Origin of the sequence: Escherichia sp. MOD1-EC5189, from assembly GCF_002966045.1 — a bacterium.
Lineage (GTDB): Bacteria > Pseudomonadota > Gammaproteobacteria > Enterobacterales > Enterobacteriaceae > Escherichia > Escherichia coli_F.
The window spans coordinates 1-56,855 of the sequence record NZ_PTRX01000020.1 but is presented as its reverse complement, the minus strand read 5'-3'; the positions used below and the strand labels follow the sequence as shown (position 1 = coordinate 56,855).

Genomic DNA, 56,855 nt, shown 5'->3' with positions numbered 1-56,855 from the left:
GGCGGATGGTTCTGACCGTCACCGATGATGATCTGGTGCGCGTCAATATGGGCGAGCCCAACTTCGAACCTTCTGCCGTGCCATTTCGCGCTAACAAAGCGGAAAAGACCTATATTATGCGCGCCGCCGAGCAGACAATCTTATGCGGCGTGGTGTCGATGGGAAATCCGCACTGCGTGATTCAGGTTGATGATGTTGATACTGCGGCGGTAGAAACGCTTGGTCCTGTTCTGGAAAGCCACGAACGTTTTCCGGAGCGCGCCAATATCGGTTTTATGCAAGTGGTTAAACGCGAACATATTCGTTTACGCGTTTATGAGCGTGGGGCAGGAGAAACCCAGGCCTGCGGCAGCGGCGCGTGTGCGGCGGTGGCGGTAGGGATTCAGCAAGGTTTGCTGGCCGAAGAAGTACGCGTGGAACTCCCCGGCGGTCGTCTTGATATCGCCTGGAAAGGTCCGGGTCACCCGTTATATATGACGGGGCCGGCGGTACATGTCTACGACGGATTTATTCATCTATGAAGCAACCAGGGGAAGAACTACAGGAAACACTCACGGAGCTAGATGACCGGGCGGTTGTCGATTATCTGATTAAAAATCCTGAGTTTTTTATCCGCAATGCGCGCGCAGTAGAAGCGATACGTGTGCCGCATCCGGTACGCGGCACCGTTTCGTTGGTCGAGTGGCACATGGCCCGCGCACGTCATCATATTCATGTTCTGGAAGAGAACATGGCGCTGTTGATGGAACAGGCTATCGCCAACGAAGGCTTGTTCTATCGCTTACTTTACCTGCAGCGTAGTCTCACCGCCGCCAGCAGTCTCGACGATATGCTGATGCGTTTTCACCGCTGGGCGCGCGATCTCGGCCTGGCAGGTGCGAGTCTGCGCCTGTTTCCGGATCGCTGGCGCTTAGGTGCGCCGTCGAACCACACTCATCTCGCATTAAGCCGTCAGTCTTTCGAACCGCTGCGTATTCAGCGTCTGGGGCAGGAACAGCACTATCTTGGGCCGCTTAACGGACCGGAGCTGCTGGTGGTGCTACCGGAAGCGAAAGCGGTGGGATCGGTGGCGATGTCGATGCTGGGAAGCGATGCTGATTTGGGTGTCGTGCTGTTCACCAGCCGCGATGCCAGTCACTATCAACAAGGGCAGGGAACGCAGTTACTTCATGAAATTGCGCTGATGTTGCCGGAGCTTCTGGAGCGTTGGATTGAACGCGTATGACCGATTTACACACCGATGTAGAACGCTACCTACGTTATCTGAGCGTGGAGCGTCAGCTTAGCCCGATAACCCTGCTTAACTACCAGCGCCAACTTGAGGCGATCATCAATTTTGCCAGCGAAAACGGCCTGCAAAGCTGGCAGCAATGTGATGCGGCGATGGTGCGCAATTTCGCTGTACGCAGTCGCCGTAAAGGGCTGGGTGCGGCAAGCCTCGCATTACGCCTCTCTGCGCTACGTAGCTTTTTTGACTGGTTGGTCAGCCAGAACGAACTTAAAGCCAACCCGGCGAAAGGTGTTTCGGCACCGAAAGCGCCGCGTCATCTGCCGAAAAATATCGACGTCGATGATATAAATCGGCTGCTGGATATTGATATCAACGATCCCCTCGCCGTGCGCGATCGGGCAATGCTGGAAGTGATGTACGGCGCGGGTCTGCGTCTTTCCGAGCTGGTGGGGCTCGATATCAAACACCTCGACCTGGAGTCCGGTGAAGTGTGGGTGATGGGGAAAGGCAGCAAAGAGCGCCGCCTGCCGATTGGTCGCAACGCTGTGGCGTGGATTGAGCACTGGCTTGATTTGCGCGACCTGTTTGGTAGCGAAGACGACGCGCTTTTTCTGTCGAAACTGGGCAAGCGTATCTCTGCGCGTAATGTGCAGAAACGCTTTGCCGAATGGGGCATAAAACAAGGGCTGAATAATCACGTTCACCCGCATAAATTACGTCACTCGTTCGCTACGCATATGCTGGAGTCGAGCGGTGATCTTCGTGGTGTGCAGGAGCTGCTGGGTCATGCCAATCTCTCTACCACGCAAATCTATACTCATCTTGATTTTCAACACCTTGCCTCGGTGTACGATGCGGCGCATCCACGCGCCAAACGGGGGAAATAATGCGTTTTTACCGGCCTTTGGGGCGCATCTCGGCGCTCACCTTTGACCTGGATGATACCCTTTACGATAACCGTCCGGTGATTTTGCGCACTGAGCAGGAGGCGCTTACCTTTGTGCAAAATTACCATCCGGCGCTGCGCAGCTTCCAGAATGAAGATCTGCAACGTCTGCGTCAGGCGGTACGGGAAGCGGAACCCGAGATTTATCATGATGTGACGCGCTGGCGTTTTCGCTCAATAGAACAAGCGATGCTCGACGCCGGGCTGAGCGCAGAAGAAGCCAGTGCAGGCGCACACGCGGCAATGATCAACTTTGCCAAATGGCGTAGCCGGATCGACGTTCCGCAGCAAACGCACGACACCTTAAAACAGCTGGCGAAGAAATGGCCGCTGGTGGCGATCACCAACGGTAACGCCCAGCCGGAGCTGTTTGGTTTGGGGCATTATTTTGAGTTTGTGCTGCGCGCTGGTCCGCACGGGCGCTCGAAACCGTTCAGCGATATGTACTTCCTGGCGGCGGAAAAACTCAACGTGCCGATCGGTGAAATCTTACATGTCGGGGACGATCTCACCACTGACGTGGGTGGGGCAATTCGCAGCGGAATGCAGGCCTGTTGGATCAGACCGGAAAATGGCGATCTGATGCAAACCTGGGACAGCCGTTTACTCCCGCATCTGGAAATTTCCCGGTTGGCATCTCTGACCTCGCTGATATAATCAGCAAATCTGTATATATACCCAGCTTTTTGGCGGAGGGCGTTGCGCTTCTCCGCCCAACCTATTTTTACGCGGCGGTGCCAATGGACGTTTCTTACCTGCTCGACAGCCTTAATGACAAACAGCGCGAAGCGGTGGCCGCGCCACGCAGCAACCTTCTGGTGCTGGCGGGCGCGGGCAGTGGTAAGACGCGCGTACTGGTGCATCGTATCGCCTGGCTGATGAGCGTGGAAAACTGCTCGCCGTACTCGATTATGGCGGTGACATTTACCAACAAAGCGGCGGCGGAAATGCGCCATCGTATCGGGCAACTGATGGGCACCAGCCAGGGCGGTATGTGGGTCGGCACTTTCCACGGGCTGGCACACCGTCTGCTGCGTGCGCACCATATGGACGCCAACCTGCCGCAGGATTTCCAGATCCTCGACAGCGAAGACCAGCTGCGCCTGCTTAAGCGTCTGATCAAAGCCATGAACCTCGACGAGAAGCAGTGGCCGCCGCGCCAGGCAATGTGGTACATCAACAGCCAGAAAGATGAAGGCCTTCGTCCGCATCATATTCAAAGCTACGGTAATCCGGTGGAGCAGACCTGGCAGAAGGTGTACCAGGCGTATCAGGAAGCGTGCGACCGCGCGGGCCTGGTAGACTTCGCTGAACTACTGCTACGCGCCCACGAACTGTGGCTTAACAAGCCGCATATCCTGCAACACTACCGCGAACGTTTTACCAATATCCTGGTAGACGAATTCCAGGATACCAACAACATTCAGTATGCGTGGATCCGCCTGCTGGCGGGCGATACTGGCAAAGTGATGATCGTTGGCGATGACGACCAGTCAATCTACGGCTGGCGCGGGGCGCAGGTGGAGAATATTCAGCGTTTCCTCAATGATTTCCCCGGTGCCGAAACTATCCGTCTGGAGCAAAACTACCGCTCTACCAGCAATATCCTGAGCGCGGCGAACGCCCTGATTGAAAACAACAACGGGCGTTTGGGTAAAAAGTTGTGGACCGATGGCGCGGACGGTGAGCCGATTTCCCTCTATTGCGCTTTTAACGAACTCGACGAAGCGCGTTTTGTTGTTAACCGCATCAAGACCTGGCAGGACAACGGCGGGGCGCTCGCCGAGTGCGCCATTCTCTACCGCAGCAACGCCCAGTCGCGCGTGCTGGAAGAAGCACTGTTGCAGGCGAGTATGCCGTACCGTATTTACGGCGGGATGCGCTTCTTCGAACGCCAGGAAATCAAAGATGCGCTCTCGTATTTACGCCTGATTGCCAACCGTAACGACGACGCGGCCTTTGAGCGTGTGGTCAATACGCCAACGCGGGGTATTGGTGACCGGACGCTGGACGTGGTACGTCAGACATCGCGCGATCGCCAGTTAACACTGTGGCAGGCGTGCCGTGAGCTGTTGCAGGAAAAAGCGCTCGCCGGGCGTGCTGCCAGCGCCTTGCAGCGGTTTATGGAACTGATCGACGCCTTAGCGCAAGAAACTGCCGATATGCCGCTACATGTACAGACTGACCGGGTCATTAAAGACTCCGGCCTGCGCACCATGTACGAGCAGGAGAAGGGCGAAAAAGGTCAGACGCGTATTGAAAACTTAGAGGAACTGGTGACGGCAACGCGCCAGTTCAGCTACAACGAAGAAGACGAAGATTTAATGCCGCTGCAGGCATTCCTCTCCCATGCGGCACTGGAAGCAGGTGAAGGGCAGGCGGATACCTGGCAGGATGCGGTACAGCTGATGACGCTACACTCGGCGAAAGGTCTGGAATTCCCGCAGGTGTTTATTGTCGGTATGGAAGAGGGGATGTTCCCAAGCCAGATGTCGCTGGATGAAGGCGGGCGTCTGGAAGAAGAACGCCGTCTGGCCTACGTTGGCGTAACCCGCGCGATGCAGAAACTGACGCTGACCTACGCGGAAACCCGGCGTCTGTATGGCAAAGAGGTTTACCATCGCCCGTCGCGTTTTATTGGCGAGTTGCCGGAAGAGTGTGTGGAAGAGGTGCGTTTACGCGCTACGGTAAGCCGCCCGGTCAGCCATCAGCGTATGGGTACGCCGATGGTTGAGAACGACAGCGGTTACAAACTCGGCCAGCGCGTACGACACGCCAAGTTTGGTGAAGGGACTATCGTCAATATGGAAGGCAGCGGCGAACATAGTCGTTTGCAGGTGGCATTTCAGGGCCAGGGTATTAAATGGCTGGTGGCGGCTTACGCCCGGCTGGAGACGGTATAACGTTGCCGGATGCGGTGCTGCGCACCTTATCCGGCCTACAAAATCATGTAGATTCAATAAATTGCAATGTCATGTAGGCCGGGTAAGGCGTTTACGCCGCATCCGGCATCTGCACCATATTCAGTGACACAAAACGGTTGTTTTAACTTTTCTGCTCGACGGAAATCATGGTAACAAAAGGATAGCGTTGCCACGGGATTGCCCCGCCTTTCACATACATATGTGAAATCGTGCCATCAAGATAAAGCAGTTGCTCAACGTTCAGTTTCGTTTTGGCATAACAGGCAAAATCATAAAAATTTGTCACCTGCTGGCTCAACAAAAACACGGCGTTCCCTTGTTTATTAATCCCAACACCGTTACGAATTTTGCGTGAGGCGACGTTGGGATGAATACGCGGATTAATGACGCCGTTTTCCATCAACATTGGCCCTGACTGCACCGCGAACTGAATCTCTTTACTGGTTTTAAAGGCATCCAGACGAACGATGCCGACTTTATCTCCCGCGACATAAAACACACCGCCAGGACGGATAAAGAAATTCCCTTCACCTGAAGCGAGATTTAACGCCACCTTCTGCTGACCGTTTTCGATGTACAAACCGAGCGGCGCATAGCTTTCATCATATATGCTGCCGTTCATCGCCATTTGCACCTGACCCTGACTATTAATATCCGTCAGCAGCGCATGTAACGTTTCCCACGCTTCGCCATTGGCTTTTTGCCAGTACATTTTCACCTGCTCTGTTTGAGGATTAACGGTATACGCCTGTATGGTCAGTGTCGGATCTGATAGTGCGCAATCATCAGCGGCAACAGCAAACAAGGGAAGTAAGGTGAGGGCGAGAAAAATCCGTTTGAGATTCAAGGTGATCATTCCTTTACCAATGAGTAGCCGATGCGCCATTATAGGTCCTGGATGTGGGATTTTTTTATCCTGTTAGCGACCTTGACGAGTACCAAAAAGCGCGAAGTTCAACTATTGTTCTGTGGTGTTCTGTTGCGTGTTGACGGCAAAATTTTGCTGGCGTAACATGCGCGCACGATCACTCTAAGAGGACATTCGCCTTGGACACACCCAGTAGATACTGGCTCATTATCCTGTCATCCAGGATCAACTCCTAAGGCTATCCCTTTTTGCTGATAGCCTTAGCGGTTGTCAGCGACCTCAATTTTTCCCGTCGCGCTGAGTCAGGCTGTTTAATGGTCTGAAACCCAATTTGTTTCTGTGTGCCCACCGAACTGTCCGATATTTTAAGCATTGGGAGTCCCGGTCATGCTGAGCGCATTTCAACTGGAAAATAACCGACTGACCCGGCTGGAAGTCGAAGAGTCACAACCCCTTGTAAATGCAGTATGGATTGATCTTGTCGAACCGGACGACGACGAGCGACTGCGCGTACAATCTGAACTTGGCCAGAGCCTGGCAACCCGCCCGGAACTGGAAGACATCGAAGCATCGGCACGTTTCTTTGAAGACGATGACGGCCTGCATATTCACTCCTTCTTCTTCTTTGAAGATGCGGAAGATCACGCCGGTAACTCCACTGTGGCATTTACCATCCGTGATGGTCGTCTGTTTACTCTGCGTGAGCGTGAACTGCCCGCTTTTCGTCTGTATCGTATGCGTGCCCGTAGCCAGTCAATGGTGGACGGTAACGCCTACGAGCTGCTGCTGGATCTGTTCGAAACCAAAATCGAACAGTTGGCAGATGAAATTGAAAATATCTACAGCGACCTGGAGCAGTTGAGCCGGGTAATTATGGAAGGGCATCAGGGCGATGAGTACGACGAGGCGCTCTCCACGCTGGCGGAACTGGAAGATATCGGCTGGAAAGTTCGCCTGTGTCTGATGGATACCCAGCGCGCGCTCAACTTCCTGGTACGTAAAGCACGCTTACCGGGTGGGCAACTGGAGCAGGCGCGTGAAATCCTGCGAGATATCGAATCCCTGCTGCCGCATAACGAATCCCTGTTCCAGAAGGTGAACTTCCTGATGCAGGCGGCGATGGGCTTTATCAATATCGAGCAGAACCGCATCATCAAAATCTTCTCGGTGGTATCCGTGGTGTTCCTGCCACCGACGCTGGTCGCTTCCAGCTACGGGATGAACTTTGAGTTTATGCCGGAACTGAAGTGGAGCTTCGGCTACCCAGGCGCGATTATCTTTATGATCCTCGCGGGCCTGGCACCGTATTTGTACTTTAAGCGGAAGAACTGGTTGTAAAAAACGAGAGCGGTGGCTTAGCCTGGCTAAGCCACCTGTTATTCAAAGGCTCCAGGTATTTAACCCTTTTACCTCTTTCTCATAAAACCATTTGTTCGTGTTAACAGCAACATAGGCTGCTACGGCAATTCCCAGAATGTTAACGCCAATTAGTGCACCAACAAATAGAGATAGAATGCCAAGTAATAGAACTATAATTGCTTTTTTCCATAATCCCAGAACAAATAAATAGATCTAGGAACAGAAGAAAGCAATGAAATTCATTTGAATAGTTAATCGTTGTCTTACTTTTAATGTTTTAAATGCTGCTTTATATTCTGGTGTTGCCCCCCAGAATCCAGGAAAGCCATGTTGATCATAAAAGTTAAATCGGTATTTCCATTTTTCACTTAATGAACCATCGTTCATATATTCCTTACTCATAAATACTCCATAACTATTGTTTTGATGAATCAGTAGGTGCAAGCATTAGCATACTGAAAGTGGAAAAATAACAAATCAAAAAAATCATCGAACCATTGCCTGAACAATCAAAATGTTCGGCTATCATTGTGATGATAGAGATGATATATACTGCTAATGTACCAAAAACATAAGTTTTTATATATATGAAACCACTATCACGGAGTCGTTGGCAATTCATGTTGATGACGAGATAATGGAGTGCGATGGTAGAGACAATAACAAGAAAACCTGCGTCCCCATCGTTAAAAAAGATAATAAGAAAGGCAAAAATGAAATTTATTAAAATAAATGAAAATATATAACGACGTCTGGAAATCTTACCGTTAGATGTTGGGATAAATATACGCAACATAAATTTTACATCCTTGTGTGAGTCTCCTGTCAGCATGGCAATATGCCCACTCTCATGCAAGAGTCGGCATATTTTTTCAGAATATATTTATTTTTTATTTGGACGTTCTACGCTGCGTATAAATCGCATCCATCACAAAAATTGCCAGCGCCACCCAAATAAAGGCGAAGGTCACCATCTTATCGGCACCCGGTTTTTCACCATAAAACGTCACAGCCAGCAGGAACATCAGCGTCGGGCCAATGTACTGAAAAAAGCCTAACGTTGAGAGACGCAGGCGTGTCGCAGCCGCAGTAAAACACAACAGTGGAACGGTGGTGACAATACCGGCGGCGATCAGCAGTAAATTCAGCGACATCGGGTTTTGCCCCATATGGCTGGTTGAGCTGTCGGCAATAGCAAACAGGTAAATCGCCGCCACGGGCAGCAGCCACATGGTTTCGATTAACATTCCGGTTTGCGCTTCAACGGCAATTTTCTTGCGTACCAGGCCGTAGAAGGCAAAACTAAACGCCAGCCCCAGCGCGATGATTGGCAGTGAACCAAAAGTCCAGAGCTGGACCAACACACCACATATCGCCAGAATCACCGCCAGCCATTGCATCCGGCGGAATCGCTCGCCGAGGAAAATCATTCCCAGCACTATATTCACCAGTGGGTTAATAAAATAACCGAGGCTCGCTTCCAGCATATGGTGATTGTTCACCGCCCAGATAAACAGTAGCCAGTTGCCGCCAATCAGTACGGCAGAGACGGCCAGCATAAAAATTTTCTGTGGCGTCTGAATTAGCGTTTTTAAATAAGACCACTGGCGGCAGATGCTCATCAGCACCACCATAAAGAAAAACGACCAGATCACGCGATGCGTCAGGATCTCATCGGCGGGCACGTAGTAAATCAGCTTGAAGTACGCTGGCGCAATACCCCAAATAAAATAAGCGGCAAGAGCGAGTAATACGCCCTGCCGCGTTTGTTTTGCATCCATCGGGAATACTCATTTTTAATTGGTAACAGCAGTTTACCTGCTTTTACGTTATCAACCTACCATATAGGTGGCGGTGGCACTGGCAATATAAAGCTGATCTTCATTGTGTAATTCAACGCGGGCGACGGCGACTTTATTGCCTGCACGCAACAGACTACTGGTAGCAGTAAAACGCTCGCCCCTGCCTGGGCGCAGATAATCGACGCGAAGATCAATGGTCCCCATCCGCGATAGCCGCTGGCGTAGTTCATCTTCACTGATGGTTTCGTGGCGGGTTAAGGTACTTCCCACGCACACCAGACCTGCGGCGACATCCAGCGCCGACGCAATGACCCCGCCGTGCAAAATGCTTTGCGCCCAGTTACCCACCATCATTGGCTGATTTTTAAAGGCCAGCTGTGCGAACTCTTTTTCGTAACGCTCCAGTTCCATCCCCAATGCGCGGTTAAATGGCATGTGATAAACAAACATCTCACCCACTAATTTCAGGGCTTGTTCAGCGGTCAGTACGGCAGACATATCATCCTTACACTTCATTAGTTAATGAAATGTTGATTTTATGCTTCTTTTTTGTTGGTTTCTACTTTAGGAAGGGATAACTAACGGCAAAGGAGTTAAGTATGTAAAATAGCCCGCAGAAAAATATTCATCTAATCAATAATTCGTTACGGAGAACACGACCGATGCGGACTCTGCAGGGCTGGTTGTTGCCGGTGTTTATGTTGCCAATGGCAGTGTATGCGCAAGAGGCAACGGTAAAAGAGGTGCATGACGCGCCTGCGGTGCGTGGCAGTATTATTGCGAATATGCTGCAGGAGCATGACAATCCTTTCACGCTCTATCCTTATGACACCAACTACCTCATCTACACCCAAACCAGCGATCTGAACAAAGAAGCGATCGCCAGTTATGACTGGGCGGAAAACGCGCGTAAGGATGAAGTGAAATTCCAGTTGAGCCTGGCATTTCCGCTGTGGCGCGGAATATTGGGGCCAAATTCGGTGTTGGGAGCTTCTTACACGCAAAAATCCTGGTGGCAACTGTCCAATAGCGAAGAGTCTTCACCGTTTCGTGAAACCAACTACGAACCGCAATTGTTCCTTGGTTTTGCCACAGATTACCGCTTTGCTGGCTGGACGCTGCGCGATGTGGAGATGGGTTATAACCACGACTCTAACGGGCGTTCAGACCCGACTTCCCGCAGCTGGAACCGCCTTTATACCCGTCTGATGGCAGAAAACGGTAACTGGCTGGTAGAGGTGAAGCCGTGGTATGTGGTGGGGAATACTGACGATAACCCAGATATCACCAAATATATGGGTTACTACCAGCTTAAAATCGGCTATCACCTGGGTGATGCGGTGCTGAGTGCGAAAGGACAGTACAACTGGAACACCGGTTACGGTGGTGCGGAGTTAGGCTTAAGTTACCCGATCACCAGGCATGTGCGCCTTTATACCCAGTTTTACAGCGGTTATGGCGAATCGCTCATCGACTATAACTTTAACCAGACCCGTGTGGGTGTGGGGGTTATGCTGAACGACTTGTTCTAATGTGAGTTGATTGAAAGGCAAAACTGGAATCCAGCATCCAGGATTACCCTCTCAGAGACTAAAAGCATTGCAGTTTCTCGCGCAGGCGCTGAAAATAGCGCCTGTTTTTATTTCAGGCAATCGGGGTTAATGTGGCGCAGGCGGAAGTGTTGAATCTGGAGTCCGGAGCTAAACAGGTTTTACAAGAAACCTTTGGCTACCAACAGTTTCGCCCCGGCCAGGAAGAGATTATCGACACCGTACTTTCCGGTCGCGATTGCCTGGTCGTCATGCCCACTGGTGGCGGAAAATCCCTTTGCTATCAAATTCCTGCCTTACTGCTAAACGGTCTTACCGTAGTTGTTTCACCACTGATTTCGTTGATGAAAGATCAGGTGGATCAGCTACAGGCCAACGGCGTGGCGGCGGCGTGCCTTAACTCGACGCAAACCCGCGAGCAGCAGCTTGAAGTAATGACAGGCTGCCGCACCGGGCAAATCCGCCTGCTGTATATCGCGCCGGAACGCCTGATGCTGGATAACTTTCTTGAGCATCTGGCGCACTGGAATCCGGTGTTATTAGCCGTTGATGAAGCGCACTGTATCTCCCAATGGGGCCACGATTTCCGCCCGGAATACGCTGCCCTCGGTCAGCTGCGTCAGCGTTTTCCGACGCTGCCGTTTATGGCGCTGACTGCCACCGCCGACGACACCACGCGGCAGGATATCGTGCGCCTGCTGGGGCTGAACGATCCGCTGATTCAAATCAGCAGTTTTGATCGCCCGAATATTCGCTACATGCTGATGGAGAAGTTCAAACCTCTCGATCAGCTGATGCGCTACGTGCAGGAACAACGCGGTAAGTCGGGGATTATTTACTGTAATAGTCGTGCGAAAGTAGAAGACACCGCAGCGCGTCTGCAAAGCAAGGGTATCAGCGCAGCGGCTTATCACGCCGGGCTTGAAAACGATGTCCGTGCGGACGTGCAGGAAAAATTCCAGCGCGATGACCTGCAAATTGTGGTGGCGACGGTGGCGTTCGGCATGGGCATCAATAAACCAAACGTCCGCTTCGTGGTCCACTTTGATATTCCGCGCAATATCGAATCCTATTATCAGGAAACCGGACGCGCCGGGCGTGATGGCCTGCCCGCGGAAGCGATGCTGTTTTACGATCCAGCGGATATGGCGTGGCTGCGCCGTTGCCTGGAAGAGAAGCCGCAGGGGCAGTTGCAGGATATCGAACGTCATAAACTCAATGCGATGGGCGCGTTTGCCGAAGCGCAAACCTGTCGTCGTCTGGTGCTGCTGAATTACTTTGGCGAAGGGCGGCAGGAGCCGTGCGGGAACTGCGATATCTGTCTCGATCCGCCAAAACAGTACGATGGTTCAACCGATGCGCAGATTGCGCTTTCCACCATTGGTCGTGTGAATCAGCGTTTTGGTATGGGCTATGTAGTGGAAGTGATTCGCGGTGCGAATAACCAGCGAATCCGCGACTATGGTCATGACAAACTGAAAGTCTATGGCATGGGCCGTGATAAAAGCCATGAACATTGGGTCAGCGTGATCCGCCAGCTGATTCACCTCGGCCTGGTGACGCAAAATATTGCGCAGCATTCTGCCCTACAACTGACAGAGGCCGCGCGCCCGGTGTTGCGCGGCGAATCCTCTTTACAACTTGCCGTGCCGCGTATTGTGGCGCTCAAACCGAAAGCGATGCAGAAATCGTTCGGTGGCAATTACGATCGCAAACTGTTCGCCAAATTACGCAAACTGCGTAAATCCATTGCTGATGAAAGCAATGTCCCGCCGTACGTGGTGTTTAACGACGCGACCTTGATTGAGATGGCGGAACAGATGCCAATCACCGCCAGCGAAATGCTCAGCGTTAACGGCGTTGGGATGCGCAAGCTGGAACGCTTTGGCAAACCGTTTATGGCACTTATCCGTGCGCATGTCGATGGCGATGACGAAGAGTAGTCAGCAGCATAAAAAAATGCCAGGATGAAGACTCCGTAAACGATTTCCCCGCGAGTCAATTGTATGTTGATGTTATTCCTCACCGTCGCCATGGTTCATATCGTGGCGCTTATGAGCCCCGGTCCCGATTTCTTTTTTGTCTCCCAGACTGCCGTTAGCCGTTCGCGCAAAGAAGCGATGATGGGCGTGCTGGGCATTACCTGCGGCGTAATGGTTTGGGCGGGAGTCGCGTTGCTTGGCCTGCATTTGATTATCGAAAAAATGGCCTGGCTGCATACGCTGATTATGGTTGGCGGTGGCCTGTATCTCTGCTGGATGGGTTACCAGATGCTGCGTAGCGCACTGAAAAAAGAGGTCGTTTCTGCGCCTGCGCCACAGGTCGAGCTGGCGAAAAGCGGGCGTAGTTTCCTCAAAGGCTTACTGACTAATCTCGCCAATCCGAAAGCGATTATCTACTTTGGTTCGGTATTCTCATTGTTTGTCGGCGATAACGTCGGCACCACTGAGCGCTGGGGCATTTTCGCGTTGATTATTATCGAAACACTGGCGTGGTTTACCGTCGTTGCCAGCCTGTTTGCCCTGCCGCAAATGCGCCGTGGTTATCAACGTCTGGCGAAGTGGATTGATGGTTTTGCCGGGGCGTTATTTGCCGGATTTGGCATTCATTTGATTATTTCTCGTTGATGCCAAACGCTTCATCAGAGTAAGTCGGATAAGGCGTTTACGCCGCATCCGACATTATTTTTCACGCATGTCTCGCCGATGCTAACAGCGCTCCCACCAGCATAAACAACGAGCCGAAAATCTTATTCAATGCCTTCATCTGTTTCGGCCCTTTTATCCATAACGCGATCCGTTGGGCGAGGGTGGCGTAACCGATCATCACAATAATATCGACCACAATGGTGGTGACGCCGAGCACTACATACTGCATAACTTGCGGCTGTTGCGGCATGATGAATTGTGGAAAAAGTGCTGCCAGAAACACAATACTTTTGGGATTGGTGAGATTCACAAACACTGCGCGTTGGAACAAATGTCGGCGCGATTGAGTAGAGGCCAGCGATTTAAGATCAATTGCGCCAGCAGCACGCCACTGCTGGATACCCAGCCAAATCAAATAAGCTGCTCCTGCCCACTTCAACACTTCAAACGCAATCACTGAGCGGGAAAATAGCGTACCCAACCCCACACCAACCAGCACAATATGAATCGCCAGTCCGGTCTGAAGCCCAGCAATAGACGCCATCGCACCACGATAACCGTGGTTGAGCGAGGTGGTCATGGTGTTGATTGCACCAGAGCCTGGCGACAGGCTTAAAATGATTGATGTTAGCAGGTAGGCAAACCACCATTCTAAGGTCATGATGAACTCCCGGTGTGTCTATTTTTGTGCCACAATACGCTACTGTCGCAGCGTTGTGTCAGACACGCTTAAAAAAACGATTTTACGTGGTTTAAGAGGCAGATTACCCGATGTTTCAGCAGCAAAAAGACTGGGAAACAAGAGAAAACGCGTTTGCTGCTTTTACCATGGGACCGCTGACTGATTTCTGGCGTCAGCGTGATGAAGCAGAGTTTACTGGTGTAGATGACATTCCGGTGCGCTTTGTCCGTTTTCGCGCACAGCACCATGACCGGGTGATAGTCATCTGCCCGGGGCGTATTGAGAGCTACGTAAAATATGCGGAACTGGCCTACGACCTGTTCCATTTGGGGTTTGATGTCTTAATCATCGACCATCGCGGGCAGGGACGTTCCGGTCGCCTGTTAGCCGATCCGCATCTTGGGCATGTTAATCGCTTTAATGATTATGTTGATGATCTGGCGGCATTCTGGCAACAGGAGGTCCAGCCCGGTCCGTGGCGTAAGCGCTATATACTGGCACATTCGATGGGCGGTGCGATCTCCACGTTATTTCTGCAACGCCATCCAGGTGTATGTGACGCCATTGCGCTAACTGCGCCAATGTTTGGGATCGTGATTCGTATGCCGTCATTTATGGCGCGGCAGATCCTTAACTGGGCCGAAGCGCATCCACGTTTCCGTGATGGCTATGCAATAGGCACCGGGCGCTGGCGCGCGTTGCCGTTTGCTATCAACGTACTGACCCACAGCAGACAGCGATATCGACGTAACTTACGCTTCTATGCTGATGACCCAACGATTCGCGTCGGTGGGCCGACCTACCATTGGGTACGCGAAAGTATTCTGGCTGGCGAACAGGTGTTAGCCGGAGCGGGTGATGACGCTACGCCAACGCTTCTCTTACAGGCTGAAGAGGAACGCGTGGTGGATAACCGCATGCACGACCGTTTTTGTGAACTCCGCACCGCTGCGGGCCATCCTGTCGAAGGGGGACGACCGCTGGTAATTAAAGGTGCGTACCATGAGATCCTTTTTGAAAAGGACGCAATGCGCTCAGTCGCGCTCCACGCCATTGTTGATTTTTTCAACAGGCATAACTCACCCAGCGGAAACCGCTCTACAGAGGTTTAAATTTCTTATGTACCAGGTTGTTGCGTCTGATTTAGATGGCACGTTACTTTCTCCCGACCATACGTTATCCCCTTACGCCAAAGAAACTCTGAAGCTGCTCACCGCGCGCGGCATTAACTTTGTGTTTGCGACCGGTCGCCACCACGTTGATGTAGGGCAAATTCGCGATAATCTGGAGATTAAGTCTTACATGATTACCTCCAATGGCGCGCGCGTTCACGATCTGGATGGCAATCTGATTTTTGCTCATAACCTGGATCGCGACATTGCCAGCAATCTGTTTGGCGTGGTCAACGACAACCCGGACATCATTACTAACGTTTATCGCGACGACGAATGGTTTATGAATCGCCACCGCCCGGAAGAGATGCGCTTTTTTAAAGAGGCGGTTTTCAAATATGCGCTGTATGAGCCAGGATTACTGGAGCCGGAAGGCGTCAGCAAAGTGTTCTTCACCTGTGATTCTCATGAACAACTGCTGCCGCTGGAGCAGGCAATCAACGCTCGCTGGGGCGATCGCGTCAACGTCAGCTTCTCTACCCTAACCTGTCTGGAAGTGATGGCAGGCGGCGTGTCGAAAGGCCATGCGCTGGAAGCGGTGGCGAAGAAACTGGGCTACAGCCTGCAGGATTGTATTGCGTTTGGTGACGGGATGAACGACGCCGAAATGCTGTCGATGGCGGGTAAAGGCTGCATTATGGGCAGCGCGCACCAACGGCTGAAAGATCTGCATCCGGAGCTGGAAGTGATTGGTACTAACGCCGACGACGCGGTACCGCATTATCTGCGTAAACTCTATCTCAGTTAATGCCAGCCTCTCCCGCATTACGTTGATTGCGGGAGAGCACTTAAAAACCAGGCAGGGAATACGCATGACAAAAGCGACGAAGCAAAGCTGGAATAACCTCAAAGCATTTACCGTTGACTGGCAGAGGGTTGAGCTTAATTTGACGTTAGATGAAGCGCAAATGCGTAATCTGGAAATGGGGTTTATTCCTCCAGCGATGGAATACAAATGGTTTATCTATTTTGAGAATAACGTTTTGCATTTGTATCGTAGCTGGACGGGCTATAAAGTCGCTGAAGTGGTTTTTGAAAAAAGAGAACAAGACTGGCACGCGCCTTTTATGAAACTGGCTCTCGACCCCGAGTACTGCAATCTGAGCGTGGAGAGCGCGCGTGAATCCATTATTAATCAACTACTTTTCGTTGCAGCGGGTAACGTTGGACGATGAGTAAAAACGCACACACTTGAGCAAATATTAAACAGTTGTCAACCTGATACTTCGCTACAATGGATACTCGTTAATCAAAGAGTTTTCCATTGTGGCGCTACTTATCATCACCACGATTCTGTGGGCCTTCTCCTTTAGCTTTTATGGCGAGTACCTTGCGGGGCACGTCGATAGCTATTTTGCAGTGCTGGTGCGCGTTGGCCTGGCGGCACTCGTGTTTCTGCCGTTTCTGCGTACCCGTGGCAATAGCCTGAAAACGGTCGGTCTGTATATGCTGGTGGGCGCGATGCAGCTTGGCGTGATGTATATGCTGAGTTTTCGCGCCTATCTCTACCTGACGGTCTCCGAACTGTTGCTGTTCACCGTACTGACGCCGCTCTACATCACGCTGATTTATGACATCATGAGTAAGCGCCGTCTGCGCTGGGGTTATGCTTTTAGCGCCTTGTTGGCGGTGATTGGTGCCGGGATTATTCGCTATGATCAGGTCACCGACCACTTCTGGACTGGCCTGCTGCTGGTGCAACTCTCCAATATCACTTTTGCCATCGGCATGGTGGGTTACAAACGCCTGATGGAAACTCGTCCGATGCCACAGCATAACGCCTTTGCGTGGTTCTATCTTGGCGCGTTTCTGGTGGCAGTGATTGCATGGTTTTTGCTGGGAAATGCGCAGAAAATGCCGCAAACCACGCTGCAATGGGGCATTCTGGTGTTTCTTGGCGTGGTGGCCTCCGGAATTGGCTACTTTATGTGGAACTACGGCGCGACGCAGGTGGACGCCGGAACGCTGGGCATTATGAATAATATGCACGTTCCGGCAGGGCTGTTGGTTAACCTGGCTATCTGGCACCAACAGCCGCACTGGCCAACGTTTATTACAGGCGCGCTGGTGATCCTGGCCTCACTGTGGGTGCATCGTAAGTGGGTCGCTCCGCGCTCTTCACAAACGGCAGATGATCGCAGGCGTGATTGCGCGCTGAGCGAATAAACGCTTCTGTAATCGGCTGACGCTGCTCGCCATCGCGCACGGCGGCGTACAGTCGGCTCCACAAGCCTTCGCCCAGGGTTTTGGTGACCACCAGACCCTGGCGTTCAAAACTCTCCACCACCCAGTGCGGTAGCGCAGCGATGCCCATCCGCGCGGCAACCATCTGAATCAACAACAAGGTGTTATCGACGCTTTTCAGTGACGGGCTAACGCCTGCGGGCTGAAGAAAATGCCGCCAGACATCCAGTCGGCTACGCTGCACCGGATAAATCAACAGCGTTTCGCTGGCGAGGTCTTCCGGCGTGATTCGCGTTTTCGCCGCCAGTGGATGGTCAGGCGCTAACACCAGACGCACTTCATAATCGAACATCGGCGAATAATGCAGGCCACTGCGCGGCAGAATATCGGAGGTCATCACCAGATCCAGCTCACCCTGCTGCAACGCGGGCTGCGGGTCAAACGTCACGCCCGATTTAAAATCCATCTCCACCTGCGGCCAGTTCTTATGGAAATTTTCTAACGCGGGCGTCAGCCACTGAATACAGCTATGGCACTCAATGGCAATGCGCAGGCGCGTCTGCTGCGGTTCATTGCAGGCTTGCAGTGCCTGGCTGATTTGCGGCAGCACCTGATTCGCCAGTTGCAACAGGATTTCTCCCTGCGGTGTAAACCGAAGCGGCTGGCTTTTACGCACAAATAGCCGGAAGCCAAGGCGTTGTTCCAGATCGCTAAACTGGTGAGACAGGGCGGATTGCGTTTGATGCAACGTCGCCGCAGCGGCTGCGAGTGAGCCGCAGTTCCGCAACGCTTGTAGCGTTTTCAGGTGTTTTACTTCGATCATGAAAGTCCTTCACTTCGGCATGAATAATTTGCGCTTGAGGAATATACAGTAACCGCCAATTATGGATGTGTAAACATCTGGACGGCTAAAATCCTTCGTCTTTTAAATTTATGGTGCGTTGGCTGCGTTTCTTCACCCCGGTCACTTACTTCAGTAAGCTCCCGGGGATGAATAAACTTGCCGCCTTCCCTAAATTCAAAATCCATAGGATTTACATATAATTAGAGGAAGAAAAATGACAATATTGAATCACACCCTCGGTTTCCCTCGCGTTGGCCTGCGTCGCGAGCTGAAAAAAGCGCAAGAGAGTTATTGGGCGGGGAACTCCACGCGTGAAGAACTGCTGGCGGTAGGGCGTGAACTGCGTGCTCGTCACTGGGATCAACAAAAGCAAGCGGGTATCGATCTGCTGCCGGTGGGCGATTTTGCCTGGTACGATCATGTACTGACCACCAGTCTGCTGCTGGGTAACGTTCCGGCGCGTCACCAGAACAAAGATGGTTCGGTAGATATCGACACTCTGTTCCGTATTGGTCGTGGACGTGCACCGACTGGCGAACCTGCGGCGGCAGCGGAAATGACCAAATGGTTTAACACCAACTATCACTACATGGTGCCGGAGTTCGTTAAAGGCCAACAGTTCAAACTGACCTGGACGCAGCTGCTGGAGGAAGTGGACGAGGCGCTGGTGCTGGGCCACAAGGTCAAGCCCGTGCTGCTGGGACCGGTTACCTACCTGTGGCTGGGTAAAGTGAAAGGTGAACAGTTTGATCGCCTGAGCCTGCTGAGCGACATTCTGCCGGTTTATCAGCAAGTGTTGGCAGAACTGGCAAAACGTGGCATTGAGTGGGTACAGATCGACGAACCCGCGCTGGTGCTGGAACTGCCGCAGGCGTGGCTGGACGCCTATAAACCCGCTTACGACGCGCTCCAGGGCCAGGTGAAACTGCTGCTGACTACCTATTTTGAAGGCGTAACGCCAAACCTCGACACCATTACTGCGCTGCCTGTTCAGGGTCTGCATGTCGATCTCGTACATGGTAAAGATGACGTTGCTGAACTGCACAAGCGTCTGCCTTCTGACTGGCTGCTATCTGCTGGTCTTATCAATGGTCGTAACGTCTGGCGCGCCGATCTTACCGAGAAATATGCGCAAATTAAGGACATTGTCGGCAAACGTGATTTGTGGGTGGCATCTTCCTGCTCATTGCTGCACAGCCCTATCGACCTGAGTGTGGAAACGCGTCTTGATGCGGAAGTGAAAAGCTGGTTTGCCTTCGCCCTGCAAAAATGCCATGAACTGGCGCTGCTGCGCGATGCGTTGAACAGTGGTGACACGGCAGCTCTGGCAGAGTGGAGCGCTCCGATTCAGGCGCGTCGTCACTCTACTCGTGTACATAATCCGGCAGTAGAAAAGCGTCTGGCGGCGATCACCGCCCAGGACAGTCAGCGTGCGAATGTCTATGAAGTGCGTGCTGAAGCCCAGCGTGCGCGTTTTAAACTGCCCGCGTGGCCGACCACCACGATTGGCTCTTTCCCGCAAACCACAGAAATCCGTACCCTGCGTCTGGATTTCAAAAAGGGTAATCTCGACGCCAACAACTACCGCACGGGCATTGCGGAACATATCAAGCAGGCCATTGTCGAGCAGGAACGTTTAGGTCTGGATGTGCTGGTACATGGTGAGGCCGAGCGTAATGACATGGTGGAATACTTTGGCGAGCACCTCGACGGATTTGTCTTTACGCAAAACGGTTGGGTACAGAGCTACGGTTCCCGCTGCGTGAAGCCACCGATTGTCATTGGTGACGTTAGCCGCCCGGCACCGATTACTGTGGAGTGGGCGAAGTATGCGCAATCGCTGACCGACAAACCGGTGAAAGGGATGCTGACTGGTCCGGTGACCATTCTCTGCTGGTCGTTCCCGCGTGAAGATGTCAGCCGTGAAACCATCGCCAAACAAATTGCGCTGGCGCTGCGTGATGAAGTGGCCGATCTGGAAGCGGCTGGAATTGGCATCATCCAGATTGATGAACCGGCGCTACGCGAAGGTTTACCGCTGCGTCGCAGCGACTGGGATGCCTATCTTCAGTGGGGCGTGGAGGCTTTCCGTATCAACGCTGCCGTAGCGAAAGATGACACGCAAATCCACACTCACATGTGTTACTGCGAGTTCAACGACATCATGGATTCGATTGCGGCGCTGGATGCTGACGTCATCACAATCGAAACCTCGCGTTCCGACATGGAGTTGCTGGAGTCGTTTGAAGAGTTTGATTATCCGAATGAAATCGGTCCTGGCGTCTATGACATTCACTCGCCAAACGTACCGAGCGTGGAATGGATTGAGTCCCTGCTGAAGAAAGCGGCAAAACGCATTCCGGCAGAGCGTCTGTGGGTCAACCCGGACTGTGGTCTGAAAACGCGCGGCTGGCCAGAAACCCGCGCGGCACTGGCGAACATGGTGCAGGCGGCGCAGAATTTGCGTCGGGGATGATAATAAGAACGGAGGCGAAAGCCTCCGTGATTGATCAAACGGCGATATTTTCAGGAATCTCATCAATAATCCGGTTATATAAACAACCGATCTATTCGATTTCCACTTCAATGGTATCGCCATCTTTTAAAAATAACGGTGGCGTGCGTTTCTTCCCAACCCCGCCAGGAGAACCCGTTAAAATCACGTCGCCGGGGACTAACTGGCAAAAGGTGCTGATATAGGCAATCAGCTCTGGAACGCTGTGTATCATATTGAGCGTGTTTTCGTTTTGAACTTCCACGCCATTAAGACGCGTTTTGATACAAAGCGTATTGGGATCTTTAATTTCGTCACGCGTTACCAACCACGGACCGAATCCCCCGGTTGAGGGCCAGTTTTTCCCGGCGGTAAACCAGGCGTGTTGCCAGTCACGGGCAGAGCCATCCATATAGCAGCTATATCCCGCAATATGTTGCAGTGCATTGTCTGCTGAAATATTGCGCCCACCTTTTCCAATCACCAGTGCCAGCTCACCTTCATAGTCAAATTCCTGACTGGCTGCGGGTTTGATGATGTTTCCCATATGTCCACATTGCGAATCAGGGAAACGCACAAACAACGTCGGTGCCGGATCTTCTTCATCAAACTCCAGACGCTTCTCCTGATAGTTCATCCCAACACAAAGAATTTTTTGCGGATCGGGTATCAGCGGTAAAAAGGTGATGTCGTCCAGCGGATAGTTGATTTCCAGTGTGGTCAGGGTCGAAGGAGGAATATTTTCCAGTACTTCCAGAAATGACCGTAAGGTTGGGTATTGTGGAAAATGCAGCGTTAAATCCGTCACGCCGCTATCCTGGAGGATCCCATAACGATGGGCGTTATTGTGGGTAAAACTAACGAGTTTCATTAATAGCTCACGGGATAATCATCAGATAACAGGAGATCTGCAGGAAGGTGGGCCAGAAACCCGGTAGTCATCAGCAATCCATGCAGTTCGGGTATTACAATCAAAAGCCCATTGTGGTTATGACGCCACCACACTGGAAGCTATTTTGTTATGTGTGTCAGGTATTAAGGGACTTTTCAGGAGCAGAAAATTAATTGCGGATTTCTTAAATATTCTATGCACCACTGACAGGCTTTGCCCATACCATCGGAACGAGCGGCAAGAAATAACTTGGTGGCGTGTTTATGTTCGCGCATTGGCTTTTTAAGCAATTTACCGCTGTTCAATAACGGCAATGCCAGATGATGTGGAATATAACCAATACCGACGTTTTGTTCTATTAAGGCGATTGCCGTAGCGAAGTCAGGAACAAAAATCGGTTTTTGTCCTTCCAACAGCCAGGCTTGCATCGGGGGGAAGTTAACGGAGGTATCGCGGATACAAACCGCTGGATAATGACGCAATTCACTGTTTTCTAATGGATGCCGCTTCGCTGCCAGTGGGTGGAGTGGGCTGACGACAAAATCCCATTCCATTTGTCCGACCGGTTCGCTAATGATGCCTTCACTGCTTGGCACTGCATGAGGAGCACCGTAGACCAGATCAGCACGCTTACTGTACAGCGCATCCCAGCAGCCGTTGTATACCTCAAGATCTACCGTCAGTGTTGTTGATGTGAATTGCCGTTCAAAATCTCGAATAAATGCCACCAGCAAATCACCAGGAATAATATTGTTCACCGCAATTGTCAGTTCACGTTCAATACCATCGTGAATCAGCACTGTGTTGCGCTTTAATGCTTCCAGGTCGCCCAGAATAGTTTTGCTATGTTCGATGAAGTAACTCCCCGCCGGAGATAATTCAATATAGCGTCCCTTACGAATGAACAGTTCAACGCCCAGGCTCTCTTCCACTTTCTTGATGGTGTAACTGATGGCGGAAGGGACTTTATTTAACTGTTCGGCTGCGGTGGTAATGCTCTGGTGTCTGGCGACCAGATGAATAACACGAAGCGTTTCGTCTGAGATGAACATAAGGCTCCCTGGTCAGTGGTAAAGTGGCTGAATCTCTCCAGATTCAGCCGTAATCATTGCCTGAGTATACCCAGGAATTAGCGGCGTTGACTTGCCCGACTGAGAATCGCATACGCGATACATGCCACCAGAATCGAGTCTACCGAAGGGATTGTCGTCAGGGTGAATAAGCCTTTTACGGTCATAAAGCCAACCGCTGCACCTATGATCCATGCTGCGAATGTCAGCACTTTAATCTGTGACTCCTGGGCTAACACTGACTCTTGATAGCCATTACGGCGATAAAGGAAAAAGTCAGCGATATAAATTCCGGCAACGGGTGGCGTGGCGATACCCAGGAACAGCAGAAACGGAATAAACCACGCCATAATATCCAGACTGCCTACGATGGCGGAAAGGATACCCAGCGCCACGGTAATCTGCCATTTGGGAAAGTGGGTAAGCAGTGTGGAAACCACCAGCGTGCCCTGGAACATATTGCCCGCGTTACCGGTGACGCAGGCGAAAATCAACAACAGCGCCGCGGGCAGAACCGCACCGAATACCGCCATCGCATCCAGTAAAGATCCCTGACCACTAATGGCGCTCGGCGTTGCTCCCGCCCAGTAGAGCAGAGGGTAGGCAACCAGAAACGTCACGCCTGCGGCAATCAGCGCATGTTTGCGGTTATGCACAAAACTACCGAAATCAGGCAGTGTGGCAACCAGCACAATAATGGTGCCAACAACGGTGGAAACGGCGACACCCGTATTCATCTCCACAATCACCGCTGGTGCTGCCACTTCGGTATGGGTTGCCACATAGAGGATGTAACACAGCACCAGCGCGATAACCGGCACGGCAACCTGGGCAATTTTTCCCAGAACGGCAAAACCAAATGCTGTAGAGGCGACAAAAATGACACAGCCAGCAGCCACTAACAGTGCTAGTGGAACTTCCAGTCCATGTTGAGCCAGTAAGTCATGTACCGAATGACCAAACATATTGGCGGTAACGGCAATCCAGCCGAACAGACTTATCGCCATCAAAATGTTAATGGCGATGGCCCCTTTTTCGCCAAACGAATATTTCACAATGCCATACGTTGGCAGGCGGGCTTTTTCTCCCACGCTAATGGTGATGGCTGAAAGTAAGGTCAGAATGACGCCGCCTAACAATACGACGCTAATTAAACTGCCGCTGGAAAGTTGATTGCCGAGGCTTGAGGATGACAACAGCACAGGTGTGACGGCAATACCCAGTAAAATCATGGCAATACGCAATCCTGATGCTGTATTCAGATTCTCTTCTTTTTTACGCATAGTATGTTCCCTTTAAAAATGCGCGTTACACAGTATGAAAATGCCCGGTGTATTTGCGCCAGCTACCCAGTTCTGTAATTTCCCGTTGGCCTTCGGTCAGCCAGTTTTCTGCCAGTACGCCCAGCACTTCGCTACCATCGGCAAGTTTGATTTTGCCAATTGCCAGCCCAGCGGGTTCGCTCATTAACAGAGCGGCAAAACTGGCCAGTGGTAATTGCCAAATTTCTACGTCGACGTGTGTTCCTCCTTCATTCACGCGAATCATTCCCGGATGACGATCGTTAATACTCCACAACCTGTAATGGGCGTCAGTTCGGTCTTCACGGACAAAAATGCCGCCCGCTTTTTGCATATTTGGGTTGAGTTCCAGGCCACGCATCAGCGTTCCGTTAACGGCTAAAAGTGTTGTAGTCATTGAGTTCTCCAGAGAATTAAAGGGTTATCCATGTGCCGCTCTGATGCGAAAGGGCTGCTTTTATGGTTTGCGGTGAAGTAATCAGGCCGCTGGCCTGTTTGCCTTGTTGTTGGCTGGCATTGATGAAATCAACAATGGCTTCCACTTTGGGCTGCATACTGCCGACACCAAACTGACCTTCCCGTAACAGCGTTTGCGCTTCGGCAACGCTGATAGCGTCGAGCCACTGTTGTTGTGGTGTACCAAAGTTAATCGCCACTTTTTCTACACCGGTGGGGATCACCAGCAGATCTGCGCCTAACTGACTGGCGAGCAGCGCGGAGGCCAGATCTTTATCGATCACGGCTTCCACACCTTTCAGTTGTTGTCCGTCTCGCACCACCGGAATACCGCCACCGCCGCAGGCAATAACCAGATATCCCTGGCGCACCAGGTGAGCGATGGTGTCGTGCTCAATAATTTCCAGTGGCGCAGGAGAGGGAACTGTACGCCGCCAACCACGCCCGGCGTCCTCCATCAGCGTCCAGCCGAGTTGCTGTTGGCGTTGTAGGGCCGTTGCTTCATCGAGAAACGCGCCAATCGGTTTACTGGGGCTGGTGAAAGCATCGTCATGTGGGCAGACTCGCGTTTGTGTCACCAGCGCAATTACCGGTTTGTTTATGCCACGGCGAGCCAATTCGTTATGCAGCGCTTTCTGGAACATGTAGCCAATTGCACCTTGTGTATCACCCACGGCGTAATCAAGTGGAACCGGAGAAACTTCGTTACTGGCGAGTTCAGAGCGGCGCAGAATAAAGCCCACCTGCGGGCCATTACCGTGGGTAAGCACCAGGTCCCATCCGGCTTCAACCATATCAACGATATGCTGCACGCTTTCCATCACTGCAACATATTGATCGGGAATACTATTGCGTTGCTCGTCCTGAATGAGCGCATTGCCGCCAACCGCGACAACAGCCAGTGGCTTAACCATGATGGTTCTCCTTTGCGACGATCTCAGCCAGTGCACGTACAGCGGCGACAAAACAGGCCATCGGCGCAGTGGTGATCCCGGCACCAATTTGCCCGACCCCTGCTTGTTTGTGGGCGATACCCGTATTGATGACCGGTAAGATGCCGCGATCGGTCACTTTACGCGCATCAATCCCTGCTGCGGTTGGGGAAAAATTGAGGGCCGGAAGTGTAAATGCGGGGTTACCGCCGAGGGTGATTGCTTGCATCCGACGGCTGTTATTGGTGGCATCAGCAGGGGTGCCTCCCACAAATTTGACGATCGCTGGAGATGACGCCATCGCGAAGCCACCCACACCTGCGGTTTCGGTAATTGCGCTATCACCCAGGTCAGCAGCGGCATCGTCGACGCCAAATCCGGGGAAGAACAGACCTTCAACTGCATTGGCAGGAGCCTGGAACCAGCGATCGCCAGTACCGGAAAGCCGAATACCAAAATTCACCCCGTTACGCGCCATCACCGTAACCATTGAACTGAACGGTACATTGGCGGCGGCATCCATCATCGCTTTACAGGCAGCCATCGACAGATTGAGGAAGAAGTGATCGTTACTGGTGATAAATGCCACGACGCGCTGGATATGTTCCTGTGGAAGAGAGCAGGCCAGCAATGCCGGGAGCAGGCGCTTAATCAGCAAACCGGTAGCGGCAGCATTGCGGTTATGAACTTCATCCCCCATATGCAGCGCCTGCGCCATTAATGGCTTGAGTTCCAGCTCGCCGTGTTGTGCGATTGCTGCTTTCATTGCCGGTGCCAGTTCATCGCGCATCCAGGCCAGACGATTGAGAACTTCATCGTTATTGGCACCAAAACGGAGAACCTTACCCAGACCTTCATTGAAATTGCTAAAAGTACGGTGGCCGTTGGTTTTGTTTTCTACCACCCATAACGGCATCGACGGGCTGATGATGCCTGCCATTGGTCCAACCGCGTGATAATGATGACAAGGGGCAAGGTCGATTTCGCCTGTGTTTATCTGGTTTTCAGCGTCTTGCTGGCTGGTGGCCCAACCTTCGTACAGCATGGCACCAATAATCGCCCCTTTTACCGGACCACACATCTCTTCCCAGGCAATCGGCGGGCCAGAGTGCAAAATACGTTTTTGTTCAGCCATTGCTGGAATGGCCTCTTTAGCGAGCATGACATCCACCAGCACGGGTTGTGCTTCGAGATAACGTGTCATGGCGATTTGATTGGCATTTTCTACTAGTGGATGACGTAGCAACGATGCCAGATCCAATCCAGCGTCAATATCGCCTTGTGCTGGTGGCTGCCAGTTGAGTGCAATTGCGCTTCCCCCGGCATGTTGAATATTGTCAGCAAAACTGTGTAGTCCCGCGTTCACGACCTTCAAAGGCTGATTAAATAAGGTATTCATGCGTTTAGCCCCTTTTTCTGCAACTGAGTCTGCGCAACGGCGCTGACCCATAGCGCCGCCTGTGCATTGCTGCTGGCAATGATGATGCCCGCATTTTGTAGTGCGCTTATCTGCTGACTGCGTATTTGCGGATCAGCTTCCGTTCCGCAAACGTGCGCAATCAGCAACGGTGCGTTATTCATGTCGATGTGTGAAAGTTGGTCCAGTAATTCGCTGGCAGGCGTAGCGGAAGCGCCATAACCAAGTACCAGGTCGAATAACACGACGGCAGTGTGTGAGTCGTTGAGTTCGTTGAGCAGACGTTGATTGCGCAGAGTCGGGTCGATCATTGGATGCGGTTTGCCACGGGTGAAATCATCGTCGCCCATATCGATCAGCGTGTGACCTTTGCTTTGCCAGATATTTGCCAGAGTACGATTACCCGCAACTGGCGTATTGGAGGCGGCGCTGAATCCCTTTTGCTGGCAGATAAGTTGCGCTTCGTAACAGAAGGTTCCTCCGGCGAAAACACCGCGTATCGCCTGGCGATGGGCTGGCAGACGCTGGCAGGCGTTTTGTAACATTGTGAGATCGTCGCAGGAAATCTCGGTCTCGACAGTCGGAAGTGGCTGATCATTCAGTACTGCCACGGCGATATTTGCGGCGCTGGCAAGTGTGGCGGCAGCGGTGATATTGGGACGTGCCAGATCATGCGGATTCGCACCGAGGAAATTCACCACCACGGGTTTTCCACAAGCCTCGGCGCGCTCCAGAATAGCCCGGGCAACGATCGGTGAAGGCGGTTTTGAAATAAGCACAATCACGCGAGTTTCATCGTCTTGCGCCAGCGCATCTAAAGCGAAGAGCATCGATATTCCACCAATCTCTTCACTGAGATCATGCCCGCCTGTTCCCAACGCCTGAGAAATACCCGCTCCGAGCTGGTCGATTCGGCAAGTCACTTCCTGTAGCCCGGTGCCTGACGCGCCAATAACACCAATTGCTCCGCGTTTCACCACATTAGCGAAGCCTAACGGAATGCCGTTAACAATGGCGGTTCCACAATCAGGTCCCATTACGATGCGCTGACGTTCTCGGGCAAGTGTTTTGATGGATTTTTCCTGCCCGATACTGACGTTATCGCTGAACATCATCACGTTCATTCCGAGGTTTAACGCTTTAATTGCTTCGGCGGCGGCGTAGTCTCCCGGTACAGAAATGAGTGCCAGGTTGGCTTCGGTGTCGGCTTCCAGTGCCATTTCCAGGCTGACATTTTCCGGTGTTTTAATGCCACTATCCGTTTCATCATCGGGTTTGCTGGTCAGACGTTGCTGGGCCAGTATCAGTGCTTCATTGCAAATATCTTCTTCACCCATGACTGCAATCACTAAATCATTGGGACTGGCGTTGATTTCGTTACCCAGACCCGCATCGCGCAATTGTTCGAGATTATTGGGTGTTCCCATGACGACCGAGGCCTGTTGAATACCGGGCAACTTACTGATTTGCGCGGAAATCTGCATCAGAGAAACCGAGTCCTGATAAAGATTGCTGAAAACTTTATATTTAACTTTCATGCTGTTACGCCTGTTTTATTCCGCCCGATAGCAAAATTCGGGCAAAGCATCCCCGTGTAGCGCCATAAATGGGCTACGGGAGAAAAGGTTGAAATCAATTCATGGTGTTCAGGGTTCGAAAGCCATGCAGCATTCCTGCAAGGCAATCTACTCCTGACGTTGCGCCAAATTGCATGACCTGTTCTGCACAGGATGCGATTGTCATTTCCGATGCGCCCCCAACCAGTTGTGCGAGTAACTGGCAAATCGGTTCTGAAAAATGCCCCTGAAGCGCACGCTCCAGATAATGACGACTGATATCCGTGGTGTTGTGCGCATGTTGATCAATTGCCTGCTGCAACCGGTATTGATGATCGGCAAGTGTTGCAGGGAGTTGCCATAACCAGAGCGCTGCCAGATAGCCCAACAAATAGTCATCTCCATCGGGCGTTAAGCCTTTACCAAAGCCGATCAGTTGTGGCACCTGGCGTTCCAGTGCATCTGGATGTTCCATAATCGCTAATCCCTGGTGCGTGAGACTATCCGGCAGGTGCAATGTGCTTTGAACGTTATGCTCCAGACAAAATAAAAGCCGTTGCGATGCCATCGTTGGGTAGTGCTGGAAAACCAAAGGGAATGCCTCAAGTGTCAGCATTCCCCCCACAAATGGCGGTTGCCAAAGTGTTGTGTTATGAAGCACCACGCAAAAGCGAGGTGTTTGTAACAAGCCTGGGGTTAACTGAATGGGATCTGAATGGGCAATCTCTCTTCGCCAGTCCCAATTCTCAGGCAGGTTGACTCTGGCGGCATCAGGGAGATTCAGATACGTTTGCGCACACAACAGAGTGATGAATGTTCCCGCTTCTGAATACAGATTTACCGCATGTTTAAAAGCACTATGCAGACGTAAATCTTGCGTTTCATTTTGCGGGAAAAGATATCCCAACGATGATGCGCAAAGCGTCACCTGTACCATCGGCGTTAGCCTTCCAGACCTGCAATAATGGCTTTGGAATCACTCACCCAACCGAAAATGGCACCTTGTGCTTTGATCATCTCGAGGGCATATTTCTGGAATTCCGGGAAATATGAGCCGACACAATCTTCCGGGATAATGCATTCATAGCCACGGTCATTTGCTTCGCGCACGGTGGTGGTTACGCAAACTTCGGTTGTTACACCACAAACTATCAGCGTCTTGATACCGTGGTTTTGCAAAATCAGATGTAAGTCGGTTTGATAAAAAGCGCCTTTACCGGGCTTATCAATCACCGGTTCGCCTGTCACTGGGTACAGTTCAGGAATGATGTCATGACCCGCTTCACCTCTGACCAGAATGCGTCCCATCGGTCCTGGTTCACCAATAAAGGTTTTTCCGCCGCGCGTCAGTTTGGCTGGCGGGCAGTCGCTTAAGTCTGCACGATGGCCTTCACGAGTATGAATAACCATAATTCCTTTTTGACGTGCGGCTGCCAGCACCTCTGTACATGGTGCGATAGCCGTGCGTACCAGTGAAACATCATTGCCCAGTGCCTCACCGAAGCCCCCTGCTTCGACAAAGTCACGCTGCATGTCGATCATGACCAGTGCAGTTGTGCGCGGATCAAAAGGTAATTCAAAGGGTTGAGTCTGAAAAATGGATTGCGTCATGGTAAATCTCCTGTCTGATGTTTAAACGATCCAGTTGTTCTGAGAGCGAGTATTCAGGAGAAAAGCGGCATAAAACAGGAAAAAAGTTTGCCGCACAGCAACGAAATTTTTGCATTCAACAGGTGGTGTGATGACGAATGTGAAGGGAGTCAAAGAGTGGCATACAGCAACAAATTTTTTGATGCTGTATGGTTTTGAGATTAAAAAAATCGTTGAAATTGTGTGAGCTTAATCATCAGATTTAGCGGCTATGGCGTTACTTTTTAACACCATACTGCTTAAACCACTCCAGCATTCGCTGCCAGCCATCTTTCGCCGACTCAGCATGATAGCTCGGGCGATAATCGGCGTTGAATGCATGCCCTGCATCCGGGTAGACGATAATCTCTGCTTTCGCATTAGCAGCCCGCAGCGCCTGGCGCATGGTTTCAACGCTCTCCTGCGGAATGCTGTTATCCTGGCCACCATATAAGCCGAGAACCGGCGCGTTAAGATCGGTTGCGATATCAACAGGTTGTTTCGGTGAATTCAGCGACTTATCGCCTGTCAGTTTGCCGTACCATGCCACCGCCGCTTTCAGTTGCGGGTTATGCGCAGCATACAGCCAGGTGATACGTCCACCCCAGCAGAATCCGGTGATCATTAAACGATGAACATCGCCGCCGTTGCGGGAAGCCCAACTGGCGACATGATCGAGATCGGCCAGCACCTGCGAGTCAGGCACTTTTGCTACCAGACCGCTAAGCAGCGTAGGGATATCGGCAAAATCATTCGGATCGCCTTCGCGAAAGTAAAGTTCAGGTGCGATAGCCAGATACCCCTCCAGCGCCAGACGGCGACAAATATCGCGGATATGTTCATGCACGCCAAAAATTTCCTGCACTACAATGACCACTGGTAGTAGGCCATCGCTCTGCTTTGGTCTGGCATGGTAAGCAGGCATGTTATCCCCTTGTGAAGGGATAGAGGTGATGCCTGCTACAATCGCGTCATCCGGGGTCTGAACGATGGTCGAAGCGAGAGGTGATGTAGCAGGTGCAAATCCAGATTGTTGTGTTGTTGCCATGGTATTCTCCGTACCCTTATAAAAATGTTGCGCAATGTTAACTATAGTCAGCATGCAACAAATCACATTGCCTGAATCGGCTCATCTTTTATGCAGTCATGCAGAATGAAGAGTGATTTATGTGATTCGCATCACTCTTGCTGGGTAAATTTATGCAACGCATTTGCATCAAGGTGATGAGTGTCACGAAAAAATGTTAAACCCTTCGGTAAAGTGTCTTTTTGCTTCTTCTGACTAAACCGATTCACAGAGGAGTTGTTTATGTCCAAGTCTGATGTTTTTCATCTCGGCCTCACTAAAAACGATTTACAAGGGGCTACGCTTGCCATCGTTCCTGGCGACCCGGATCGCGTGGAAAAAATTGCAACGCTGATGGAAAAGCCAGTTAAGCTGGCATCTCACCGCGAATTCACCACCTGGCGTGCTGAGCTGGATGGTAAACCTGTCATTGTTTGTTCTACTGGTATCGGTGGTCCTTCCACCTCTATTGCGGTTGAAGAGCTGGCACAGCTGGGTATCCGTACTTTCCTGCGTATTGGTACTACGGGCGCAATTCAGCCGCATATCAATGTCGGCGATGTGCTGGTGACCACTGCGTCTGTTCGTCTGGATGGCGCGAGCCTGCACTTCGCTCCGCTGGAGTTCCCGGCTGTCGCAGATTTCGAATGTACGACCGCGCTGGTTGAAGCGGCGAAGTCAATTGGTGCCACCACTCACGTTGGTGTGACGGCTTCTTCTGATACCTTCTACCCGGGTCAGGAACGTTACGATACTTACTCTGGTCGTGTAGTCCGTCACTTTAAAGGTTCTATGGAAGAGTGGCAGGCGATGGGCGTAATGAACTATGAAATGGAATCTGCAACCCTGCTGACCATGTGTGCAAGCCAGGGCCTGCGTGCGGGTATGGTGGCGGGCGTTATCGTCAATCGTACCCAGCAAGAGATCCCGAATGCTGAGACGATGAAACAAACCGAAAGCCAGGCGGTGAAAATCGTGGTGGAAGCAGCGCGTCGTCTGCTGAAATAAAAAAAGCTCCCCAACGTCGGGGAGCGATATCAATTACTGACGCCGTAAGCGCATAATTTTGCGGATTATTGGCGTCAGTAGCGTAAAGGCTGCCAGAGTCAGCAATGCCAGAGTGATCGGTCGGGTATACAGAAAGTCGAGTGACCCACCAGAAAGCGACAGCGCACGGCGAAAATTACTTTCCGCCATTGGCCCCATAATCAATGCCAGCACTACGGGTGATGCCGGATACCCCCCTTTTTGCATGAAATAGCCCACCACGCCTGCAATCAGCATAATGCCAACATCAAACAGGCTATTGTTCAACGCATAAGTCCCGACCACACAAAGTGCGAGGATCATCGGTGTGAGAATATTGCCGGGGATCTTCACCACGTTACCGATGACTTTCAAAGAGAGCAGTCCAAGAACTAGCAGCATGAAGTAACAAAAGATCATGCCGACAAACAGCGTATAAACCATATCGCCGTGGTCGGTAAACATCAGTGGGCCTGGCTGCATCCCTTGTAACGTTAACGCGCCCAGCATGATGGCAGTTACCGCATCGCCTGGGATCCCCAACGTCAGCATAGGTAACAATGCGCCACCGGTGCAGCCATTCGCGCCTGCCTCACAGGAGGCCACCGCCTTAATCTCACCCTTACCAAAGTTTTCGGGTGTCTTACTGAAACGACGAGTTTCGTTATAGGCAACAAAAGCCGCAATATCCGCCCCCGCACCGGGGATCATGCCGATAAAAACCCCTAATCCTGATGAGCGCAAAATGGTTAATGTGATGCGGCGTAGTGTTTGCCAGGGCAGTAACAGACTGCCAATAGCCACTTTCGCACCCTGACGAATTTGCTGGTTTTGTTCCATAGAACGGAACGCTTCTGAAGCAGCAAACAGACCAATCATCACCGGGATAAATGGCACATTCATCAGTTCCACAAACCCGCCCGTAAAGCGTGGAAAACCGCCCATCGGATCGAGGCCTATCGTTGCGATCATTAATCCGCCAATCCCGGCGATCAGCCCTTTAATCAGCGACTCACCGGAAATACTGGCAATAATGCTCAGTCCGAAGGTTGCCAGGGCGAAGGACTCCGAGGCACTAAATTTCAACGCCCAACTGGCAAGTACCGGAGAGAGAAACATCAATACGATAATGCTGAGCGTTCCACCGCTAAAAGAAGAGAACGTGGCGGCACTTAACGCCAGCCCGGCTTTTCCCTGCTTCGTCAGCTCATATCCGTCAATGGCGGTGGCAGCGGCGGCAGGCGTACCGGGAATTTTGAGCAAAATTGCGGTGATAGAACCACCATACACACCACCAAAAAAGACACCGCAAATCATCAATAAGCCAGAAACAGGCTCCATGCCGTAGGTGAAAGGCAGCAAAATCGCCACACCCATGGTCGCTGTCAGGCCAGGCAGAGCGCCAATCATAATACCCAGCATCACTCCAAACGTGGCAAACAGCAGCGCCTGAGGATTACTGAGTAATGTCGAAAACCCCTGAGTTAAAAGTTCACTTTCAAACATTGCAGGCCCCTGTTATTCGAAAAATGTGCCGACAGGCAATGGCACCTGTAACGCTTCGACAAACAGCAACCAGAGGATTGCCGTTAACAGCAGCGCAATACCCGGTGTGAGTACCCATCGCCTGTAGCCCATCAACGTCATAATGACGATGAGGAAAACAGGAGTAGTAATGAGATAACCGCAGTAGCTCATCGCCACAATATAAAACGCGGTTGCCACAATTCCTGTTGCCGTTTTCCTGAATGCCGGTTTTTCCTGTGCGTTGGCGCAAGGGACTGGTTTTGCCAGCAAAAGATCGCGTATCACCAGTAAGACAGCGAGCACAATCAGAGCGCAGGCATAGAAAGTAGGGAAGGCACTTGCACCGGGATCCGTTTCAATGGCAGTTGCTGGAAAATCAGCGGCATTAATTATCACCGCGCCAGCAACCACACAAAGTAACAGCGCCACCACCACGGTGGATGAAAGGCGCTTGCGGTGCGGTACGGCGAGTTGAGCAACAGACTGTTTTGTGTTCATCGACCGTACCTCGGGATTATTTTTTCAGGCCCAGCCGAGTTAGTAACTCGTCAAAGTACTGTTCCTGTTCGCTGATTTGGGTCTGGAAGCTGGCACCATCAAGCCATGCATAGTTGAGATTCAACTTTTGCAGAGCATCCTGGAATGCAGGCTCTTCAGCCGTCTCTTTTGCGGCCTTAGCCAGAACATCAACCACATCCTGCGGCGTTTTTTGCGACACGATCAGACCGCGCCAGGTGCCGATGGAGAGATCAACGCCTTTCTCTTTTAACGTCGGGACGTCAGGCATGGTTTTCATACGCTCATCAGCCATCACTACCAGTGTCTTCAGCTTGCCGCCTTTCACATGGTTGATAACTTCACCTGGGCTTACGGAAACCGCTTCAATATGCCCGCCTAACAGACCTGTAATGGCAGGAGCTGCGCCGTCATACGGGACATGGGAAAACTTTGCGCCCGTTTTGTCTTCCAGTGCAGCTGCCGCCAGATGCCAGATAGCTCCGGTTCCTGAGTTACCAATGCGTACTTTTCCGGGATTCGCTTTGGCGTAAGTCATAAATTCTTCATAGCTATTCCACGGCGCATCGGCACGGACGGTGATAGCCGCCGGATCCGCATTCAGACGGGCAATGGGTTTAAAGTCGCTGGTTTTAAAACGCACCATTCCGAGACTGGGAAGGGTGGTCAGTTCAACCGTGCCTAAACCCATTTTGTAACCGTTAGGGCGGGCAGCGGCGATTTCACTCAGGCCGATAGCGCCGCCACCGCCAGGTTTATTGATAACCCCGATGCTGACGGGCAAATGGTTTTTGGCGGCATCAGCAAAGGCACGGGCAACCAGATCCGTACCGCCTCCGGCCGCGTAGGGTACGACTAACTCGATCTGTTTGGTTGGCCAGGAGGCCGCCTGCACAGGCGCAGTGCTGAGGGCAGCGCCGGCAAGAAGTACCATTGCAGCCATTTTTTTCGGTAAGGTAAGATGTTTTATCATTGCTTTTATATCCCTATTTATCAGTTATTTGCTATTTAAATTGTTCCATGCGTTCATAAACAGTACTGCATTTTCATAGACTTGCTCTGGCGTCATGCCGGGGCGATATAGCGCAGAACCGAGGCCAAAGCCGTTTGCACCGTGGCTCAGATAACGCGCCATGGTTTCCGGAGTGATACCGCCAACCGGTAACATCGGAACGGATTGTGGAATAACCGCACGCCAGGCTTTGGTGACTTCAGGCGTAATTTGTTCAGCCGGGAACAGCTTGATGGCATTAGCACCATGCTCAATGGCAGCAAAGGCTTCGGTGGGCGTGGCGACGCCAGGCGCACAATACATACCCAGCGCACGGGCACGACGGATCACCGCAGTATCGCAATGCGGCATCACAATGATCTGACCTCCTGCCTCTTTAACCGCGACGACTTGTTCCACCGAAAGCACAGTTCCGGCTCCCACCAGGCAGTCCTTAGGCAGGGCGTCGCGCAGTAAACTGATACTTTGCAACGGCTCCGGCGAGTTCATGGGAATCTCAATCAGGCGAAATCCAGCGGCATACAGCTTTTCACCGATGGCGACAATCTCATCCGGTTTCACGCCGCGTAAAATGGCGACTAACCCGGTTTTTTGCAAAAGCGTATTAAATGGCATGAGTACATTCCCTGGCGTTGGTGGAGAGTAGCCCGGCAGCGTGGGCGATTCGCCATAACCCCTGTTCAGTGGCATTAGGAATGGCGTGTAGCTGTCTGTCGGGAAAAACGTGGCTGAATGCTTGTGAATAGCGGCTGTTCAGAGTGGCGCTACCGATTAAGGCGATCGGTGTTGTGGCGGGTAAATCACGTAGCAAACTGGATGCCAGACCGCATAATTCATGGCCTATCAGTAATCCTGAAAGGTAATCCCCCTGTGAGGACGGCGTAAGATTACTGGTCAGCAGGCGCGAACGGGTCGAAAACAGCGTCGATAATAATCCGGTCTGATGATGCTCTTGTGCTGCTTTCAGCCCATGGGTGAAGGCATCCCAGTGCGGTTCATCTCCCGAACGCATGGTGGCACCGAGAATCGAATGGCGGGATAAAACATCAAATAACTCGCCAGTCATAAAGGTTCGGAAATCGGTAATGGTGTTGTTTTCAACTACAGCCCATTTCGCATGTGTGCCAGGTAAGCCAATCAGCACAGGCATACCCTGATGGATCGCGTTTTGCAGGGCCGGTTCCATCGAGATAGCACCGAAGATTTGTGTCTCTTCACCACGCATCACTTCGGGCATTTCACCTTCTTTAATCACGCCAGGAATGATGTGCAGCATTGTCTGCTGCTGGTGGATAACAGGCGTCAACTGCTTTGCCAGACCCTCGAGAGTGACCGGGCAAGGTAAATAAGCTGCGGGTTTCCATCCTTGCGCACTGCCGATCATGCCGCAAGCCAGAACCGGGCATGGGGATTGTGCCAGCCAGTCGCCGCAGACACGTAAAAACGTATCGTGGAAAGCGTCCTCACGTGTTGCTGCCTGGGAGGGTAATTTCATGATCCCCCACGGGAATTCACGTTTTTCTTGTGGATTTGGTGAGTCGCCAAAACGCCATGCCCGAAGCGATGACGTTCCCCAGTCCAGGGCAATAAATGAGGTGTTTCCCGACATTAGCCGTTTCCTTTAGTCATGGTTTATTTATTTTTGCGGACGTGCTTACCCCAGCCCAGTTCAGCGGATATCTCTTCTGCACAGGATTTGACGTAAGGTGCCAGTTCTTCCAGACGCGCCAGTGACATATACGTAGTGGTGCTGGCGACAGAAATGGCCGCCACAATTTCATTCCGGGCGTTGTAAACCGGGGCTGCAACGCAACGGATAGTGGGCTCGTTCTCTTCCAGATCAAAAGCAAAACCACTGGCGGCATAACGGCGCATGTTTTGTATAAATGCGCCCAGTTTTGTTTCATCACCACAAGTCAAAAATAGCGTGCGCCACTCTTCTTCTGTTCGGTTGAGGATCAAAGCCTTACCGATTCCCGTAATCGCCAGAGGCATGCGATGGCCTGGGCGTGAGCGCATTTCCAGCCCGCGCTGGCTGTTGATCTTCTCCAGATACAGCACTTCGTCGCCTTCAACGATCCCCAGATGCACGGTGTCCAGGGTGTAACGGGCAAGGCGTTGCAAAACGGGCAGCGCAACTTCGTACAGCGAGGTGCTTTCCAGCGCTCTGGCACCGAATTCGATCAGTTTGGCGCCCAGTTGGTAGCCCTGCGTTGGGACGTGGCGCAGATAGCGTTGTTCCACCAGAACGGTGACTAAACGATGGGTTGTGCTCCGGGTCGTGCCGGTGAACTCGCCGATACTTTTCAGGTCATGGCAGCCGTTATAAACAGCATTAAGAACCGCCAGCCCGCGTAATAACGTTTGTGCGCCAGCGGTGGTTGAAGAGGTATCTGCCATACGTTTCTCCTGATGATATTGCTGAAGTGTTCCACATAATGACGTGGGGAAAAGGTGATATATCCCACAATATAAACTACGTCTCATATTGTGGGATAAAATAATAAAAATTAAGGATCGTTTTGCGTAGCGCCTCGCAGGAAACTTCTTTCAAACTGGACGTTTGTACAGCACAATTCTATTTTGTGCGGGTAAGTAATGAGGCTGGAGGCGTTGTGGATATCTCAATCATGGTTTACGCAGTTATTGCGTTGGTGAGCGTGGCGATTGGCTGGCTGATTGCCAGTTATCAGCATGCGCAGCAAAAAGCCGAGCAATTCGCTGAACGTGAAGAGATGGTCGCGGAGTTAAGTGCGGCAAAACAACAAATTACCCAAAGCGAACATTGGCGTGCTGAGTGCGAGTTACTCAATAATGAAGTGCGCAGTCTGCAAAGCATTAACACCTCGCTGGAGGCGGATCTGCGTGAAGTCACCACGCGAATGGAGGCCGTACAGCAACATGCTGACGATAAAATTCGCCAAATGATCAACAGCGAACAGCGCCTCAGTGAGCAGTTTGAAAACCTCGCCAACCGTATTTTCGAGCACAGCAATCGCCGGGTTGATGAGCAAAACCGTCAGAGTCTGAACAGCCTGTTGTCGCCACTACGTGAACAACTGGACGGTTTTCGTCGTCAGGTTCAGGACAGTTTCGGTAAAGAAGCACAAGAACGCCATACCCTGACTCACGAAATACGCAATCTCCAGCAGCTCAACGCGCAAATGGCCCAGGAAGCGATCAACCTGACGCGTGCGCTGAAAGGCGACAATAAAACCCAGGGCAACTGGGGCGAGGTAGTATTGACGCGTGTGCTGGAGGCTTCCGGTCTGCGTGAAGGGTATGAATATGAAACCCAGGTCAGCATCGAAAATGACGCCCGCTCGCGGATGCAGCCGGATGTCATCGTGCGGCTGCCGCAGGGCAAAGATGTGGTGATCGACGCCAAAATGACGCTGGTTGCCTATGAACGTTATTTCAACGCTGAAGATGACTACACACGTGAAAGCGCGCTACAGGAACATATCGCGTCGGTGCGTAACCACATCCGCTTGCTGGGGCGTAAAGATTATCAACAGCTGCCGGGGCTACGAACGCTGGATTACGTGCTGATGTTTATCCCTGTTGAGCCCGCATTTTTACTGGCGCTTGACCGCCAGCCGGAGCTGATCACCGAAGCGTTGAAAAACAATATTATGCTGGTTAGCCCGACCACGCTGCTGGTGGCGCTGCGCACTATCGCCAACCTCTGGCGCTATGAGCATCAAAGCCGCAACGCTCAGAAAATAGCCGATCGTGCCAGCAAGTTGTACGACAAAATGCGCTTGTTTGTCGATGATATGTCCGCGATTGGTCAAAGTCTGGACAAAGCACAGGACAACTATCGTCAGGCAATGAAAAAACTCTCTTCAGGTCGCGGAAATGTGCTGGCGCAAGCAGAAGCGTTTCGCGGTTTAGGAGTAGAAATTAAACGCGAGATTAATCCGGATTTGGCTGAACAAGCGGTGAGCCAGGATGAAGAGTATCGACTGCGGTCGGTACCGGAGCAGCCGAATGATGAAGCTTATCAACGCGATGATGAATATAATCAGCAGTCGCGCTAGCCCATTGGGGGTAGTTAAGCCGGGTAGAAATCTAGGGCATCGACGCCCAATCTGTTACACTTCTGGAACAATTTTTTGATGAGCAGGCATTGAGATGGTGGATAAGTCACAAGAAACGACGCACTTTGGTTTTCAGACCGTCGCGAAGGAACAAAAAGCGGATATGGTCGCCCACGTTTTCCATTCCGTGGCATCGAAATACGATGTCATGAATGATTTGATGTCTTTTGGCATACATCGTTTGTGGAAACGCTTCACGATTGATTGCAGTGGCGTACGCCGCGGGCAGACCGTGCTGGATCTGGCAGGCGGTACTGGCGACCTGACAGCGAAATTCTCCCGCCTGGTGGGTGAAACTGGCAAAGTGGTCCTTGCTGATATCAATGAATCCATGCTCAAAATGGGCCGCGAGAAGCTGCGTAATATTGGTGTGATTGGCAACGTTGAGTATGTTCAGGCGAACGCTGAGGCGCTGCCGTTCCCGGATAACACCTTTGATTGCATCACCATTTCGTTTGGTCTGCGTAACGTCACTGACAAAGATAAAGCTCTGCGTTCAATGTATCGCGTTCTGAAACCTGGCGGCCGACTGCTGGTGCTTGAGTTCTCGAAGCCGATTATCGAGCCGTTAAGTAAGGCCTATGACGCTTACTCCTTCCATGTGCTGCCGCGTATTGGCTCACTGGTCGCGAACGACGCTGACAGCTACCGTTATCTGGCTGAATCTATCCGCATGCATCCCGATCAGGACACCCTGAAAGCTATGATGCAGGATGCTGGATTCGAAAGTGTCGACTATTACAACCTGACGGCAGGGGTTGTGGCGCTGCATCGTGGTTATAAGTTCTGACAGGAGACCGGAAATGCCTTTTAAACCTTTAGTGACGGCAGGAATTGAAAGTCTGCTCAACACCTTCCTGTATCGTTCACCCGCGCTGAAAACGGCCCGCTCGCGTCTGCTGGGTAAAGTTTTGCGCGTGGAGGTAAAAGGCTTTTCGACGTCATTGATTCTGGTGTTCAGCGAACGCCAGGTCGATGTGCTGGGCGAATGGGCAGGAGATGCTGACTGCACCGTTATCGCCTACGCCAGCGTGTTGCCGAAACTTCGCGATCGCCAGCAGCTTGCTGCGTTAATTCGCAGCGGTGAGCTGGAAGTACAGGGCGATATTCAGGTGGTGCAAAACTTCGTTGCGCTGGCAGATCTGGCAGAGTTCGACCCTGCGGAACTGCTGGCCCCTTATACCGGTGATATCGCCGCTGAAGGTATCAGCAAAGCCCTGCGCGGAGGCGCAAAGCTCCTGCATCACGGTATTAAACGCCAGCAACGTTATGTGGCGGAAGCCATTACTGAAGAGTGGCGTATGGCACCCGGTGCACTTGAAGTGGCCTGGTTTGCGGAAGAGACGGCTGCCGTCGAGCGTGCTGTTGATGCCCTGACCAAACGGCTGGAAAAACTGGAGGCTAAATGACGCCAGGTGAAGTACGGCGCCTATATTTCATCATTCGCACTTTTTTAAGCTACGGACTTGATGAACTGATCCCTAAAATGCGTATCACCCTGCCGTTACGACTATGGCGATACTCATTATTCTGGATGCCGAATCGGCATAAAGACAAACCATTAGGTGAGCGACTACGACTGGCTCTGCAAGAACTGGGGCCAGTGTGGATCAAGTTCGGGCAGATGCTGTCTACCCGCCGCGACCTTTTTCCTCCGCATATTGCCGATCAGCTGGCGTTATTGCAGGACAAAGTTGCTCCGTTTGATGGCAAGCTTGCGAAGCAACAGATTGAAGCTGCAATGGGCGGTTTGCCGGTAGAAGCGTGGTTTGACGATTTTGAAATCAAGCCGCTGGCGTCTGCTTCTATTGCTCAGGTTCATACCGCACGATTGAAATCGAATGGCAAAGAGGTGGTGATTAAAGTTATCCGCCCGGATATTTTGCCGGTGATTAAAGCGGATCTGAAACTTATCTACCGTCTGGCTCGCTGGGTGCCGCGTTTGCTGCCGGATGGTCGCCGTCTGCGCCCAACCGAAGTGGTGCGCGAGTACGAAAAGACATTGATTGATGAACTGAATTTGCTGAGGGAATCTGCCAACGCCATTCAGCTTCGGCGCAATTTTGAAGACAGCCCGATGCTCTACATCCCGGAAGTTTACCCTGACTATTGTAGTGAAGGGATGATGGTGATGGAGCGCATTTACGGCATTCCGGTTTCAGATGTCGCGGCGCTGGAGAAAAACGGCACCAACATGAAGTTGCTGGCAGAACGCGGCGTGCAGGTGTTCTTCACTCAGGTCTTTCGCGACAGCTTTTTCCATGCCGATATGCACCCTGGCAACATCTTTGTAAGCTATGAACACCCGGAAAACCCGAAATATATCGGCATTGATTGCGGGATTGTTGGCTCGCTAAACAAAGAAGATAAACGCTATCTGGCGGAAAACTTTATCGCCTTCTTTAATCGCGATTATCGCAAAGTGGCAGAGCTACACGTCGATTCAGGCTGGGTGCCGCCAGATACCAACGTTGAAGAGTTCGAATTTGCCATTCGTACGGTCTGTGAACCTATCTTTGAGAAACCGCTAGCCGAAATTTCGTTTGGACATGTACTGTTAAATCTGTTTAATACGGCGCGTCGCTTCAATATGGAAGTGCAGCCGCAACTGGTGTTACTCCAGAAAACCCTGCTCTACGTCGAAGGGGTAGGTCGCCAGCTTTATCCGCAGCTCGATTTATGGAAAACGGCGAAGCCTTTCCTGGAGTCGTGGATTAAAGATCAGGTCGGTATTCCTGCGCTGGTGAGAGCATTTAAAGAAAAAGCGCCGTTCTGGGTCGAAAAAATGCCAGAACTGCCTGAACTGGTTTACGACAGTTTGCGCCAGGGCAAGTATTTACAGCACAGTGTTGATAAGATTGCCCGCGAGCTTCAGTCAAATCATGTACGTCAGGGACAATCGCGTTATTTTCTCGGAATTGGCGCTACGTTAGTATTAAGCGGCACATTCTTGTTGGTCAGCCGCCCTGAATGGGGGTTGATGCCCGGCTGGTTAATGGCAGGTGGTCTGATCGCCTGGTTTGTCGGTTGGCGCAAAACACGCTGATTTTTTCATCGCTCAAGGCGGGCCGTGTAACGTATAATGCGGCCTTGTTTAATCATCATCTACCACAGAGGAACATGTATGGGTGGTATCAGTATTTGGCAGTTATTGATTATTGCCGTCATCGTTGTACTGCTTTTTGGCACCAAAAAGCTCGGCTCCATCGGTTCCGATCTTGGTGCGTCGATCAAAGGCTTTAAAAAAGCAATGAGCGATGATGAACCAAAGCAGGATAAAACCAGTCAGGATGCTGATTTTACTGCGAAAACTATCGCCGATAAGCAGGCTGATACGAATCAGGAACAGGCTAAAACAGAAGACGCGAAGCGCCACGATAAAGAGCAGGTGTAATCCGTGTTTGATATCGGTTTTAGCGAACTGCTATTGGTGTTCATCATCGGCCTCGTCGTTCTGGGGCCGCAACGACTGCCTGTGGCGGTAAAAACGGTAGCGGGCTGGATTCGCGCGTTGCGTTCACTGGCGACAACGGTGCAGAACGAACTGACCCAGGAGTTAAAACTCCAGGAGTTTCAGGACAGCCTGAAAAAGGTTGAAAAGGCGAGCCTCACTAACCTGACGCCCGAACTGAAAGCGTCGATGGATGAACTACGCCAGGCCGCGGAGTCGATGAAGCGTTCCTACGTTGCAAACGATCCTGAAAAGGCGAGCGATGAAGCGCACACCATCCATAACCCGGTGGTGAAAGATAATGAAGCTGCGCATGAAGGCGTAACGCCTGCCGCTGCACAAACGCAGGCCAGTTCGCCGGAACAGAAGCCAGAAACCACGCCAGAGCCGGCGGTAAAACCTGCTGCGGACGCTGAACCGAAAACCGCTGCACCTTCCCCTTCGTCGAGTGATAAACCGTAAACATGTCTGTAGAAGATACTCAACCGCTTATCACGCACCTGATTGAGCTGCGTAAGCGTCTGCTGAACTGCATTATCGCGGTGATCGTGATATTCCTGTGTCTGGTCTATTTCGCCAATGACATCTATCACCTGGTATCCGCGCCATTGATCAAGCAGTTGCCGCAAGGTTCAACGATGATCGCCACCGACGTGGCCTCACCGTTCTTTACGCCGATCAAGCTGACCTTTATGGTGTCGCTGATTCTGTCAGCGCCGGTGATTCTCTATCAGGTGTGGGCGTTTATCGCCCCAGCGCTGTATAAGCATGAACGTCGCCTGGTGGTGCCGCTGCTGGTTTCCAGCTCTCTGTTGTTTTATATCGGCATGGCGTTCGCCTACTTTGTGGTCTTTCCTCTGGCATTTGGCTTCCTTGCCAATACCGCGCCGGAAGGGGTACAGGTATCCACCGACATCGCCAGCTATTTAAGCTTCGTTATGGCGTTGTTTATGGCGTTTGGTGTCTCCTTTGAAGTGCCGGTGGCAATTGTGTTGCTGTGCTGGATGGGGATTACCTCGCCAGAAGACTTACGCAAAAAACGTCCGTATGTGCTGGTTGGCGCATTCGTCGTCGGGATGTTGCTGACGCCGCCGGATGTCTTCTCGCAAACGCTGCTGGCGATCCCGATGTACTGCTTGTTTGAAATCGGTGTCTTCTTCTCACGCTTTTACGTTGGTAAGGGTCGAAACCGGGAAGAGGAAAACGACGCTGAAGCAGAAAGCGAAAAAACTGAAGAATAAATTCAACCGCCCGTCAGGGCGGTTGTCATATGGAGTACAGGATGTTTGATATCGGCGTTAATTTGACCAGTTCGCAATTTGCGAAAGACCGTGATGATGTTGTAGCACGCGCTTTTGACGCAGGAGTTGATGGGCTGCTCATCACTGGCACTAACCTGCACGAAAGCCAGCAGGCACAAAAACTGGCGCGTCAGTATTCATCCTGTTGGTCAACGGCGGGCGTGCATCCTCATGACAGCAGCCAGTGGCAAGCAGCGACCGAAGAAGCGATCATTGAACTGGCCTCGCAGCCAGAAGTGGTGGCGATTGGTGAGTGTGGCCTCGACTTTAACCGCAACTTTTCTACACCAGAAGAGCAGGAACGTGCTTTTGTTGCTCAGCTACGCATTGCTGCAGAATTAAACATGCCAGTATTTATGCACTGTCGCGATGCCCACGATCGGTTTATAACCTTGCTGGAGCCGTGGCTGGATAAACTGCCTGGTGCAGTTCTTCATTGCTTTACCGGCACACGCGAAGAGATGCAGGCGTGCGCGGCGCGTGGAATTTATATCGGCATTACCGGTTGGGTTTGCGATGAACGACGCGGGCTGGAGCTGCGGGAATTGTTGCCGTTGATTCCGGCGGAGAAATTGCTGATCGAAACTGATGCGCCGTATTTGCTCCCGCGCGATCTCACGCCGAAGCCATCATCCCGGCGCAACGAGCCAGCCCATCTGCCCCATATTTTGCAACGTATTGCGCACTGGCGTGGAGAAGATGCCGCATGGCTGGCTGCCACCACGGATGCCAATGTTAAAACACTGTTTGGGATTGCGTTTTAGAGTTTGCGGAACTCGGTGTTCTTCACACTGTGCTTAATCTCTTTATTAATAAGATTAAGCAATAGCATGGAGCGAGCCTCACCGTCGGGTTCGGTGAAAATGGCCTGGAAACCTTCGAATGCGCCTTCGGTAATAATTACCTTATCACCCGGATAAGGGGTCGCCGGATCAACAATGTCTTTCGGTTTATACACCGACAGCTGATGAATCACCGCTGATGGGACTATCGCTGGCGACGCGCCAAAGCGCACGAAGTGGCTGACGCCGCGGGTCGCACTGATGGTTGTGGTATGAATCACTTCCGGATCAAATTCCACAAACAGGTAATTGGGGAACAGTGGTTCACTGACTGCGGTTCGTTTGCCTCGCACGATTTTTTCCAGGGTGATCATCGGCGCCAGGCAATTCACCGCCTGTCTTTCGAGGTGTTCCTGGGCACGTTGAAGTTGCCCGCGCTTGCAGTACAGTAAATACCAGGATTGCATAATGACTCTTATCCGTTTAATCGGGGCGCAAGGATAGCAAAAGCTTTACGCTAAGTTAATTATATTCCCCGGTTTGCGTTATACCGTCAGAGTTCACGCTAATTTAACAAATTTACAGCATCGCAAAGATGAACGCCGTATAATGGGCGCAGATTAAGAGGCTACAATGGATGCCATGAAATATAACGATTTACGCGACTTCCTGACGCTGCTTGAACAGCAGGGTGAGCTAAAACGTATCACTCTCCCGGTGGATCCGCATCTGGAAATCACTGAAATTGCTGACCGCACTTTGCGTGCAGGTGGGCCTGCGTTGTTGTTCGAAAACCCTAAAGGCTACTCAATGCCGGTGCTGTGCAACCTGTTCGGTACGCCAAAGCGCGTGGCGATGGGCATGGGGCAGGAAGATGTTTCGGCGCTGCGTGAAGTTGGTAAATTATTGGCGTTTCTGAAAGAGCCGGAGCCGCCAAAAGGTTTCCGCGACCTGTTTGATAAACTGCCGCAGTTTAAACAAGTATTGAACATGCCGACAAAGCGACTGCGTGGTGCGCCCTGCCAACAAAAAATCGTCTCTGGCGATGACGTCGATCTTAACCGCATTCCCATTATGACCTGCTGGCCGGAAGATGCCGCGCCGCTGATTACCTGGGGGCTGACCGTAACGCGCGGCCCGAATAAAGAACGGCAGAATCTGGGCATTTATCGCCAGCAGCTAATTGGTAAAAACAAACTGATTATGCGCTGGCTGTCGCATCGCGGCGGCGCGCTGGATTATCAGGAGTGGTGTGCGGCGCATCCTGGCGAACGTTTCCCGGTTTCTGTGGCGCTGGGTGCTGATCCCGCCACGATTCTCGGTGCAGTCACCCCCGTTCCGGATACGCTTTCAGAGTATGCGTTTGCCGGATTGCTGCGCGGCACCAAGACCGAAGTGGTGAAGTGTATCTCCAATGACCTTGAAGTGCCCGCCAGTGCGGAGATTGTGCTGGAAGGGTATATCGAACAAGGCGAAACTGCGCCGGAAGGGCCGTATGGCGACCACACTGGTTACTATAACGAAGTCGATAGTTTCCCGGTATTCACCGTGACGCATATTACCCAGCGTGAAGATGCGATTTACCATTCCACCTATACCGGGCGTCCGCCAGATGAACCCGCGGTACTGGGCGTGGCGTTGAACGAAGTGTTCGTGCCGATTCTGCAAAAACAGTTCCCGGAAATTGTCGATTTTTACCTGCCGCCGGAAGGCTGTTCTTATCGTCTGGCGGTAGTGACGATCAAAAAACAGTACGCCGGACACGCGAAGCGCGTCATGATGGGCGTCTGGTCGTTCTTACGCCAGTTTATGTACACTAAATTTGTGATCGTTTGCGATGATGACGTCAACGCCCGCGACTGGAACGATGTGATTTGGGCGATTACCACCCGTATGGACCCGGTGCGGGACACGGTGTTGGTCGAAAATACGCCTATTGATTATCTGGATTTTGCCTCGCCTGTCTCCGGGCTGGGTTCAAAAATGGGGCTGGATGCCACGAATAAATGGCCGGGGGAAACCCAGCGTGAATGGGGACGTCCCATCAAAAAAGATCCGGATGTTGTCGCGCATATTGACGCCATCTGGGATGAGTTGGCTATTTTTAACAACGGTAAAAGCGCCTGATGCGCGTTTGTTTTGCCCTATTTATCGATCCGACAGAGAAAGCGCATGACAACCTTAAGCTGTAAAGTGACCTCGGTAGAAGCTATCACCGATACCGTATATCGTGTTCGAATCGTGCCAGACGCGGCCTTTTCTTTTCGTGCTGGTCAGTATTTGATGGTGGTGATGGATGAGCGCGATAAACGTCCATTCTCAATGGCTTCGACGCCGGATGAAAAAGAGTTTATCGAGCTGCATATTGGCGCTTCTGAAATCAACCTTTACGCGAAAGCAGTCATGGACCGTATCCTCAAAGATCATCAAATCGTGGTCGATATTCCCCACGGAGAAGCGTGGCTGCGCGATGATGAAGAGCGTCCGATGATTTTGATTGCGGGCGGCACCGGGTTCTCTTATGCCCGCTCGATTTTGCTGACAGCGTTGGCGCGTAACCCAAACCGTGATATCACCATTTACTGGGGCGGGCGTGAAGAGCAGCATCTGTATGATCTCTGCGAGCTTGAGGCGCTTTCGTTGAAGCATCCTGGTCTACAAGTGGTGCCGGTGGTTGAACAACCGGAAGCGGGCTGGCGTGGGCGTACTGGCACCGTGTTAACGGCGGTATTGCAGGATCACGGTACCCTGGCAGAGCATGATATCTATATTGCCGGACGTTTTGAGATGGCGAAAATTGCCCGTGACCTGTTTTGCAGTGAGCGTAATGCGCGGGAAGATCGCCTGTTTGGCGATGCGTTTGCGTTTATCTGAGATATAAAAAACCCGCCCCTGACAGGCGGGAAGAACGGCAACTAAAACTTTATACAGTGATACAGTGGCATTTAGATCTATGTCGCATCCGGCAATCGATGCACGATGCCTGATGCGACGCTGGTGCGTCTTATCAGGCCTACATTGGTGCCGGGTCGGTAGGCCGGATAAGGCGTTTACGCCGCATCCGGCAATCGATGCCTGATGCGGCGCTGGCGCGTCTTATCAGGCCTACATTAGTGCCGGGTCGGTAGACCGGATAAGGCATTCACGCCGCATCTGGCAAGTGGTTAAACCCGCTCAAACACCGTTGCAATACCCTGACCCAGACCGATACACATCGTCGCCAGACCAAACTGAACGTCTTTGCGTTCCATCAGATTCAGCAGCGTGGTGCTGATACGCGCACCGGAACAACCCAGCGGATGACCCAGCGCGATCGCGCCACCGTTGAGGTTGATCTTCTCGTCAATCTGCTCCATTAGCCCCAGATCTTTAATACATGGCAGGATCTGCGCGGCAAAAGCTTCATTCATTTCAAACACGCCGATATCGCTGGCAGAAAGCCCCGCTTTTTTCAGCGCCAGCTTCGAGGCTGGAACCGGGCCGTAACCCATAATCGACGGGTCACAACCAACGACCGCCATCGAACGTACGCGGGCGCGTGGCTTAAGACCTAATTCACGAGCGCGGCTTTCACTCATCACCAGCATGGCTGCAGCGCCATCGGAGAGAGCGGAAGACGTACCCGCCGTTACCGTGCCGCTGACTGGATCGAACGCCGGACGCAGCGTGGCGAGGGCTTCCACGGTGGTTTCCGGCCGAATCACTTCGTCGTAATTAAACTGCTTCAGGACGCCGTCGGCATCGTGACCACCGGTCGGGATGATTTCATTTTTAAATGCGCCCGACTGCGTGGCGGCCCAGGCGCGGGCGTGTGATCGCGCGGCAAAGGCATCCTGCATTTCACGGCTGATACCGTGCATACGCGCTAGCATTTCTGCCGTTAAGCCCATCATGCCCGCCGCTTTGGCGACATTGCGGCTCAGGCCGGGGTGAAAATCGACGCCGTGACTCATCGGCACATGGCCCATATGCTCCACGCCGCCAACCAGACATGCCTGCGCATCGCCGGTCATGATCATTCGTGCTGCGTCATGCAGTGCCTGCATGGATGAACCACACAAGCGATTGACGGTCACCGCCGGGACAGAGTGTGGTACTTCTGCCAACAGCGCCGCGTTACGGGCGATATTAAAACCTTGCTCCAGCGTCTGCTGTACACAGCCCCAGTAAATATCGTCGAGGGCAGCCGCTTCCAGCGCCGGGTTACGCGCCAGCAGGCTACGCATTAAATGAGCGGAGAGATCTTCCGCACGCACGTTACGAAAAGCACCGCCCTTCGAACGGCCCATCGGGGTACGAATTGCATCGACAATGACAACCTGTTCCATTGTGACTCCTTAAGCCGTTTTCAGGTCGCCAACCGGACGGGCTGGCTCAACCGGGGGATAGTACGGTTCGTTATGACGCGCTTTATTACGCAGACCTTCCGGCACTTCATACAGCGGGCCGAGGTGCTGATATTGCTGTGCCATATCGAGATATTTCGCGCTGCCGAGGGTGTCCAGCCAGCGGAACGCGCCGCCGTGGAACGGAGGGAAGCCCAGGCCGTAGACCAGTGCCATATCGGCTTCTGCCGGAGTGGCGATAATGCCTTCCTCCAGACAACGCACCACTTCGTTGACCATCGGGATCATCATGCGGGCGATAATCTCTTCCTCGCTAAAATCGCGCTTCGGCTGGCTGACTTCTGCCAGCAGGTCGTCAACGGCGGTATCTTCTTCTTTCTTCGGCTTACCTTTGCTGTCTTCTTTATAACGCCAGAAACCAAGGCCGTTCTTCTGACCAAAACGGTTGGCATCAAACAGTGCGTCGATGGCGTCGCGATAATCTTTCTGCATCCGCTGCGGGAAACCTGCTGCCATCACTGCCTGGGCGTGATGCGCGGTATCAATGCCCACGACATCCAGCAGGTATGCCGGACCCATCGGCCAGCCAAACTGTTTTTCCATCACTTTGTCGATCTTGCGGAAGTCTGCGCCGTCGCGCAGTAACTGGCTGAATCCGGCGAAGTAGGGGAACAGCACGCGGTTAACAAAGAAGCCGGGGCAGTCGTTAACCACAATCGGCGTTTTACCCATCTTGCTCGCCCATGCGACAACTTTCGCGATGGTTTCGTCGGAGCTTTTCTCACCGCGAATAATTTCTACCAACGGCATTCGGTGCACTGGGTTAAAGAAATGCATCCCGCAGAAGTTTTCCGGGCGTTCCAGCGCGTTGGCCAGTTCGCTGATAGGAATGGTTGAAGTATTGGAAGCCAGCACGGTATCCGGGCGTACTTTCTGCTCGGTTTCTGCCAGCACGGCTTTTTTCACTTTCGGGTTTTCGACAACCGCTTCTACCACAACGTCCACGCGATCAAACCCGGCGTAGTCGAGCGTTGGATGAATCGTGGAGATCACGCCAGCCAGTTTCAGACCGTCGATCTTGCCGCGCTCAAGCTGCTTGTTCAGCAGTTTCGCGGCTTCGGTCATGCCGAGGGTTAACGACTTGTCGTTGATATCTTTCATGACAACCGGCACGCCTTTCCACGCAGACTGGTAAGCGATGCCGCCGCCCATAATGCCTGCGCCCAGCACAGCGGCCTGTTTCGGGGTTTCAACATCTTTGGTGAGTTTCTTCGCTTTACCTTTTACATATTGATCGTTAAGGAAAATGCCGACCAGTGCGCGAGCTTCGTTGGTATGCGCCAGCGGGACAAAACTTTTGTTTTCCAGATTTAATGCTTCTTCACGACCAAAACGGGCAGCCGCTTCAATGGTTTTTACTGCGGTGATGGGTGCGGGGTAATGTTTCCCTGCTGTTTGTGCGACCATTCCTTTAGCGATGGTGAAGCTCATGGTGGCTTCAATCTTGCTCAGTTTTAGCGGTTCCAGCTTCGGCTGACGTTTCGCTTTCCAGTCGAGGTCGCCGTTAATGGCCTGACGTAAAATCGCCTTCGCGCCTTCAACCAGTTTTTCTGCTTTGACTACGCCATCCACCAGACCGATTTTCAGCGCCTGATCCGCGCCGACATCTTTACCGGCGGCAATGATTTCCAGCGCACTATCAGCACCGAGCATACGTGGCATACGTACAGAACCGCCAAAGCCCGGCATAATGCCCAGTTTGGTTTCCGGCAGACCGATGCGCAGATCTGGCGTCGCCAGACGATAATCGGTCGCCAGCACACATTCGCAGCCACCACCCAGCGCATAGCCGTTGACGGCAGCAATGGTCGGCACCGGCAGATCTTCCAGGCGATTAAACACGCTATTGGCAAAATGCAGCCACTGGCTTAACTGTTCTTCAGGAACGAGGAACAGGGACAAAAATTCGGTGATATCAGCACCGACGATAAAGGCTGCTTTGTTCGAACGTAGCAGCAGCCCTTTTAGATCTGATTGCTGTTCCAGCACGCCGATGGCCTCGCCGAGGCTGGCGACGGTCGCAGTGTCGAGTTTATTAACTGAACCTGGGGCATCAAATACCAGTTCGGCAATGCCATCTTCCAGCCAGTCAAGGTACAGGGTGTCGCCTTTGTAAAGCATGTCAGTCTCCTGAATCCGCAAGGTGATCTGGTCGTACCAGATGCATCGAAGTGTGTATTTTGTGTTAAAAATATGCAAATAAAAGATTAAAGAAATGCCGATCTGATCACGCTCGGCAGAAATCACGCTCTGGATGAACGATGTGCTAAGATGCGGAGACTTAAGGTCAAAAAAACAGAAGGGTAAAAAATGGAATCACTGGCCTCGCTCTATAAAAATCATATAGCTACCTTACAAGAACGGACTCGCGATGCGCTGGCGCGCTTCAAACTGGATGCGTTACTTATTCACTCCGGCGAACTGTTCAACGTTTTTCTCGACGATCATCCCTATCCGTTTAAAGTGAACCCGCAATTCAAAGCGTGGGTGCCGGTAACTCAGGTGCCAAACTGCTGGCTGCTGGTAGATGGCGTGAACAAGCCGAAACTGTGGTTTTATCTGCCGGTTGATTACTGGCACAACGTCGAACCACTGCCGACCTCCTTCTGGACTGAGGACGTGGAAGTAATTGCGCTGCCGAAAGCCGATGGCATTGGTAGCCTGTTGCCAGCTGCGCGCGGCAATATCGGGTATATCGGCCCGGTGCCGGAACGTGCGCTGCAACTGGGTATTGAGGCCAGCAATATCAACCCGAAAGGGGTGATCGACTACCTGCATTACTACCGCTCCTTCAAAACCGAGTACGAACTGGCCTGTATGCGTGAAGCGCAGAAAATGGCGGTCAACGGTCATCGCGCGGCAGAAGAAGCGTTCCGTTCTGGCATGAGCGAGTTCGATATCAACATTGCCTATCTGACCGCGACCGGTCATCGTGATACCGACGTGCCTTACAGCAACATTGTGGCGCTCAACGAACACGCTGCGGTACTGCATTACACCAAACTGGACCATCAGGCACCGGAAGAGATGCGCAGCTTCCTGCTGGATGCCGGGGCAGAATATAACGGCTATGCGGCTGACCTGACTCGTACCTGGTCGGCAAAAAGCGACAACGACTATGCACAGCTGGTGAAAGACGTAAATGATGAACAACTGGCGCTGATCGCCACCATGAAAGCAGGCGTCAGCTATGTGGATTACCACATCCAGTTTCATCAGCGTATCGCCAAACTGCTGCGTAAACATCAAATCATCACCGATATGAGTGAAGAGGCGATGGTCGAAAATGATCTTACCGGACCGTTTATGCCGCATGGTATCGGCCATCCGCTGGGCCTGCAGGTGCATGACGTGGCCGGTTTTATGCAGGATGATAGCGGTACACACCTCGCGGCACCGGCAAAATATCCGTACCTGCGCTGCACCCGTATTCTTCAGCCGGGTATGGTGTTAACCATCGAACCGGGTATCTACTTCATCGAATCACTGCTGGCGCCGTGGCGTGAAGGGCAGTTCAGCAAGCACTTCAACTGGCAGAAAATTGAAGCACTGAAACCGTTCGGCGGCATTCGTATCGAAGACAACGTGGTGATCCACGAAAACAACGTGGAAAACATGACCCGGGATCTGAAACTGGCGTGATGGAAAGCTGGTTAATTCCTGCGGCACCGGTCACGGTTGTTGAAGAGATCAAAAAGAGCCGCTTCATAACGATGTTGGCGCATACCGATGGCGTTGAGGCGGCGAAAGCGTTTGTTGAATCGGTGCGAGCAGAACACCCCGATGCCCGCCACCATTGCGTGGCGTGGGTAGCTGGCGCACCGGATGATTCTCAACAACTGGGTTTCTCTGATGACGGGGAACCGGCGGGAACGGCAGGTAAACCGATGCTCGCCCAACTTATGGGCAGCGGCGTCGGGGAAATTACCGCCGTGGTGGTGCGCTACTACGGCGGCATATTGCTGGGCACCGGTGGGTTAGTGAAAGCGTATGGCGGCGGCGTGAATCAGGCACTGCGCCAGCTAACGACCCAACGCAAGACGCCATTAACCGAATATACTTTGCAATGTGAATATAGTCAGTTAACCGGCATTGAAGCGTTGCTGGGGCAGTGTGGCGGCAAAATTATCAACAGTGATTATCAGGCATTCGTTCTGCTGCGGGTGGCGCTTCCGGCGGCGAAAGTGGCTGAATTTTCCGCAAAGCTGGCGGATTTTAGCCGTGGTTCATTGCAATTGTTAGCGATTGAAGAATAATCCCCACTTCGTTTTGCAGAACTAAGGAAGCGGCAGAGATGCATTTTCGCGCCATTACCCGAATCGTTGGACTACTGGTCATCTTATTTTCAGGGACCATGATTATCCCTGGGCTGGTAGCACTCATCTACCGGGATGGAGCGGGCCGCGCTTTTACCCAGACCTTTTTTGTCGCCCTCGCCATTGGCTCTATGCTGTGGTGGCCGAACCGCAAAGAGAAGGGCGAACTGAAATCCCGTGAAGGGTTTCTGATAGTGGTGCTGTTCTGGACCGTGTTGGGTAGCGTCGGTGCGCTCCCTTTTATCTTTTCGGAAAGCCCAAACCTCACGATTACCGATGCGTTTTTTGAATCTTTCTCCGGTCTGACTACCACGGGGGCCACTACGCTGGTGGGACTGGATACACTTCCTCACGCAATCCTCTTTTATCGCCAGATGCTGCAATGGTTTGGCGGGATGGGGATCATCGTTTTGGCGGTTGCGATACTGCCTATCCTCGGCGTGGGTGGGATGCAGCTCTATCGCGCGGAAATGCCCGGCCCGCTGAAAGATAACAAAATGCGCCCGCGAATTGCTGAAACGGCGAAAACTCTGTGGTTGATTTATGTCTTGCTGACCGTCGCCTGTGCGCTGGCGTTGTGGTTTGCCGGAATGGATGCCTTTGATGCCATCGGCCATAGCTTTGCGACTATCGCTATTGGCGGCTTCTCGACACATGATGCCAGTATCGGTTATTTCGACAGCCCGACTATTAACACCATCATTGCTATCTTCCTGCTGATCTCCGGCTGTAACTACGGTCTTCACTTTTCACTGTTAAGTGGGCGTAGTCTGAAGGTTTATTGGCGCGATCCGGAATTTCGCATGTTTATCGGCGTACAGTTTACGTTGGTGGTTATTTGTACCCTCGTGCTGTGGTTTCATAATGTCTACAGTTCGGCGCTGATGACAATTAACCAGGCGTTTTTCCAGGTGGTGTCGATGGCGACAACCGCCGGGTTTACGACAGATAGCATTGCCCGCTGGCCGCTCTTTTTGCCGGTACTGCTTTTATGTTCAGCATTTATTGGCGGTTGCGCCGGGTCTACGGGCGGTGGCCTGAAAGTGATCCGCATTCTGCTGCTGTTTAAGCAGGGGAACCGTGAGCTGAAACGACTGGTGCATCCGAACGCCGTTTACAGCATTAAGCTAGGGAATCGCGCACTGCCGGAACGTATCCTCGAAGCTGTTTGGGGATTTTTCTCTGCCTATGCATTGGTGTTTATTGTCAGTATGCTGGCGATTATCGCCACGGGTGTTGATGACTTTTCTGCCTTTGCCTCGGTTGTTGCGACATTGAATAACCTGGGGCCAGGGCTTGGCGTGGTTGCTGATAACTTTACCAGTATGAACCCGGTGGCTAAATGGATCCTGATTGCCAACATGCTGTTTGGTCGTCTCGAGGTCTTTACATTGCTGGTGCTCTTTACCCCGACTTTCTGGCGTGAATGATGGAGTAATACGTGAAAACATTAATTCTTTTCTCAACAAGGGACGGACAAACGCGCGAGATTGCCTCCTACCTGGCTTCGGAACTGAAAGAATTGGGGATCCAGGCAGATGTCGCTAATGTGCATCGCATTGAAGAACCCCAGTGGGAAAACTACGATCGCGTGGTCATTGGCGCTTCTATTCGCTACGGTCACTACCATTCTGCGTTCCAGGAATTTGTCAAAAAGCATGCGACGCGGCTGAACTCGATGCCGAGCGCCTTTTACTCCGTAAACCTGGTGGCGCGCAAACCGGAGAAGCGTACTCCACAGACCAATAGCTACGCGCGGAAGTTTCTGATGAGTTCACAATGGCGTCCCGATCGCTGTGCCGTCATTGCCGGGGCGCTACGTTATCCACGTTACCGCTGGTACGACCGCTTTATGATCAAGCTGATTATGAAGATGTCAGGCGGTGAAACGGATACGCGCAAAGAAGTTGTCTATACCGATTGGCAGCAGGTGGCGAATTTCGCCCGAGAAATCGCCCATTTAACCGACAAACCGACGCTGAAATAAGCATAAAGAGTAAAAAATGCGCGGTCGGAAAATTATTTTAAATTTCCTCTTGTCAGGCCGGAATAACTCCCTATAATGCGCCACCACTGACACGGAACAACGGCAAACACGCCGCCGGGTCAGCGAGGTTCTCCTGAGAATCTCGACAGAGAAAAGCAAAAAAATGCTTGACTCTGTAGCGGGAAAGCGTATTATGCACACCCCGCGCCGCTGAGAAAAAGCGAAGCGGCACTGCTCTTTAACAATTTATCAGACAATCTGTGTGGGCACTCGAAGATACGGATTCTTAACGTCGCAAGACGAAAAATGAATACCAAGTCTCAAGAGTGAACACGTAATTCATTACGAAGTTTAATTCTTTGAGCATCAAACTTTTAAATTGAAGAGTTTGATCATGGCTCAGATTGAACGCTGGCGGCAGGCCTAACACATGCAAGTCGAACGGTAACAGGAATCAGCTTGCTGATTCGCTGACGAGTGGCGGACGGGTGAGTAATGTCTGGGAAACTGCCTGATGGAGGGGGATAACTACTGGAAACGGTAGCTAATACCGCATAACGTCGCAAGACCAAAGAGGGGGACCTTCGGGCCTCTTGCCATCGGATGTGCCCAGATGGGATTAGCTAGTAGGTGGGGTAACGGCTCACCTAGGCGACGATCCCTAGCTGGTCTGAGAGGATGACCAGCCACACTGGAACTGAGACACGGTCCAGACTCCTACGGGAGGCAGCAGTGGGGAATATTGCACAATGGGCGCAAGCCTGATGCAGCCATGCCGCGTGTATGAAGAAGGCCTTCGGGTTGTAAAGTACTTTCAGCGGGGAGGAAGGGAGTAAAGTTAATACCTTTGCTCATTGACGTTACCCGCAGAAGAAGCACCGGCTAACTCCGTGCCAGCAGCCGCGGTAATACGGAGGGTGCAAGCGTTAATCGGAATTACTGGGCGTAAAGCGCACGCAGGCGGTTTGTTAAGTCAGATGTGAAATCCCCGGGCTCAACCTGGGAACTGCATCTGATACTGGCAAGCTTGAGTCTCGTAGAGGGGGGTAGAATTCCAGGTGTAGCGGTGAAATGCGTAGAGATCTGGAGGAATACCGGTGGCGAAGGCGGCCCCCTGGACGAAGACTGACGCTCAGGTGCGAAAGCGTGGGGAGCAAACAGGATTAGATACCCTGGTAGTCCACGCCGTAAACGATGTCGACTTGGAGGTTGTGCCCTTGAGGCGTGGCTTCCGGAGCTAACGCGTTAAGTCGACCGCCTGGGGAGTACGGCCGCAAGGTTAAAACTCAAATGAATTGACGGGGGCCCGCACAAGCGGTGGAGCATGTGGTTTAATTCGATGCAACGCGAAGAACCTTACCTGGTCTTGACATCCACGGAAGTTTTCAGAGATGAGAATGTGCCT

Annotated in this window: 55 protein-coding genes, 1 rRNA gene and 1 pseudogene (1 of these 57 running past the window's edge); 31 read left to right on the top strand and 26 right to left on the bottom strand. The window is 52.1% G+C overall.

All coding sequences use genetic code 11. The annotated features are described in order from the left end of the window. The 5 genes from dapF to uvrD form a co-directional block, all read left to right on the top strand. Positions 1–521: the 3' portion of a diaminopimelate epimerase gene (gene dapF / locus ATB02_RS17235; protein WP_001160654.1), read on the top strand. 304 nt of this gene lie to the left of the window's left edge; only the last 521 of its 825 coding nucleotides appear in the window; the start codon falls outside the window, past its left edge; the stop codon is at positions 519–521. Then, positions 518–1,225: a DUF484 domain-containing protein gene (locus tag ATB02_RS17230; protein WP_000812785.1), complete on the top strand. Its 708-nt coding sequence runs from the start codon at positions 518–520 to the stop codon at positions 1,223–1,225. The genes dapF and ATB02_RS17230 overlap by 4 nt, the downstream gene beginning before the upstream one ends. Then, complete coding sequence (gene xerC / locus ATB02_RS17225; RefSeq protein ID WP_000130685.1) at positions 1,222–2,118, top strand: tyrosine recombinase XerC; 897 nt, start codon at positions 1,222–1,224, stop codon at positions 2,116–2,118. The genes ATB02_RS17230 and xerC overlap by 4 nt, the downstream gene beginning before the upstream one ends. After that, positions 2,118–2,834, top strand: coding sequence for a 5-amino-6-(5-phospho-D-ribitylamino)uracil phosphatase YigB (gene yigB / locus ATB02_RS17220; protein WP_001213569.1), 717 nt, complete (start codon positions 2,118–2,120; stop codon positions 2,832–2,834). Before xerC ends, yigB begins: the two co-directional genes overlap by 1 nt. A gap of 83 nt (positions 2,835–2,917) precedes the next feature. After that, positions 2,918–5,080 (top strand): DNA helicase II, encoded by a 2,163-nt coding sequence (gene uvrD / locus ATB02_RS17215; RefSeq protein WP_000383407.1) that lies wholly within the window; start codon positions 2,918–2,920, stop codon positions 5,078–5,080. 142 nt (positions 5,081–5,222) lie between these two features. On the opposite strand, the gene ATB02_RS17210 is transcribed toward uvrD, so the two are convergent. After that, positions 5,223–5,987, bottom strand: coding sequence for a phosphodiester glycosidase family protein (locus ATB02_RS17210; RefSeq protein ID WP_105271956.1), 765 nt, complete (start codon positions 5,985–5,987; stop codon positions 5,223–5,225). 161 nt (positions 5,988–6,148) lie between these two features. On the opposite strand from ATB02_RS17210, the gene ysgD reads away from it, so the two are divergent. Both ysgD and corA read left to right on the top strand, forming a co-directional pair. After that, a complete protein-coding gene (gene ysgD, locus ATB02_RS26720; protein ID WP_212723238.1) occupies positions 6,149–6,205 on the top strand; it encodes a YsgD/CorL family protein in 57 nt (18 codons plus the stop codon). Positions 6,206–6,356: 151 nt separating this feature from the next. Then, positions 6,357–7,307: a magnesium/cobalt transporter CorA gene (gene corA / locus ATB02_RS17205; RefSeq protein ID WP_000947159.1), complete on the top strand. Its 951-nt coding sequence runs from the start codon at positions 6,357–6,359 to the stop codon at positions 7,305–7,307. Positions 7,308–7,349: 42 nt separating this feature from the next. On the opposite strand, the pseudogene ATB02_RS26530 reads toward corA, so the two are convergent. The 4 genes and pseudogenes from ATB02_RS26530 to yigI form a co-directional block, all read right to left on the bottom strand. Further along, positions 7,350–7,730 (bottom strand): annotated as a pseudogene (locus ATB02_RS26530) (DUF2628 domain-containing protein). 13 nt (positions 7,731–7,743) lie between these two features. Further along, a complete protein-coding gene (yigG, locus tag ATB02_RS17195; RefSeq protein WP_021521448.1) occupies positions 7,744–8,124 on the bottom strand; it encodes a protein YigG in 381 nt (126 codons plus the stop codon). Positions 8,125–8,218: 94 nt separating this feature from the next. Beyond that, positions 8,219–9,109, bottom strand: a complete 891-nt coding sequence (rarD, locus tag ATB02_RS17190; protein ID WP_000339104.1) for an EamA family transporter RarD — start codon at positions 9,107–9,109, stop codon at positions 8,219–8,221. Positions 9,110–9,160: 51 nt separating this feature from the next. After that, positions 9,161–9,628, bottom strand: a complete 468-nt coding sequence (yigI, locus tag ATB02_RS17185) for an acyl-CoA thioesterase YigI (RefSeq protein ID WP_001353700.1) — start codon at positions 9,626–9,628, stop codon at positions 9,161–9,163. Positions 9,629–9,792: 164 nt separating this feature from the next. Between yigI and pldA the strand changes: the two genes are divergently transcribed. From pldA to rhtC, 3 genes are all read left to right on the top strand, one after another. Further along, entirely contained in the window at positions 9,793–10,662 is an 870-nt protein-coding gene (pldA, locus tag ATB02_RS17180; protein WP_105271955.1) for a phospholipase A, read from the top strand. Positions 10,663–10,793: 131 nt separating this feature from the next. Next, positions 10,794–12,623 carry an ATP-dependent DNA helicase RecQ gene (gene recQ, locus ATB02_RS17175; protein WP_000035580.1) on the top strand — a complete coding sequence of 610 codons (1,830 nt, stop codon included), beginning with the start codon at positions 10,794–10,796 and terminating at the stop codon, positions 12,621–12,623. 63 nt (positions 12,624–12,686) lie between these two features. Continuing rightward, entirely contained in the window at positions 12,687–13,307 is a 621-nt protein-coding gene (gene rhtC / locus ATB02_RS17170; RefSeq protein WP_105271954.1) for a threonine export protein RhtC, read from the top strand. A 61-nt stretch (positions 13,308–13,368) separates the two neighbouring features. Here the strand turns inward: rhtC and rhtB are convergent, their stop codons facing one another. Then, the gene (gene rhtB / locus ATB02_RS17165) at positions 13,369–13,989 is read right to left on the bottom strand and encodes a homoserine/homoserine lactone efflux protein (protein ID WP_000171697.1); all 621 of its coding nucleotides are present in this window, start codon (positions 13,987–13,989) and stop codon (positions 13,369–13,371) included. Positions 13,990–14,099: 110 nt separating this feature from the next. On the opposite strand from rhtB, the gene pldB reads away from it, so the two are divergent. The 4 genes from pldB (at position 14,100) to bioP (ending at position 17,348) form a co-directional block, all read left to right on the top strand. Further along, the gene (pldB, locus tag ATB02_RS17160; protein WP_000487644.1) at positions 14,100–15,122 is read left to right on the top strand and encodes a lysophospholipase L2; all 1,023 of its coding nucleotides are present in this window, start codon (positions 14,100–14,102) and stop codon (positions 15,120–15,122) included. Between the two features lie 7 nt (positions 15,123–15,129). Further along, positions 15,130–15,930, top strand: a complete 801-nt coding sequence (gene yigL / locus ATB02_RS17155) for a sugar/pyridoxal phosphate phosphatase YigL (protein WP_105271953.1) — start codon at positions 15,130–15,132, stop codon at positions 15,928–15,930. 64 nt (positions 15,931–15,994) lie between these two features. Continuing rightward, positions 15,995–16,357: a hypothetical protein gene (locus tag ATB02_RS17150; protein ID WP_105271952.1), complete on the top strand. Its 363-nt coding sequence runs from the start codon at positions 15,995–15,997 to the stop codon at positions 16,355–16,357. Positions 16,358–16,448: 91 nt separating this feature from the next. Next, entirely contained in the window at positions 16,449–17,348 is a 900-nt protein-coding gene (bioP, locus tag ATB02_RS17145) for a biotin transporter (protein WP_001196238.1), read from the top strand. Here bioP and metR read toward each other — a convergent pair. Further along, positions 17,236–18,189, bottom strand: coding sequence for an HTH-type transcriptional regulator MetR (gene metR, locus ATB02_RS17140; protein WP_000573618.1), 954 nt, complete (start codon positions 18,187–18,189; stop codon positions 17,236–17,238). The two genes, bioP and metR, sit on opposite strands and share 113 nt — an antisense overlap. A 235-nt stretch (positions 18,190–18,424) precedes the next feature. Between metR and metE the strand changes: the two genes are divergently transcribed. Then, positions 18,425–20,686: a 5-methyltetrahydropteroyltriglutamate--homocysteine S-methyltransferase gene (metE, locus tag ATB02_RS17135; RefSeq protein WP_105271951.1), complete on the top strand. Its 2,262-nt coding sequence runs from the start codon at positions 18,425–18,427 to the stop codon at positions 20,684–20,686. A gap of 91 nt (positions 20,687–20,777) precedes the next feature. Here metE and ATB02_RS17130 read toward each other — a convergent pair whose 3' ends face one another. The 10 genes from ATB02_RS17130 to ATB02_RS17085 all read right to left on the bottom strand — a co-directional run bounded on the left by ATB02_RS17130 (position 20,778) and on the right by ATB02_RS17085 (position 31,005). Next, the gene (locus tag ATB02_RS17130; protein ID WP_105271950.1) at positions 20,778–21,575 is read right to left on the bottom strand and encodes a fumarylacetoacetate hydrolase family protein; all 798 of its coding nucleotides are present in this window, start codon (positions 21,573–21,575) and stop codon (positions 20,778–20,780) included. Between the two features lie 176 nt (positions 21,576–21,751). Continuing rightward, complete coding sequence (locus ATB02_RS17125; protein WP_105271949.1) at positions 21,752–22,648, bottom strand: LysR substrate-binding domain-containing protein; 897 nt, start codon at positions 22,646–22,648, stop codon at positions 21,752–21,754. A 77-nt stretch (positions 22,649–22,725) separates the two neighbouring features. Next, on the bottom strand, positions 22,726–23,949 hold the full coding sequence (locus ATB02_RS17120) for a cytosine permease (RefSeq protein ID WP_105271948.1): 1,224 nt from the start codon (positions 23,947–23,949) through the stop codon (positions 22,726–22,728). A gap of 25 nt (positions 23,950–23,974) precedes the next feature. After that, entirely contained in the window at positions 23,975–24,364 is a 390-nt protein-coding gene (locus ATB02_RS17115; protein ID WP_000214035.1) for an allophanate hydrolase-related protein, read from the bottom strand. Between the two features lie 16 nt (positions 24,365–24,380). Continuing rightward, entirely contained in the window at positions 24,381–25,337 is a 957-nt protein-coding gene (gene arcC / locus ATB02_RS17110) for a carbamate kinase (protein ID WP_046082706.1), read from the bottom strand. Further along, positions 25,330–26,754: a DUF1116 domain-containing protein gene (locus ATB02_RS17105; RefSeq protein ID WP_105271947.1), complete on the bottom strand. Its 1,425-nt coding sequence runs from the start codon at positions 26,752–26,754 to the stop codon at positions 25,330–25,332. Before ATB02_RS17105 ends, arcC begins: the two co-directional genes overlap by 8 nt. Further along, positions 26,751–28,310, bottom strand: a complete 1,560-nt coding sequence (fdrA, locus tag ATB02_RS17100) for an acyl-CoA synthetase FdrA (protein WP_105271946.1) — start codon at positions 28,308–28,310, stop codon at positions 26,751–26,753. The genes ATB02_RS17105 and fdrA overlap by 4 nt, the downstream gene beginning before the upstream one ends. A 94-nt stretch (positions 28,311–28,404) precedes the next feature. Continuing rightward, positions 28,405–29,265 (bottom strand): DUF2877 domain-containing protein, encoded by an 861-nt coding sequence (locus ATB02_RS17095; RefSeq protein ID WP_046082708.1) that lies wholly within the window; start codon positions 29,263–29,265, stop codon positions 28,405–28,407. A gap of 5 nt (positions 29,266–29,270) precedes the next feature. Further along, positions 29,271–29,939, bottom strand: a complete 669-nt coding sequence (locus ATB02_RS17090; RefSeq protein WP_105271945.1) for a cysteine hydrolase family protein — start codon at positions 29,937–29,939, stop codon at positions 29,271–29,273. A 256-nt stretch (positions 29,940–30,195) separates the two neighbouring features. After that, the gene (locus ATB02_RS17085) at positions 30,196–31,005 is read right to left on the bottom strand and encodes a dienelactone hydrolase family protein (protein ID WP_105271944.1); all 810 of its coding nucleotides are present in this window, start codon (positions 31,003–31,005) and stop codon (positions 30,196–30,198) included. Positions 31,006–31,266: 261 nt separating this feature from the next. On the opposite strand from ATB02_RS17085, the gene udp reads away from it, so the two are divergent. Next, on the top strand, positions 31,267–32,031 hold the full coding sequence (udp, locus tag ATB02_RS17080) for a uridine phosphorylase (RefSeq protein WP_105271943.1): 765 nt from the start codon (positions 31,267–31,269) through the stop codon (positions 32,029–32,031). A gap of 33 nt (positions 32,032–32,064) precedes the next feature. Here the strand turns inward: udp and ATB02_RS17075 are convergent, their stop codons facing one another. Genes ATB02_RS17075 through ATB02_RS17050 form a run of 6 tightly spaced genes read right to left on the bottom strand, consistent with a single transcriptional unit; the run spans position 32,065 to position 37,504 of the window. After that, positions 32,065–33,555, bottom strand: a complete 1,491-nt coding sequence (locus ATB02_RS17075) for a tripartite tricarboxylate transporter permease (RefSeq protein ID WP_105271942.1) — start codon at positions 33,553–33,555, stop codon at positions 32,065–32,067. A gap of 12 nt (positions 33,556–33,567) precedes the next feature. Next, positions 33,568–34,074, bottom strand: coding sequence for a tripartite tricarboxylate transporter TctB family protein (locus ATB02_RS17070; protein WP_105271941.1), 507 nt, complete (start codon positions 34,072–34,074; stop codon positions 33,568–33,570). 16 nt (positions 34,075–34,090) lie between these two features. After that, a complete protein-coding gene (locus tag ATB02_RS17065; RefSeq protein ID WP_105271940.1) occupies positions 34,091–35,065 on the bottom strand; it encodes a Bug family tripartite tricarboxylate transporter substrate binding protein in 975 nt (324 codons plus the stop codon). A gap of 24 nt (positions 35,066–35,089) precedes the next feature. Further along, positions 35,090–35,719 carry a 2-dehydro-3-deoxy-6-phosphogalactonate aldolase gene (locus ATB02_RS17060; RefSeq protein ID WP_105271939.1) on the bottom strand — a complete coding sequence of 210 codons (630 nt, stop codon included), beginning with the start codon at positions 35,717–35,719 and terminating at the stop codon, positions 35,090–35,092. Next, positions 35,709–36,713, bottom strand: a complete 1,005-nt coding sequence (locus ATB02_RS17055) for a 2-dehydro-3-deoxygalactonokinase (RefSeq protein ID WP_105271938.1) — start codon at positions 36,711–36,713, stop codon at positions 35,709–35,711. The genes ATB02_RS17060 and ATB02_RS17055 overlap by 11 nt, the downstream gene beginning before the upstream one ends. Before the next feature lie 23 nt (positions 36,714–36,736). Then, positions 36,737–37,504 carry an IclR family transcriptional regulator gene (locus ATB02_RS17050; protein WP_105271937.1) on the bottom strand — a complete coding sequence of 256 codons (768 nt, stop codon included), beginning with the start codon at positions 37,502–37,504 and terminating at the stop codon, positions 36,737–36,739. Positions 37,505–37,719: 215 nt separating this feature from the next. Between ATB02_RS17050 and rmuC the strand changes: the two genes are divergently transcribed. The 8 genes from rmuC (at position 37,720) to tatD (ending at position 44,723) form a co-directional block, all read left to right on the top strand. Next, complete coding sequence (rmuC, locus tag ATB02_RS17045; protein WP_032185577.1) at positions 37,720–39,147, top strand: DNA recombination protein RmuC; 1,428 nt, start codon at positions 37,720–37,722, stop codon at positions 39,145–39,147. Positions 39,148–39,241: 94 nt separating this feature from the next. Then, positions 39,242–39,997: a bifunctional demethylmenaquinone methyltransferase/2-methoxy-6-polyprenyl-1,4-benzoquinol methylase UbiE gene (ubiE, locus tag ATB02_RS17040; RefSeq protein WP_000227958.1), complete on the top strand. Its 756-nt coding sequence runs from the start codon at positions 39,242–39,244 to the stop codon at positions 39,995–39,997. A gap of 13 nt (positions 39,998–40,010) precedes the next feature. After that, entirely contained in the window at positions 40,011–40,616 is a 606-nt protein-coding gene (ubiJ, locus tag ATB02_RS17035; RefSeq protein ID WP_105271936.1) for a ubiquinone biosynthesis protein UbiJ, read from the top strand. After that, positions 40,613–42,253, top strand: a complete 1,641-nt coding sequence (gene ubiB / locus ATB02_RS17030; RefSeq protein WP_000187543.1) for a ubiquinone biosynthesis regulatory protein kinase UbiB — start codon at positions 40,613–40,615, stop codon at positions 42,251–42,253. Before ubiJ ends, ubiB begins: the two co-directional genes overlap by 4 nt. A gap of 78 nt (positions 42,254–42,331) precedes the next feature. After that, positions 42,332–42,601 carry a Sec-independent protein translocase subunit TatA gene (tatA, locus tag ATB02_RS17025; RefSeq protein WP_001295260.1) on the top strand — a complete coding sequence of 90 codons (270 nt, stop codon included), beginning with the start codon at positions 42,332–42,334 and terminating at the stop codon, positions 42,599–42,601. Positions 42,602–42,604: 3 nt separating this feature from the next. Next, a complete protein-coding gene (tatB, locus tag ATB02_RS17020; RefSeq protein ID WP_032185580.1) occupies positions 42,605–43,120 on the top strand; it encodes a Sec-independent protein translocase protein TatB in 516 nt (171 codons plus the stop codon). A gap of 2 nt (positions 43,121–43,122) precedes the next feature. Then, entirely contained in the window at positions 43,123–43,899 is a 777-nt protein-coding gene (gene tatC / locus ATB02_RS17015; RefSeq protein WP_000109943.1) for a Sec-independent protein translocase subunit TatC, read from the top strand. A 41-nt stretch (positions 43,900–43,940) separates the two neighbouring features. Next, complete coding sequence (gene tatD / locus ATB02_RS17010) at positions 43,941–44,723, top strand: 3'-5' ssDNA/RNA exonuclease TatD (RefSeq protein WP_010362352.1); 783 nt, start codon at positions 43,941–43,943, stop codon at positions 44,721–44,723. Here tatD and rfaH read toward each other — a convergent pair. Further along, positions 44,720–45,208, bottom strand: coding sequence for a transcription/translation regulatory transformer protein RfaH (gene rfaH / locus ATB02_RS17005; RefSeq protein ID WP_001192404.1), 489 nt, complete (start codon positions 45,206–45,208; stop codon positions 44,720–44,722). The two genes, tatD and rfaH, sit on opposite strands and share 4 nt — an antisense overlap. A gap of 166 nt (positions 45,209–45,374) precedes the next feature. Between rfaH and ubiD the strand changes: the two genes are divergently transcribed. Both ubiD and fre read left to right on the top strand, forming a co-directional pair. Next, positions 45,375–46,868, top strand: a complete 1,494-nt coding sequence (gene ubiD, locus ATB02_RS17000; protein ID WP_105271935.1) for a 4-hydroxy-3-polyprenylbenzoate decarboxylase — start codon at positions 45,375–45,377, stop codon at positions 46,866–46,868. Positions 46,869–46,913: 45 nt separating this feature from the next. Continuing rightward, positions 46,914–47,615 carry an NAD(P)H-flavin reductase gene (gene fre, locus ATB02_RS16995; protein WP_032185583.1) on the top strand — a complete coding sequence of 234 codons (702 nt, stop codon included), beginning with the start codon at positions 46,914–46,916 and terminating at the stop codon, positions 47,613–47,615. A gap of 290 nt (positions 47,616–47,905) precedes the next feature. Here the strand turns inward: fre and fadA are convergent, their stop codons facing one another. Then, a complete protein-coding gene (gene fadA / locus ATB02_RS16990; protein ID WP_000438749.1) occupies positions 47,906–49,069 on the bottom strand; it encodes an acetyl-CoA C-acyltransferase FadA in 1,164 nt (387 codons plus the stop codon). Between the two features lie 9 nt (positions 49,070–49,078). Then, positions 49,079–51,268, bottom strand: coding sequence for a fatty acid oxidation complex subunit alpha FadB (gene fadB, locus ATB02_RS16985; protein ID WP_105271934.1), 2,190 nt, complete (start codon positions 51,266–51,268; stop codon positions 49,079–49,081). Between the two features lie 189 nt (positions 51,269–51,457). On the opposite strand from fadB, the gene pepQ reads away from it, so the two are divergent. From pepQ to ATB02_RS16960, 5 genes are all read left to right on the top strand, one after another. Next, entirely contained in the window at positions 51,458–52,789 is a 1,332-nt protein-coding gene (gene pepQ / locus ATB02_RS16980) for a Xaa-Pro dipeptidase (protein WP_000444561.1), read from the top strand. Further along, positions 52,789–53,403 (top strand): IMPACT family protein, encoded by a 615-nt coding sequence (locus ATB02_RS16975; protein WP_097470667.1) that lies wholly within the window; start codon positions 52,789–52,791, stop codon positions 53,401–53,403. The genes pepQ and ATB02_RS16975 overlap by 1 nt, the downstream gene beginning before the upstream one ends. Positions 53,404–53,441: 38 nt before the next feature. After that, positions 53,442–54,893, top strand: a complete 1,452-nt coding sequence (gene trkH, locus ATB02_RS16970; protein ID WP_000545683.1) for a Trk system potassium transporter TrkH — start codon at positions 53,442–53,444, stop codon at positions 54,891–54,893. An 11-nt stretch (positions 54,894–54,904) separates the two neighbouring features. Then, a complete protein-coding gene (gene hemG, locus ATB02_RS16965) occupies positions 54,905–55,450 on the top strand; it encodes a menaquinone-dependent protoporphyrinogen IX dehydrogenase (RefSeq protein WP_032185585.1) in 546 nt (181 codons plus the stop codon). A 376-nt stretch (positions 55,451–55,826) separates the two neighbouring features. After that, positions 55,827–56,855, top strand: a 16S ribosomal RNA gene (locus ATB02_RS16960); the annotation flags it as partial.

What these genes read in the sequence shown, in the direction of transcription:
- ATB02_RS17230 (WP_000812785.1), top strand. Translation starts at nt 518, where the DNA reads ATGAAGCAACCAGGGGAAGAACTACAGGAAACACTCACGGAGCTAGAT.
- xerC (WP_000130685.1), top strand. Translation starts at nt 1,222, where the DNA reads ATGACCGATTTACACACCGATGTAGAACGCTACCTACGTTATCTGAGC.
- yigB (WP_001213569.1), top strand. Translation starts at nt 2,118, where the DNA reads ATGCGTTTTTACCGGCCTTTGGGGCGCATCTCGGCGCTCACCTTTGAC.
- uvrD (WP_000383407.1), top strand. Translation starts at nt 2,918, where the DNA reads ATGGACGTTTCTTACCTGCTCGACAGCCTTAATGACAAACAGCGCGAA.
- ATB02_RS17210 (WP_105271956.1), bottom strand. Translation starts at nt 5,987, where the DNA reads ATGGCGCATCGGCTACTCATTGGTAAAGGAATGATCACCTTGAATCTC.
- corA (WP_000947159.1), top strand. Translation starts at nt 6,357, where the DNA reads ATGCTGAGCGCATTTCAACTGGAAAATAACCGACTGACCCGGCTGGAA.
- yigG (WP_021521448.1), bottom strand. Translation starts at nt 8,124, where the DNA reads ATGTTGCGTATATTTATCCCAACATCTAACGGTAAGATTTCCAGACGT.
- rarD (WP_000339104.1), bottom strand. Translation starts at nt 9,109, where the DNA reads ATGGATGCAAAACAAACGCGGCAGGGCGTATTACTCGCTCTTGCCGCT.
- yigI (WP_001353700.1), bottom strand. Translation starts at nt 9,628, where the DNA reads ATGTCTGCCGTACTGACCGCTGAACAAGCCCTGAAATTAGTGGGTGAG.
- pldA (WP_105271955.1), top strand. Translation starts at nt 9,793, where the DNA reads ATGCGGACTCTGCAGGGCTGGTTGTTGCCGGTGTTTATGTTGCCAATG.
- rhtC (WP_105271954.1), top strand. Translation starts at nt 12,687, where the DNA reads ATGTTGATGTTATTCCTCACCGTCGCCATGGTTCATATCGTGGCGCTT.
- rhtB (WP_000171697.1), bottom strand. Translation starts at nt 13,989, where the DNA reads ATGACCTTAGAATGGTGGTTTGCCTACCTGCTAACATCAATCATTTTA.
- pldB (WP_000487644.1), top strand. Translation starts at nt 14,100, where the DNA reads ATGTTTCAGCAGCAAAAAGACTGGGAAACAAGAGAAAACGCGTTTGCT.
- yigL (WP_105271953.1), top strand. Translation starts at nt 15,130, where the DNA reads ATGTACCAGGTTGTTGCGTCTGATTTAGATGGCACGTTACTTTCTCCC.
- ATB02_RS17150 (WP_105271952.1), top strand. Translation starts at nt 15,995, where the DNA reads ATGACAAAAGCGACGAAGCAAAGCTGGAATAACCTCAAAGCATTTACC.
- metR (WP_000573618.1), bottom strand. Translation starts at nt 18,189, where the DNA reads ATGATCGAAGTAAAACACCTGAAAACGCTACAAGCGTTGCGGAACTGC.
- metE (WP_105271951.1), top strand. Translation starts at nt 18,425, where the DNA reads ATGACAATATTGAATCACACCCTCGGTTTCCCTCGCGTTGGCCTGCGT.
- ATB02_RS17130 (WP_105271950.1), bottom strand. Translation starts at nt 21,575, where the DNA reads ATGAAACTCGTTAGTTTTACCCACAATAACGCCCATCGTTATGGGATC.
- ATB02_RS17125 (WP_105271949.1), bottom strand. Translation starts at nt 22,648, where the DNA reads ATGTTCATCTCAGACGAAACGCTTCGTGTTATTCATCTGGTCGCCAGA.
- ATB02_RS17120 (WP_105271948.1), bottom strand. Translation starts at nt 23,949, where the DNA reads ATGCGTAAAAAAGAAGAGAATCTGAATACAGCATCAGGATTGCGTATT.
- ATB02_RS17115 (WP_000214035.1), bottom strand. Translation starts at nt 24,364, where the DNA reads ATGACTACAACACTTTTAGCCGTTAACGGAACGCTGATGCGTGGCCTG.
- arcC (WP_046082706.1), bottom strand. Translation starts at nt 25,337, where the DNA reads ATGGTTAAGCCACTGGCTGTTGTCGCGGTTGGCGGCAATGCGCTCATT.
- ATB02_RS17105 (WP_105271947.1), bottom strand. Translation starts at nt 26,754, where the DNA reads ATGAATACCTTATTTAATCAGCCTTTGAAGGTCGTGAACGCGGGACTA.
- fdrA (WP_105271946.1), bottom strand. Translation starts at nt 28,310, where the DNA reads ATGAAAGTTAAATATAAAGTTTTCAGCAATCTTTATCAGGACTCGGTT.
- ATB02_RS17095 (WP_046082708.1), bottom strand. Translation starts at nt 29,265, where the DNA reads ATGGTACAGGTGACGCTTTGCGCATCATCGTTGGGATATCTTTTCCCG.
- ATB02_RS17090 (WP_105271945.1), bottom strand. Translation starts at nt 29,939, where the DNA reads ATGACGCAATCCATTTTTCAGACTCAACCCTTTGAATTACCTTTTGAT.
- ATB02_RS17085 (WP_105271944.1), bottom strand. Translation starts at nt 31,005, where the DNA reads ATGGCAACAACACAACAATCTGGATTTGCACCTGCTACATCACCTCTC.
- udp (WP_105271943.1), top strand. Translation starts at nt 31,267, where the DNA reads ATGTCCAAGTCTGATGTTTTTCATCTCGGCCTCACTAAAAACGATTTA.
- ATB02_RS17075 (WP_105271942.1), bottom strand. Translation starts at nt 33,555, where the DNA reads ATGTTTGAAAGTGAACTTTTAACTCAGGGGTTTTCGACATTACTCAGT.
- ATB02_RS17070 (WP_105271941.1), bottom strand. Translation starts at nt 34,074, where the DNA reads ATGAACACAAAACAGTCTGTTGCTCAACTCGCCGTACCGCACCGCAAG.
- ATB02_RS17065 (WP_105271940.1), bottom strand. Translation starts at nt 35,065, where the DNA reads ATGATAAAACATCTTACCTTACCGAAAAAAATGGCTGCAATGGTACTT.
- ATB02_RS17060 (WP_105271939.1), bottom strand. Translation starts at nt 35,719, where the DNA reads ATGCCATTTAATACGCTTTTGCAAAAAACCGGGTTAGTCGCCATTTTA.
- ATB02_RS17055 (WP_105271938.1), bottom strand. Translation starts at nt 36,713, where the DNA reads ATGTCGGGAAACACCTCATTTATTGCCCTGGACTGGGGAACGTCATCG.
- ATB02_RS17050 (WP_105271937.1), bottom strand. Translation starts at nt 37,504, where the DNA reads ATGGCAGATACCTCTTCAACCACCGCTGGCGCACAAACGTTATTACGC.
- ubiE (WP_000227958.1), top strand. Translation starts at nt 39,242, where the DNA reads ATGGTGGATAAGTCACAAGAAACGACGCACTTTGGTTTTCAGACCGTC.
- ubiJ (WP_105271936.1), top strand. Translation starts at nt 40,011, where the DNA reads ATGCCTTTTAAACCTTTAGTGACGGCAGGAATTGAAAGTCTGCTCAAC.
- ubiB (WP_000187543.1), top strand. Translation starts at nt 40,613, where the DNA reads ATGACGCCAGGTGAAGTACGGCGCCTATATTTCATCATTCGCACTTTT.
- tatA (WP_001295260.1), top strand. Translation starts at nt 42,332, where the DNA reads ATGGGTGGTATCAGTATTTGGCAGTTATTGATTATTGCCGTCATCGTT.
- tatC (WP_000109943.1), top strand. Translation starts at nt 43,123, where the DNA reads ATGTCTGTAGAAGATACTCAACCGCTTATCACGCACCTGATTGAGCTG.
- tatD (WP_010362352.1), top strand. Translation starts at nt 43,941, where the DNA reads ATGTTTGATATCGGCGTTAATTTGACCAGTTCGCAATTTGCGAAAGAC.
- rfaH (WP_001192404.1), bottom strand. Translation starts at nt 45,208, where the DNA reads ATGCAATCCTGGTATTTACTGTACTGCAAGCGCGGGCAACTTCAACGT.
- ubiD (WP_105271935.1), top strand. Translation starts at nt 45,375, where the DNA reads ATGGATGCCATGAAATATAACGATTTACGCGACTTCCTGACGCTGCTT.
- fre (WP_032185583.1), top strand. Translation starts at nt 46,914, where the DNA reads ATGACAACCTTAAGCTGTAAAGTGACCTCGGTAGAAGCTATCACCGAT.
- fadA (WP_000438749.1), bottom strand. Translation starts at nt 49,069, where the DNA reads ATGGAACAGGTTGTCATTGTCGATGCAATTCGTACCCCGATGGGCCGT.
- fadB (WP_105271934.1), bottom strand. Translation starts at nt 51,268, where the DNA reads ATGCTTTACAAAGGCGACACCCTGTACCTTGACTGGCTGGAAGATGGC.
- pepQ (WP_000444561.1), top strand. Translation starts at nt 51,458, where the DNA reads ATGGAATCACTGGCCTCGCTCTATAAAAATCATATAGCTACCTTACAA.
- ATB02_RS16975 (WP_097470667.1), top strand. Translation starts at nt 52,789, where the DNA reads ATGGAAAGCTGGTTAATTCCTGCGGCACCGGTCACGGTTGTTGAAGAG.
- trkH (WP_000545683.1), top strand. Translation starts at nt 53,442, where the DNA reads ATGCATTTTCGCGCCATTACCCGAATCGTTGGACTACTGGTCATCTTA.